Source organism: Sphingobium sp. LSP13-1-1.1, assembly GCF_040676415.1.
Lineage (GTDB): Bacteria > Pseudomonadota > Alphaproteobacteria > Sphingomonadales > Sphingomonadaceae > Sphingobium.
In genome coordinates, this window is sequence record NZ_JBEGHU010000004.1 from 54,700 (window position 1) to 109,049 (window position 54,350).

Below are 54,350 nucleotides of genomic sequence, written 5' to 3' on the forward strand. Positions count from 1 at the left end.
GCGGCTGGCTGGTGGGGCAGACGCTGATCCTCTACGCGATCGTGCTGCTGCCTCTGCTGTGGGTCGGTCGCAGGCTGGCGCGGCCATTGAAGCAGTTGACCGCCTCGGCGGAACAATTCGCCCTTACCGGATCGGCCGATGCGGTGGAGGAGCGCGGCCCCGGCGACGTGCGGCAGCTCACCATGGCCTTCAATGCGATGCGCAGCCGCATCTTCGCGATGCTGAACGAGAAAGACCGGATGCTGGGCGCGATCGGCCATGACCTGCGCACGCCGCTGGCCTCGCTGCGCGTGCGCACCGAATCGGTGGAGGACGAGGGCGAGCGCGCCCGCATGTCCGAGACGATCGAGGAGATGAACCGGATGCTGGAGGATATCCTCTCTCTCGCCCGCGCCGGGCGCAGCAGCGAAGCCCGGCAGAAGGTGGACCTGTCGGCGCTGGCCGATGCCGTGGTCGAGGATTTTCTGGAGCTTGGTTCCCCGGTCGACCTGGCCGACAGTGCGCGCGCGGTGGCCAATGTCCGTCCCCAGCAGATTCGCCGCGCCCTGCGCAACCTGATCGAAAATGCCATCGTCTATGGCGAGCGGGCGCATGTTTCGGTCGAACGGGCGGACGGCGCGGTCCGGTTGATCGTGGCGGATGACGGGCCAGGCATAGCCGAGGAACGGATGGCGGAAATGATGGAGCCCTTCACCCGGCTGGAGGGCTCGCGCAACCGGGAAACGGGCGGGGCGGGCCTGGGGCTGGCGCTGGTGCGGGCGATCATGATCGAACATGGCGGCGCGCTGAAACTGGCCAACCGCGCGCAGGGCGGGTTGGAGGCAAGCCTGGTCCTGCCGGCCTGAAAATGGCTGTTTTCCGCCGAAGTTCACAGTGTATGCGCGCGCGTGCCTGCGCGCGCATAGGCGTGGTGGGCGGGATATGAACGTTTCAAAGAGGGGTGGGCGATAGGCCCGCCAGCGTGCAATAGGACAGGCAGAACTGGCATGTTCGGAGGAATAGGATCTTTTGTTGGGCTCCTGTTGCCCCTGGGTCACACAGGCTTTGGCGAGTGTCATTGGCCGGGAGCGGCGGTGGCAGGTGGATCGGGATCCGGCACGTGCCTGTCGATTTCGCTATTGGGCAATGATATCGAAAGTCCCCAGGCCAATAGCGGGCCGATCACCGGATCAGGATGAAAATGAAACAGGGCTTCCGCAGAAAGAGCAGCGCTCTCGACAAGAGGGATTGTTGAGGTGGACACCGGCCGGCTGAAGATCAAGTTGCAGCTTCATTGCGGGAGCAGCTTTGCGATGGGGCCGGGCAAGGCGGCCCTGCTAGAGGCGATCAAACGGGAGGGCTCGATTTCCGGAGCCGGCCGGGCGCTTGGCATGAGCTACCGGCGTACATGGTTGCTGGTGGACGAGATGAACCGCTGTTTTGCGGAAAAGCTGGTCGAAACCTTGTCGGGCGGTGGACGCGAGCGCGGCGCGCGCGTCACGGAACATGGTCTGGCCGTGCTTGCCGCCTATCGCGCCCTGGTCGAGGAAGCCTCTGCGATAACCCGAAGCTCTGCCTATTCCGAACTGACGAAATTGTTGCTGGCAGCGCCGCGCAACGGCGAGGCCGAAGGCTCCCCCGACTGACCAGCCCCTGATCATCGCGATCCCCTTCTGTCGTGACTTGCAGTGCCAATCCATCACTATATACGGCGGAATATAGAGATTCGGGTGGCATTTCCAAAAAGGGGGGCATTCATGCATTTATCCGCGCGTGCGCTGGCGTTCGGCCTGGGCGTTCTGACTATCGTCGCACCGGCCTGGGCCGAGGTTCCCGGAGCGCCGGATGCAGCGCCGGGTGCAGGGGCCGAAAGCGCAGAATCGGGTGGCCTGCCGCAGATCATGGTCACTGCCCGGCGGCGCGTGGAAGACAGCCAGTCCGTGCCCGCGGCGATTTCCGTCGTTGACGGTAAGCTGCTCGATCAATCCTATACGGTGAACACCGGGCAACTGAGCCTGCTTGTCCCGTCGCTCAATTACAGTTCGGCAAACCCGCGCAACACCGCCTTCACGATCCGGGGGCTCGGCAGCAGTGTCGTGGCGGTCAGCCAGGCGAATGACGGGCTGGAGCCCGGCGTCGGCTTTTACGTCGATCAGGTCTATCACGCACGGCCCGCCACTGCCGCTTTCGACTTCACCGACATCGACCGGATCGAGGTGCTTCGCGGCCCGCAGGGCACGCTGTTCGGCAAGAACAGCACGGCAGGAGCGATCAGCATCACGACCAAACTGCCGACCTTCACGCCCGAAGCGCAGGAGGAATTATCCTATGGCAGCAATGATTTCCTGCAGGCCAAGGCATCGGCGTCCGGGCCGATCACCGATAGCCTCGCCTTCCGCCTGTCGGGCCAGTCGACCCGCCGCGATGGCGTCATCCACAATGTCATGACCGGGCGCGACCAGAACAGCATGGGCAACCAGGCCGTTCGCGGCCAGCTTCTCTACAAGCCTTCCGAAGATTTCCAACTGCGCCTGATTGCCGATTTCACCAATTTCGAAAGCGCATGCTGCACGCAGGTCTATGTCCGGGTCGCGCCGACGCTGAAGGCGGCGGCCCGCCGATATGCCGCGCTGGCGGCCAATGTGCCGGGCGGACCCTATGCGCCGCCCAGCCTCAACCCTTATGACCGGCTGACCGACATTGATGCCGCCCTGGGCGTCAAGACGAATGAGGGCGGCGTTTCGGCCATCCTGGACTGGAAGCTGGGCCTGGGTACGCTGACATCGGTCAGCGCATGGCGGTTCTGGAACTGGGACGCGGCGAACGACCGCGACTATACCGGCATCCCGATCCAGCTCGTCCAGCACATCCCCTCCCGCCAGGACCAATATAGTCAGGAGTTGCGGCTGGCCTCCAATGGGGAGGGGCCGTTCAGCTATGTCGCCGGCCTCTATTTCTTCCGCCAGAAGATCACGGGCCGTCCCATTTCCATCTATGGTCCGCGCGCGGCCTATTGGTTGCTGTTCGCGGATTCGAACCTGCTTGACGGTTATGGCACGGACGGGCGCACCGATTTCCGCTCCGACAGCTATGCCGCCTTTGGCGAGGTGAACTGGCGGCCGACGGATCGCCTGACGCTGACGGGCGGGCTTCGCTATACCTATGAGGAGAAGGAGGGCGCCTATGACAGCTTCACCTTCGGCGGCCCCGCCAATGTGACGGCGGCCCAACGCGCGAGCCAATTGTCCATATTGCGCGGGCAGAGCTATGCCGCCAGCGACAGGGACGGCGATGTCACGGGCCGCGCCAACATCGCCTATCAGTGGAGCGACGATGTGCTTGGCTATGCCAGCTATGCGCGGGGCGGGAAATCGGGCGGGATCAACATGTCGGGCCTGCCGCTGAACAACAACAACCAGCCCGCGCTGAACACCGCCGTCATCAAGCCGGAGAAGAACAGCGCTTATGAGATTGGCCTCAAGACGAGCCTGTTCAGCCGACGGCTGATCGCCAATATCGACGCCTATTATATGAGCGTGCGGGATTTCCAGACGAACGTCACGGATACCGGCGCGGCTGCGGCCTTGCGCACCTATCTCGCCAATATTCCCAAGGTCAGGGTGAAGGGCGTCGAAGCGGATATGATCGCGCTCGTCACGAAGGACCTGCAATTGCGCGCATCGGCGGCCTATGCGGACGGAAAATATATTTCCTATCCGAGCGGCCCCTGTCCGATCGAGGCGATCGGAACCGGAACGTCGGCCTGCGACCTGAGCGGCAGGGGCCTGTCGGGCCTGCCCAAATGGTCCGTGACATTGGGGGCTGATTATAGCCGGTCGGTGGATCTGTTCGGCAGGAAGGGCGCGTTCTTCCTTCATGCGGATTCCAGTTCACGAACCCGCGTCTTCGGCGATCCCACGGCGTCGGCCTACACCGTCATCAAGGGCTATACGGTTGTGAATGGCAGTGTCGGTCTGCGCGCAGGGAACGGATTTGAAATCGCGTTGTTCGCGCGCAACCTGTTCGACAAGGACTATATGCAGAACCTGACCATCCAGGCGGGCAATTCAGGGCTGATCGTGGGAACGCCCAGCGACCCGCGCACGATCGGCCTGACCCTGCGGATGCGGCAATGATGCCTTCGATATGAAGGTCGTGGGTGTTATCGCGTCCAAGCCTGCCCTGGCACCCTGGACGCATTGAGCCGGACAGTCCGGCTCAATGCTTGCCGGGCTTGTTCGATGTCCCCGGCGCCGTCGGGTTGATCAACTGCGCCCCTGCGGGCAGGCTGGTGCCGCCCATGTCGAGCTTTTGCGCCTCGGTCCGGGCCAGGGTCTTCGGGTTGTCGCGCTCCTTGATGGCTGCCTTCGTCTCTGCGTCGAGCTGCGAGTCCGCGTCGCCGCCGTTCGCGCCGGCGCTCCAACCCAGGATGATCGACATGCGGCGGTTGCGCGGGTCGTAGACATCGCCCTTGGCGAAGGGTTCGCGGTCGGCGACGCCCTCTATCCGGGCGAAGCGGTCATTGCCGATGCCGCTCGCCGCCAGCGCCTTGCGCGTTGCTTCGGCGCGGGCGGAAGAGAGCATCCAGTTGTTCATCGTCTGGCCGGCGCTGTAGGGCAGGCCGTCGGTATGCCCGCGCACGATCAGCGGATTGGGCATGGTCCTGATCGTCGCCGCGACCTCGTTCACCAGTTCGCGCGCCTGCGGCAGCAGACGGTCCGTGCCCATGGCGAACATCGCGAAGTCCGCCTCGTCGATCAGGTCGATGCGCAGTCCTTCCCGCGTTTCGGTGAAGCGGATGTTCTTCAGCAGTTTCCGGATGGCCTGGCGGCGGGCCATGCGCGCCTCCAGTTCCTTCTTGATCGATTCGAACCGAGCCCGGTCGGCGGCCTTGGTGGCCTTGCCGCCCTGGTCCTTGGTGCCCGACGCGTCGCGCGGCATGGTGATGGCCATATTGCCCTGACCGCCGGTGGTCGGGTAATTTTCCTTGCCCATCATGCTGTCGCCGCCGAACATGCCGTTCGCGCCTGCGGAATTCTCCTTGAGCTGCACCAGGGTCGGCGTGAAATAGTCGGCCAGGCCCTTGCGCTGCTTTTCCGTGGTCGCGCCCAGCAGCCACATCAGCAGGAAGAAGGCCATCATCGCCGTCACGAAGTCGGCATAGGCGACCTTCCACGCGCCGCCATGATGGCCGCCATGGCCGTCGACGATGATCTTCTTGACGATGATCGGCCGTGGTTCGGGCTCGTTCGCGCCGCGCTTCTTCTCGGCCATGGCTTATTTGCCCCGCATGCCGTCGAACACTTCGGCAAAGGCCGGCTGGTTCGCGTGGGTCAGGCTGGAACGGGCGGCCTCGATCACCAGCGGCTGCGGGTGGCCGTGCAGCGATGCGACGATGATCTGCTTGACGACATGGTACATGGAACCGTCGGCCTCGATCACGGCGCGGCAGCGATTGGCGAAGGGGTTGACCATGCCATAGGCAAGCAGAACGCCCAGGAAGGTGCCGACCAGTGCCGAACCGATCATGCCGCCCAGGATCGCCGGGGGCTGGTCGATGGAACCCATGGTCTTCACCACGCCCAGCACCGCCGCGACGATGCCGAGGGCAGGCAGCGCGTCGGCCAGTCCCTGAAGATTGTCGGCGGGACGCAGCGCTTCGTGGTGATGGGTCTTGAGCGCATTGTCCATGACCTCCTCGACCGCGTGCGGATCGAGCGTGCCGGAGGAGACGACCACCAGCCGCAACGTATCGCTGATCAGGTGGATGAGCGTCTTGTCACCCATCAGGCGTGGATATTCGGAGAAGATGGTGGAGCTTGCCGGATCCTCGATATGCGGTTCCAGCGCCACCGGGCCTTCGACGCGGAGCGTCTTCATCAGCTTGGAGACGAGGAAGATGCAGTCCAGGAAATCCTGCTTCTTGTATTTCGGGCCCTTGAAGACCTTGCCCAGGCCGCCGCCCAGCGCCTTCAGGTCGCTGCCCGAATTGCCGATGATGAGCGCGCCGACGGCCGCGCCGCCGATGATGATCATTTCATGCGGCAGGGCGTGCAGAACCGGGCCGATGTCGCCGCCTGTAAAGATGAAGCCGCCAAATACCATGGCGAGCAGCACGACCAGGCCGATGATTGCGAACATGATTATCCCCGAATTCCGCCCGAAGGCACCGTCTTGACCGAGCATCGCATGAAAGACGCTCTCGATTGGTTAATACGGCTTGGCGATGCCGAGATTTAGGGCGCCGGTCGAAAAATCGATCACGATGATTTCGAAGTAGAAGGGGCGCCCGTTCAAGAGCTTGGCCGCGAGATTGCTCTGCGCGCCTGGAGAGCGCCGGGTCAAACCGGACGCAGGACGCGCGCTCCGGGTTTTGCATCGTTCCAGGCGGGAAACCGGTTCCCGCCTTTCGGTACGATACCTTATTTGAGCAGGTCGAACAGGTTCTGCTGGTTGATCCGGGCAAAGGCGGACTGGGCTGCCTCAAGCTGGAGCAGCTTGGCCGAGACCGAGGAGATCACATCCTGAAGATCGGTCGATTCCAGCCCGGAACGCCGTTCCTTGAGGTCGAGGTCGACATTGGTGAGACGCGTGCCGATCACGTCCAGCCGGTCGCTGCGCACGCCCTGCTTGGTCTGTTCCAGGACGACGTGGTTCTGGGCCGCCTTGATCGCGTCGAGCCCGGCCGCGACGTCGCTGTCGGTGCCGCTTTGCAGGGCGGTTATGCTCTGGTCCAATATGGCGTCGAGCGTCATCGGCGTGCCGTTGACGTCGATCCCCTCCGACACTTCCTGCCGGGTGCCGACCACGGCGAGATTGAGGCCGCGGCTGACCGGGACCAGCACGCTCTGTCCGTCGTCGAAGGCGGGGACACCGCTGTAATCCTTCTGGTTGAGCAGCGAATCGATGGTGGAGCGGATCGTCGTCATTTCCTGGACGATGGCCGTCTTGTCGGTGGCGTTGAGCGATCCGTTGCGGGCGCGGGTCATCAGTTCCTGCGCGCGCGTCAGCAGGGAGTTCATCTCGCCCAGATTGGCCTCGGCCGTGTTGGCGCGGGCCGTGCCGGTGCTGATGTTGGACTGCCAGGCGGCCTGTTGCGCCTGCTGCCGGCCGATGTCCGACACCTGCACCCAGGCGAGCGCGTTGTTCGACGGCTTGTTCAGCGTCACGCCGGTCGAGATAGCGGTCTGGCCATCGACGATGTCCTGCGACAATTTCTGCTGACGGCGAATCTCGGCCAGAAGGATCTTGTTGGTGATGCCGACCATGGTCCCGTTGCTCCCGTTCAGATGATCTGCAGAATGGCGTCGACAGTTTCCTTCGCAACCTGAAGGATCTTGGCGCTGCCCGAATAGGCCTGCTGGATGCGCAGCAGTTCGGCCGCCTCCATGTCCAGGTCGACGCCGCTGACCGCCTCGCGCGCGGCCACGGCCTGGTCGCTGCGGTTTTGCGCCGTGGTCTGTTCCGCCTTGGTGGAGGAAAGGAGGTTGGCGTGCGTCGCGATCAGGTTGGTCCAGCCTTGCTCGACACTGCCATTGCCGCGCAGCACGGTCGATACGGTCAGCAGATTGCCGTTGGGAGTGCCGTCCGTCGCCTTGGTGGCAAGCTGCGCGGGATCGCTGATGAGGGCGGTCACGGTCGCGGCTGTCGTTCCGGACAGCAGCGGCCCGCCGGCGGTTCCCGCATCGGTGCGGCCCTGCGCATGCCAGTTGTTCATGTTCGTGACGAACTGCTGCGCCAGCGTATCGAGACTGGTGCGGCGTTGCGAGACCGTGTCGGCGGCCGAGAACAGCCCGCCCAGCGTGCCGCTTGTCGGCGCGGCGAGAGCGGTGCCGCCGCTGGTGGCAAGCGAAAGCGTGCCGTTGGCGTTGGCGGTGAGGGCCAGCGGGGTGGCGCTGCTGCCCTGCACCAGCGTCTGTCCGTTCAGCATCACCTGCGCCTGGTCATGCGTGCCGAAGCTGATGTCGACATTGAGATTGGTGGACAGGGTGCCCAATGCCGCGTCGCGGCTGTCGAGCAGCTGCGCATAGGCCGATGTGCCCGGCTGCGCGCGCAGCAGGCTGTTGTTGATGTCGGCGAGGGCAGAGAGCGCCTGGTTGACCGTCGTCACCGCGGACTGCGCCTCGGTCGCGATGCCGTTCGACACCTGGCTCAGGTCGGCCGAGGTCTGGTTGAAGGCCTGGGCGACGCGCCCGATGCTGTCCAGCGTCGTCACGCGCAGGGAATTGTCGCTTGGGCTCGCGGCCAGCTTGTCCATATTCTGGAACATGCCGGTCATGAGCTGGCCGACGCCGGTTTCCGTGTCGTTGAGCGCCGTTTCCGAATCGGTCAGCCAGCGCATCCGCGCGACCGCGCTGCCCAATTGCATGTTGGTGTAGCGCACGGTCGCGTCGAGATAGGGATCGGTCGCGCGGTTGACGCTCTTGACCTCCGTACCGCCGAAATTGGCGCGGGTGATGTAGACGGCCATGGTCGCGGTCGAGGAGCCGGACTCGATCGTCGTCACCGACCGGCGGGAATAGCCTTCGGTGCTGGCATTGGCGATATTTTCCGAAATTGCCGCCATGGCGCTGCGATAGGCCTTGGTACCCGACGCGCCGATGATGAAGAGGTCGCTCATTCGCCCTTGCCCATATCGGCGGCGGGTGCAGGGGCGCCGACCTTGGCGCCGAACTGGCGCATCAGCATCTCGGCTATGCCCAGCGTGCCCCGGCTCGCCATGCTGTCGGCGGTGCGGGCGTCGGCCATGTCGCGGAACTGATCGGTGGCGCTGGAATCGCTGATGCCCTCGGCCAGGCTGGCCGAGCGCATCGCGCCCATCATCTGGCGCAGGAAGATCGCCTCGAACTGCTGCGCCGCCTTTTCCAGCGCAGCCTTGTTCTGCGTCCCGCCCGGCTGGCCCGTCGCCGTTGAAGTCCCGTCTATCCGCATCACAACACCACCAGTTCAGCCTTCAGCGCCCCGGCCTGTTTCAAGGCTTCCAGGATCGCAACCATGTCCGCGGGGGAGGCGCCGATGGCGTTCACCGCTTTCACTATATCGGCCAAAGAGGCTCCACCTTTAAAATTGATCATCGGTTTCTTTTCCTGATCGATCGAAATCGAACTGGATTGCTCGACCGCCGTCTGCCCTTGCGAGAAGGGTGCGGGCTGGACCACGCGGGGCGATTCGTTGACGCTGACGGTGATCTTGCCATGCGCGATCGCGGCGGGATGGATCTTCACCGCGCCGTTGATGACGACCGTGCCGGTGCGGGCGTTGACGATCACCTTCGCCGGGGCGTCGGCGGGCGAAACCTCGATATTCTCGATCATGCCCATCATCATGATGCGGTCTGAAGCGCCTGGCGCGGCGTCGATCGTGACCGACACGGCGTCCATGGCTTTGGCGCGATGGTCGCCATAGGTCCGATTGATGCCGTCCGCGACCCGAAGGGCGGTGGTGAGGTCGGCTTCGGACAGGTTGAAGGTGAGGGTGGGTGCGGTGTCGAAGCCGGTCGCGACCGCGCGTTCCACCGTCGCGCCGCCCGGAATGCGGCCGGCGGACGGAATGTTGACCGACACCTGGCTGCCGTCCGCGCCGGAAACGCCGAGGCCGCCGACGGCGAGGTTGCCCTGCGCCATGCCGTAAATCTCATTATCCGCGCCGCGCAGGGGCGTCATGATCAGCGTGCCGCCGCGCAGCGACTTGGCCTTGCCCAGCGCGGAGACGGTGACGTCCAGCCGCTGGCCGGGCTTGGCGAAGGCGGGCAGGTCGGCGGTGACCAGCACGGCCGCCGCGTTCTTGAGTGCGGGGTTGATCCCCTGCGGCAAGGTGAGGCCGAAGCGCGAGACCACGCCCTTCATGCCCTGGGTCGCATAGTCCAGGCTGTCGTCGCCCGTGCCGGCAAGGCCGACGACGATGCCGTAGCCGGTGAGCTGGTTGGGACGCACCCCCTGGAAGGTGCCCAGATCCTTGATCCGCTCGGCATGGGCCGGAACGGTGAAGAGGGCCATGAGGGGCAGCAGGAAGCGAAACAGCAGGCGGGTCATGGCGCGCATGTCCATCAGAAGGGGCTGATCATGGAGAAGAAGCGCTGCAACCAGCCCTGGCGGCTGGCGCGGGCGATTTCCCCCTTGCCGGTGTAGATGATCTTGGCATCGGCCACGCGGGTCGAGGCAATGCGGTTGTCGGGGCCGATGTCGGCCTGGCGGACGAGGCCGCTGATCTGGATGAACTCGTCGCCGCGATTGAGCGTCAGCGCCTTTTCGCCCTTCACCAGCATCGTGCCGTTGGGGTAGGTCGCTGCGATCGTCACGGTGATCTCCCCATTCAGGGCATTGGACTGGGTCGCGGCGCCCTTGCCGGTGAAGCTGTTGCTGCCGCTGGAGCCGATGTCGCTGGCGGAGAATATCTTGGAGAGCGGTCCGGTGCTGGGCGGCGTCAGCGCGATGCTGCCGTCGCGGCTGGTGTCGGCGCTGTTGCTCTTGGTCGCCTGCGTCCTTTCGACCAGGACGATCGTGATGATGTCGCCCACGCTGGTCGCCCGCGCCCCGCTGGTGAGCGGGGTATAGCCCATCGACGCCTGGAAGATCGAGCCGTTGGCGGGCGGAGCGGCTGGGGCGGCAACCACCGTGGGGGCATAAAATTGCCGTTCGGCGTCGCGCTTCTTGCCGGCCATGGCCGGGGAGGCGGAAAGGGCCGTCGCCAAGAGGAGGAAAATGGCCGTTCTGCGCATCGCTATGCTCACAGCTGCTGGTTGACGTACTGGAGCATTTCGTCCGTCGCCTTGATCATCTTGGAATTGACCTCATAGGCGCGCTGCGTCTCGATCATGTCGACCAGTTCCTCGACCACATTGACGTTCGAGGTTTCGAGATAGCCGGAGCGGACGACGCCGCGCCCGTCCAGCCCGGCGACGCCGACCTGGGGCGTGCCGCTGGCGGCGCTTTCCTTGAGCAGGTTGCCGCCCACCGCCGTGAGCCCGCCCGGATTCATGAAGCTCGCCAGTTCGATCTGGCCGAGCTGGGTCGGTTCGGTCTGCCCCTGAAGCGTGGCGGAGACGGTGCCGTCATTGCCGATGGTGACGCTGGTGGCGCCTTCGGGAACCGTGATCTGCGGGATCAGCGGCAGCCCTTCGCTGGTGACGACGACGCCTTCGGCCGTGGTCGTGAAATTGCCGGCGCGGGTATAGGCGATCGAGCCGTCGGGCTGCTGCACCTGGAAATAGCCCGAACCCTCTATCGCCATGTCCAGCGTGTTGCCGGTCTGGTTGAGCGTGCCCTGGCTGTTGATCTTGGCCGTGCCCTGCATCGCCACGCCGGAGCCGAGGTTGAGGCCGGTGGCGAACTTGTTCTGGCTGTCGCTGTTCGCGCCCGCCGCCACGATCTGCTGATAGGCCAGCGTCTCGAAATCGGCGCGGTCGCGCTTGAAGCCGGTGGTGTTGACGTTCGCCAGGTTGTTGGCGATCACGCGCATCTTCGTGTTCTGCGCGTCTAGGCCGGTGCGGGCGACATGAAGGGCGGCGTTGGTCATCGTCTATCTCCGTGAGGCAGGCTCATCGCATCATTAAAAGCAAGAGCCGTGCCAGATCAGTCATCAGTCCAGCCGCATCAGCGATGCGCCGCCGTCGTCGAGCTGCTTGGCGGTGTCGATCATCTTGACCTGGGTTTCCCAGGCGCGGCTCGCCTCGATCATCTGGACGAGGGCCGACGTGGCGTTGACGTTCGATCCTTCCAGCGATCCGCCGGTCACGCTGGCGAGCGGATCGTCGGGAAGGGCGCCGCCATTGACTTCGCGAAACAGGCCGTCCGTGCCCTTGGCTATGCTGGAGCCAATGGGACTCACCAGCTTCAGCTTGTCGACCTGTTGGGGATTGGCGGGATCGCCGCCCTGGGGAACGCCCCAGATGCTGCCATCCTTGGCGATGGAAACGCTGTCCATCTGGGGCAGGGTGATCGGGCCGCCATCGCCCAGCACGGGCATGCCGTCGCCGGTGGTGAGCAGGCCGCTGTCACTGACCTTCAGGTCGCCACGGCGCGTATAGGCTTCGCTGCCGTCCGCGGCCTGAACGGCGAGCATCGCATCGCCGTTCATGGCCACGTCCAGCGGATTGCCCGTTTCCGTGACCGCGCCTTGCGCCATGTCGGCGGCGATCACCTGTTCGGATGCCTGTGCCCGCGTGTCGAAGGTATCGCCCTTGATCCAGCGTGTCTCGGCATTCGCGATTTCCGCGCGGAAGCCGGTGGTGTTGACGTTCGCCAGATTGTTGGAGATCGCCGCCTGCCGCGCCATCGCGCCGCGCATCGCGGTGAGTGCCGTGTTGACGAGCCTGTCCATGGGGGATTCCTTGATCCGTGGGCTTTTTCAAAAGATGCTCAGCCTGGCGAGGCGAACTGTCAGCTCCGCATGTTCACGATGGTGGTCGAGAGCGTATTGGCCGCCTCGATCGCCTTCGAGTTCGCCTGGAAGTTGCGCTGGGCCGAGATCAGGTTGACCAGTTCTTCGGTGATGTCGACGTTCGACCGTTCCAGCGCGCCCGAACGAACCGAGCCGAACAGGCCGCTATTGCCGGTTCCCAGCATCGGCGTGCCGCTGGCGTTGGTGGCGGTCCAGTGGGCGTCGCCGCTCTGGCGCAGGCCTTCCTGGCTGTTGAAGGCGGCGATCGCGGTCGCGCCCAGATAGACGGTCGATCCGTCGGCATAGACGCCGGTGATCTTGCCTTCTTCGGTCACGCCCACGCTGGTGAGCTGGTTGCCGGTGCCGCCGTCGGGCCAGTTGGTCGGAATCTTGAGGTCGGTCAGCGAGGCCGGGGTCAAGGTGCCCGTGACCGTCGGAGCGCCGGTGGTGGGGTCGAGCGGGATCACCTGAAGACGCGCGCCGGTGGTGTCGACCACATAGCGATCCTCCTGGACCGAGAAGGCGCCGTTGCGGGTGTAGCCCACCTGATTGTCGGCGCTGCGCTTCACCGTGAAGAAGCCCTCGCCGGTGATGGCAAGGTCCAGCGTCTTGTCGGTGGTCTCGATCGTGCCCTGGGTGAATTGCTGGTCGATCCCCTGCGAGCGCACGCCCTGACCCGCGACCTGCGTCGTGGTCTGCATCGGCGCGGCGGCGAAGATGTCGCCGAACACGGCCTTGCTCTTCTTGAAGGCGGTCGAATTGACGTTGGCGACATTGTTCGCGGTGGTCGCAAGGTCGGTCTGGGCGGCCTTCAGGCCGGAAAGCGAGATGTAGAAGGACATGGCGTTGCTCCTTGGGTGAAAGGAATTTGGGGGTGAAAGGAATTTGGAAGGTGAAAGGAAACTGCTGCGGATCAGGCGAGGGAGATGGCGTCGGCCGGCGAGTAGGTGCCGAGCGGGGTGATGAGTTTGGATGCACTGCCGTCGGCGGGTGACTGCACGGCGGCGATGGTGGCCCAGCTCGCGACGCGGCTGGGGGAAGCGCCGTTGACCTTGATCTTCAGCGCATCGGTGGCGATGGTGTTGCCGGCTTCATCCTTGCCGTTCCAAAAGAAGTTGACGTCGCCCTTGGCCTGGTTGCCCAGATCGATCGTCTTCACGACATTGCCGTTGCCGTCGATCAGGTCGACCGAAGCGCCGCTGGTGGCGTCCGCGAAGCTGACCTGGCCCATATATTGGCCGGCGGCATCGGGGGCGGCGATGTTGCTGTTTACCAGCATCGACTTGCCGATCCAGCTTGCTGCATCGCCCAGGCGCGATCCGGTGAGCTGAGAGGCCAGGCCCTTCAGCGTCTGGTTCATTTCCGCAATGCCGCTGCTGTTGGTGATGGTCGCCATCTGGGCCACCATCTGCGCATTGTCGACGGGTTCGAACGGGTCCTGCGTCTGCATCTGCGCGGTCAGCAGGCGCAGGAAGTCCGCCTGCCCCATTTCCGACTTTCCCGTCCCGACATTGGCATAGGGATTGTAGATCGAAAGACCCGCGCTATCCGTTGCGGTGGTGGTCGTCATTTGCCGATCCTTATGGTTTCTAGCATCAGGGACTTGGCGGTGTTCAGCACCTGCACATTGTTCTGGTACATGCGGGCGGTCTCGATCATGTCGACCAGTTCCGCGCTGCTATCCACCGCGGCCTCCCAGACATCACCATTCTTGTCCGCCAGGGGATGGTTGGGATCGTGGCGCTTGGTGGGCTGGGCATTGGTGGTGACGACATTCTGCACCTTGACGGTGGAGACGCCGGGGCTGTCGGTGACCGACTGGAACACCGGCTTGATCGCGCGATAGGCCTCTGCGGCGCTGCCGGTGACGTTGCCGGCATTGGCCATGTTGGATGCCGTGGCGTTCAACCGCACGAGCTGCGCGCTCATGGCGCGGCCGGCGATGTCGAAGACGTTGAGGGGACCTGAACCGCTCATGCTCATTCTCCCTTGAGCGCACGGGTGATGGTGTTGATGCGGCCCTCCAGGAAGGAGAGGGTCGTGCGATATTTGACGGCGTTTTCCGCGAACAGCGTCTGTTCGGTGCTGAGTTCGACCGTATTGCCGTCAAGGCTGGGTTGCAGCGGAACGCGATAGCCCATGGAGTCGTCGACAGCGCGGGACACGTCGGCGGCTGACTTGCCCTGTTGCGTGGTGGCTTCCTTGAGGGCGGATTCGAAGTCGATGTCGCGCGCCTTGTATCCGGGCGTCGAAGCATTCGCGATATTGGACGCGAGCAGGGACAGGCGCTGCGAGCGAAGCGCCAGCGCCTTTCCATGGATCCCGAACAAACCGTCTTCCAGCGACATTTTCGTCTTTCCGTTTTTTCGCCCCACCGGACCTAAAACATTCGTCTCCCCCGCCGTTCTGAGGCCTGATGGCGTGAACCACGGGTGATCCAGCCTGATATTCGCAAGAGCCGTGCCAATTTGCGTGGGTGACGCATCGGCATGACGGCCAATGGCGGAAATCCGCGGGATTGGGTGGTGATGGCGGCAAGGGCGGCAAAATTTTGCCGACGGGTGGCAGCGCTTTGCCGCCGGTCGGCCGGGCGTGAGCGGGGACGGAAAATGATCGGGATCATGGCGCATTTGTTCGACCCCTTGACCATGCTGGCCATGGTTGCAGGTGTCGGGCTGCTGGCGCTGTTCCAGAATGGCGTGCACGGGCTGGGGCGGGCCTTTGCCGCACTTGTACCGCTGTTACGCGCCGATCCGGCAAGGGACCGGGATAGCGCGCGGGCGGCCATGCTGAAGATCGATCAGGTCGCGCAACTGCGCGGCCTTGCCTGCACCGACCGGGTGAAGACCGCCAATCCCTATCTGACCGAAGCCGCGCGCCGGCTCGCCAATTGCGAGAAGACCGAGCAATTCGAACTCTGGGCCGCGCAGTCGCTGGCCGACCGGGCTCAGCGCCACGGCGCCGCCTGCAAGGTCTGGCTTTCCATCGCCGATGCCGCGCCCGCGCTGGGCATGGCGGGAACGATCATCGGCCTGGTCGGCATGTTCGCAGCGATGGACGATCCTGCCGCGCTGGGGCCTTCCATGGCGCTGGCGCTCCTCACCACCTTCTATGGCGTGGTCATTGCGAATGTCGTCGCCGCGCCGATAGCGATGCGGCTTGCCGACCTGTCGGAGCGGGAACTGGCTTGGCAAAAGGAGGTCACTGACCGCATGGCCGCCATCGCGCGGCGCGAAAATGTGCCGACGCGTCGCGCTTCGATCCGCGAGGTGGCATGAATATCTCCGCCCTTGCCGGGGCACGGCGCGGCCGGTGGGCGATCAGCTTCGCCGATCTGCTGCTGTTGCTACTCGGTTTCTTCGTCATGCTTCAGGCGAGCGGCCAGCGGCGCGACGCCATGCTGGCGCAGGTGCGGCAGCAATTTGGCGGCCAGGCGAGCAGCCCCATGGAAATCCGCGCGGCCGAATTGTTCCTGCCCGGTGAAGCCTTGCTGACGGAACAGGGGCGCGCGCGGCTGAAGATCGTGGCGGATCGCTATGCCCGCGGCCGTGAAGGGCTGGAAGTGAGCAGCCATGGCACGGATGCGGCGCGTCAGCGGTTCGACGGCTGGGATCTGTCGGCGGCGCGGCTGGGTGCGGTGGCGCGGGCGCTGAAGGCGGGGGGAATCGCGGGCGACCGGCTGGTGCTGCGCGGGCTTGACCAGCTGGATGGCGCGGACGGCAAGGGGCAGATGATCCTGATCACGCCCGATGTCCGCCATGATCGCTGAGGCCCGCTCCGGGAGTATCGGCCATCGCCATGTTCCAACATGGCACGAATATTGCGTTGTTGATGGTCAATCCTGTCCGCTTTTCGGAGAGACACCGTGACGCATTTGCCCAAGATCCTCCTTCTGGCGCTGTCCGTTTCAGCATCCAACCCGGCGCTGGCGCAGCAGAAGTTCGAGAATCTGGATCGTATCGACAGCCTGGTCGCGATGACAGTCGGCGCCAATCTGGGCGAACCGGGCGGCCCGATGGCGCCGGTCGACCGCCGCCTGCGCCTGGCCGCTTGCCCGACCACGCCCAGCGTGGACGGGCCGCTGTTCGGCGCGGCGATCGTCAAGTGCGACGCGCTGGGCTGGCGGATTCGCGTACCGCTGGTGGCGGGTGGCGCCGCGGCGGCGTCAGGCCCGGTGGCGCGCTATGCTCCGGCGATGCGGGCCATGCCGAAGGACGCCGTGGTCCGGAAGGGCGATCCGGTGCAATTGATGGCCGGCAATGCCGCGTTCAGCGTGTCGCGCATGATGATGGCGGACGAAGACGGCGCCGTGGGCGAAACGATTCGCGTGCGGGAAGACCGCAAGTCTCCGCCGATTCTGGCGCAGGTCGTGGAAATGGGAATTGTTCGTGTTCCGGGATTTAACAATTTTTGAACCCGGCCGTATATAGACTGTGCGGGACGAATGAAGGATTGAAACGATGATCAAGTCTGTCGGCCAGAATATCAGCGCCGCCATAGAGGCAGCCCGCCTGAAGGAAGGCGGCAAGACCGCGCGCGCTTCTTCGGTCGGCTCGGCCGCGACATCCGCCTCTTCGGCCGGCTCGGCCAGCCCGGCTGCCCGCATGGCGGCGGAGGGGGCCCCGATCGACATGGATCGCGTCGCCGCGATCAAGGCGGCCATCGCTTCGGGCAATTATCCCGTCGATCCGGCGGCGATCGCGGATCGCATGCTCGCGCTTGACCTGCCGACGGCTGGCTGACCCATGCCGCTCGGCCTTGCAGCACTGGACGAGTTGAACGCGGCTTTCGAAGAGCTGCGCGGGGCGCTCGACGGGGTCGACCCGACTGCCATCGAAACGGCAGGCCAGCGAATCGCCAAGGCGGCGGCGGCCGTGCGCGCCATCGGCGTGTGGCGGTCTGACGAGGCAGTGAAGGACCGGCTGAAGGCGCTTGCGCCGCTGATGGAATCCGCCCGGATCCGCACGAACCTGCTGGCCGATCATGCCAGCCAACGACTCGCGATCCTCGCGGCGCGGGGCGCGGAGGCGGCACCGCTGGTATATGGGCGCTAAATAGGCGTCATTGCTGTTGTTTGACGAGGCGCCCGCGAGGCGCCTTTTTTCATTTCCGGTCGGCAGCGCGCTCCGACATGACCAGAGCGGCAATCAAATTATGAGCGCGCGTTAACCAAATCTTGGCACGTCACTTGCTCTAATGACCCCCGGTACCAACGGGGATTGATCGAACCAGTGTCGGTTTTTGCAGACATCGCAGGAACAGGGGCGGCTACAACGGGCAATCGCGTCACGAACGCGATCGCCATGGCCAGCCGGCGCACCGGCGTGGACTTCGCCTATCTGCTCGGTCAGGCGAAGATCGAAAGCAGCCTCAATCCCACCGCCCGTGCGACCACCTCTTCCGCGACCGGGCTTTACCAGTTCGTCGATCAGAGCTGGCTGGCGGTCATCGACCAGCATGGCAGCGAATATGGCCTGGGCTGGGCCGCCGACGCGATCAGCCGGGGCAGCAACGGCCGCTATTATGTGGCCGATCCGGACCTTCGCCAGCAGATACTCGACCTGCGCAAGCATCCCGAAACCGCCTCTGTCATGGCCGCCGAACATGCCGCCGACAACAAGGCGACGCTGGAACAGCGCCTGGGCCGCGAGGCGGAGCCGGTCGACCTCTATATGGCCCATTTCCTGGGCGTCGGCGGGGCCAGCAGGTTCCTGTCGATGAACGATCGCGCGCCCAATGCGGCTGCGGCGGCCATGTTTCCGGCGGCGGCCCGCGCGAACCGTTCCATCTTCTACGACAAGCAGGGCAATGCCCGCAGCTTCGCGGAAATCCGCGACCGCTTCGCCGCCAAGCTCCAGAAGGGCTTCGATTCGGTCGGCGGTGGCGCGATCCAATATGCCGACGCCTCGCTGCCCTCCGGCGCGAAGGCGGTGCAGCCCGCCGACTATGTGCGGATCGAAACCCAGCGCCTTGCAAGCGCGGCCGATGTGACAGGCATCCGCCCGCAGCCGCAGACGGCGCGCCTCGCCTATCTCATGCTCGCCACCCTCGGAAGGTAACGGCCCCTTATGACTCCCGCCCAAGTCAAAGCGAAGATCTGGATGAGCGCCGCCAAGGGGGCCGTGCTGCCCATCGCGACGCTGATGGTCGTGCTGTTCATGATGGTGCCGGTGCCCGCGATCATGCTGGACATCGGCTTCATCACCAACATCATGATCTCGCTGGCGGTGCTGATGGTCGCGCTGAACGCGGCGAAACCGCTGGATTTCTCCAGCTTCCCGACGGTGCTGCTGTTCGCGACGCTGCTGCGATTGGCGCTTAATGTCGCGTCGACCCGCGTGGTGCTGGTGAACGGGCATGAAGGCACGGATTCGGCGGGCCATGTGATCGAGGCCTTCGGTCATTTCCTGATCGGCGGCGACTATGTCGTTGGCATCTTCGTCTTCGCGATCCTGATGATCATCAACCTGGTCGTCATCACCAAGGGCGCGGGCCGCGTGTCGGAAGTCAGCGCCCGCTTCACCCTGGACGCCCTGCCGGGCAAGCAGATGGCGATCGACGCCGACCTCAACGCTGGCCTGCTGACCCCGGAAGAAGCCAAGGTCCGCCGCCGCGAAGTGGCGACCGAGGCCGATTTCTACGGTTCGATGGACGGTGCCTCGAAATTCGTGAAGGGCGATGCGGTCGCGGGCATATTGATCCTTGCCATCAACATTGTCGGCGGCATCATATTGGGCGTGGTCAGCCACAAGCTCAGCATCGGCGAGGCGGCGCAGACCTATATCATCCTGGCCATCGGCGACGCGCTGGTGGCGCAGATTCCGGCGCTGCTGCTGTCCATCGCCGCCGCCGCCATCGTTACCCGCGTCGGCAGCGAGGACGATCTGTCGAACCAGATCACCAGCCAGTTCGGTTCGGGCAAGGCGTGGATGCCGGTCGCGGCGATCCTGACTTTCCTGGGCATATTGCCCGGCATGCCGCACATGGTCATCCTGCCCGCCGCGGCTGTGGCGTGCGGCATTGCGTGGCACCTGCGCAAGTCGAGCCAGCGCAAGGCGGCCGAACCCGAAGCGGCCCCGCCGCCGCCCAATCCGGCGCTCATCGAATGGAACGACGTGTCGGACGGCGCGGTGCTGGGGCTGGAGATCGGCTACGGGCTGATCAGCCTGGTGGACGAGCGCAAGGGCGCGCCGCTGATGGCCCGGATCACCGGCATCCGGCGCCAGCTTTCGAAGGAACTGGGCTTTGTCGTGCCGATGGTCCGCGTGAAGGACAATCTGGCGCTGGAGCCCAATCAATATCGCATCACGATCGCCGGGGTGGTCGTGGGCGAGGACGAGATTTTTCCCGACGATCTGCTCGCGCTCGACAGCGGCGCGCTGGAGGGCACTGTGTCCGGCCGTGAGGCGAAGGACCCGACCTTTGGCCTGGACGCTGTCTGGATTTCGCCCGCCAAGCGCAGCGAAGCGGTGGTTGCGGGCTATACGGTGGTCGACCCGCCGACGGTGGTCGCCACCCATCTCAACCAGCTCATCGCCATGAACGCCAGCGAGATGTTCGGCCTGGACGAAGCGCGCAAGCTGCTCGACAATCTGAAGGACGCTGCGCCGCAACTGGTCGACGGCCTGACCCCCGGCCTGCTGAACCTCACCCAGATCAGCGCGCTTTGCCGCGCCCTGCTGGCGGAGGGCATCCCGCTCAAGGACTTCCGCCGCATCTGTGAGGCGATGGTCGATGCTGCGCGGCCGGACATGACCCTCGACCAGTTGGTTGAAGCGGTGCGCCAGCGGATCGGTTCGCTGATCATCCAGGGGCTGGTGCCGGTGAAGATGCCGCTGCCGGTGATCACGCTGGACGGCGATCTGGAAGCGCTGCTGGCGCAGGCGATGCGGGTCGCGGGCGATGCCCGGCACCCGATCGAACCCGCGCTGGCCAACCGCATCATAGAGGCGGTGATCGCCGCCGCCCGGCCGCTGCTGGGGCAGGCGCGTACCTTCGCCATCGTCACTTCGCCGATCGCGCGCCGGGCGCTGGCCCGACTGTTCAAGCCGCATCTGCCGGAAACGCCGGTGCTGTCCTTCCTGGAAATTCCCGACGGCAAGGGCGTGGAAGTCGTCGCCGTGGTCGGCGGCGAACAGCGGCCCGCGCCGCGCCATGATCCGCTGCCTGCTCGCGAACGCGTTGCATAGGCCGGGGAGATGAAGAAGGGCCTATGTCTTTATTTTGCCGCGATTTCCGAGCCGGGGAATGTTCCATTTCCCTCGAAATCGCTCTGAGGAGCCTGACCAATGTTCATGAATAGGGTCGTCGCCGGTTCCGATGCCAACACCTATGGCCGGTCCGCCCATGCCAATTCGCCCGAAAGGCTGGCGCGCCAATATATGCCGCTGGTGCGCAAGATCGCCTGGAATGTCCATGGCCGGGTATCGAGCGCGATCGAGATCGAGGACCTGCTCCAGATCGGCATGGTCGCGCTCGTTGAGGCTGCGAACGGCTTCGAGGATCGGGGTCTGGGCTTTGCCTCCTATGCGCAGATGCGCGTGCGGGGGGCGATGATCGACCATCTGCGCCGTCAGGCGACGATGACGCGTTCCGCCATGGCACAGCGCAAGCAGCTGACCGCCATCCGCAACCGGCTGGAGCAGAAGCTGGGCCGCGCGCCGCTGGAGGCGGAAATGTCGACCGAGATGGGGCTGGACGCCTCCGCTTACCGCGAAATGGCGGATAGCTGCGAGATGGTGCAGCATAGCAGCATGGACGAGGTCTATTCCGACCAGTCCATGTGGTTTGCCGATGTCGAGGACCGCGCCGACGATGTGATGGAGCGCGAGTCGCTCAAAGGCGCGCTGGCGAAATATATCGGGGAACTGCCGGAGCGGGAGGCTCTGGTGCTTCAGCTTTATTTCGTCGAGGAACTGAACCTGGACGAGATCGGCTCGACGCTGGACATCGGCGCCGCGCGCGTCTGTCAGATCAAGAAGGCCGCGCTCGACAAGCTGCGCGAGAAATTGCGGGATTGGGACTGAGCCCTGTCCGACGCCTCCATGCCTGCCTTCGCAGGAACAAGGTGTTCTGACCGCTAGCCGTCATTGGCCACGTTGGACAATCCTTCGAAGGGCGGCCTTGCATTGTCCAACTGCAACTGTCGGTAGCGCGTCTTCTGGTAATTCTGCGTGCGCCACCACGGTTCCGCCACCTGGAACAGCCCACTTTTCGCGACATGCGTGCCCAGATCCTTGCGCGCGGTGAAGGCCGCGAAGAAGGGCGCCAGCGCAAGGCCCGCCACCACAGGTATGATCCAGCCAAGCGAGGTATCGGACTTCACCGCCAGCAGCGTCAGTCCCGCGCCCAGCAGCATATGCCATTTGAACAGCCAGATCGCGGGCAGCATCCGCATGCCGTCCCGGTCGCGGGTCTGGCCGTTCCAGCTGCTCTTGCGGCCCATCAATATGCCGAACAGGTTGATGGTCTGCGTCAGCATGCTGATCGGCGCCATCAGGATCGACAACGCAATGTCCGCGATCACGCCGCGCATCATGCGCACCCCGCCGCCAAAGCCGATGCGTCGCGCCGGATCGGCCAGCGCCCAGAGCAGCGCGAGCAGCTTCGGCCCGAACAGCAGCACCGCTGTCAGCGCGAGCAGTCCGCCCGACGGCAATATCGCGCTGGGCGGCCACACGCCCGCCGCCGCGCCGCCCAGCACCACGAGCATCAGGGCCAGCCATAGCGGCGACGTGCAATAGGCCGACGCTCCGACGAAAAGCTGGAATTTGCTGACCGGGTGCATGCCCCTGATCTTCGAAAGCAGCGGCACATGCTGGATATTGCCCTGGCACCAGCGGCGGTCACGGGTGGCGAGGTCGGGCAGGGACGGGGGAAATTCCTCGAAGCTGTCGTCGGCCATGACGATATGCACGTCCCAGCCGCGGCGGCGCAGCAGCGCGGCCTCGACCATGTCGTGGCTCATGATATGCCCGCCAAAGGGCGCGCGTCCGGGCAGTTCGGGCAGGCCGCAGCTCTGCGCGAAGGCCCTGGTCCGCAGGATCGCATTATGGCCCCAGAACATGCCTTCCGATCCCGCCCACCAGATCATGCCGGCGGCGGAAATCGGGCCGAACAGGCGGCTGGCGAATTGCTGCCACCGGGCGAACAGCGTCGATGCGCCGACGATCGACGGCACGGTCTGGATCAGGCCGACATGGGGATGCCGTTCCATGTCGGCGGCAAGGCGCGCCATGGTCTGGCCGCTCATCACGCTGTCCGCATCCAGCACGATCATATGGTCATAGGCGCCGCCGAAGCGTTCGACCCATTCGGCGATGTTACCCGGCTTTCGTCCTATGTTGAGCGTCCGCCGCCGATAATGAACCGGCCGGGAAAAGCCCCGGCGCATCTTGAGATAGGCGACGCGCTCCTTCTCTCCATTTTTCGGGTTCGAATCGGACAGGATGAAAAATTCGAACCGCTCGCCGCCCATCACCTGCGCGAGCGAGCGCTCCATGATCGAGAGGCGGGCGAGCACATCCTGAAAATCCTCGTTGCAGACCGGCAGCAGCACGGCGGTCCGGCCACGCAACGGCACCGTGGAGCGGGCGCGATAGGGTCGCACGCCCTGGCCGCGCCCCACGGTCAGCAGCAGGAAACCAATGAGGCTGGTGGCGAAGCCAAAGGCAATCCACGCGAAAAGCGGGATGAACAGGGCCAGATACACGCCTTCCCATGGCGATATGCCGTCAAGGCCGATGGAGCGCCGCATCTCATGCGCGGCCATGGAGGCGGGCAGCAGCGCCAGCAGCACGACCAGCGTGCGACGCGCCCACAGGTCGATGTTGAACGGACGATGCGGCAGGTCGCGGGGCGCCGCCGCGAAATCCTGCGCGGGCATGGCCAATGGCCGCTCCGGAGGGAGATGTTCGAAGGCCCTTGCAGGCGTCGATCCGCTGGCCCTGTTGCTGTGCACGCCGCCCGTTGCCTTCATACCGACCCGTTTCGCCAGAGGTTCGGGCCGAAACCCGTCATTCAGAACCAACTTGGCTTTGGCTGGTTCCCTGGAGCATTTTCAAGTTGACCGTTTACGGTCGACGGCCCGGAAAATGCGGCATCAAAAGACCAGAGCGTTTCCGCTCATAGTGAAAACGCTCTAGCATGCCTGTCATTCAGGCGCCCAGCGGGTAATGCACATATTCGCTGAACGGGCGATTGCCGGCCCTGAGCTGGGCGCGGATATCGGTCGCCTTGCCGCGATCCCGACGGATATCCAGGACCATCCGGAACATGTCCTTCTGGTGCAGGACCGGATAGCCGGCCTTCTTGACCAGGGTTCCACCGGCCAGATCGACCCAGATGTCGGGCTGCGTTCCTGTCGGCACCCCGGAGAAATCGACGAGAAAGCGGTCGACTCCTGCCTCGCCCGATTGGCCGGTCCAGATATTTTCGACCGTGGCGAGGCCGGCGGAGGCCGGCGCGCGCGCCGCCGACCAGTCAAGCCGGTAGCTTGCCTCTATCCGGTTGCCGGCGCGGGTGGGCGCGGCGGGGGTCCAGTAGGCCGCGACATTATCGGTATATTCGCTGTCGGTCGGGAAGGCGTAAAGCCGCACCTCCCCGGTGCCCAGCGGTTTGCGGCTGGTCGTCCACAGGGAAGGGCGCCGTTCGTAGAAGACCCCGTCATCCTGATAATGATCGAAATTCCGGTCGCGTTGGAGCAGGCCGAAACCCTTGGGATTGCGTTCCGCAAAGACATCGACCCGAGGGGCGGAGGGGTTGACCAGCGGGCGGCAATGGACGGTGCCGTCGGCGCTGGCGATGGACAACATGTCTGAATCATGGATTTCCGGCCGCCAGTCGGTGCGGGTGCGCCGATCGGCCTGATCGTACCAGAACATGCTGGTCATCGGCATCAGTCCCAGTTCCGCGACCGCCTTGCGCGTGAACAGCACGGCATCGACATCCTGCCGCACGCCCTGCGGCGTGAGAGTACTGGCGAAGCGGAAGGCGCCGGTCAGGGACGCGCTGTCCATCAGCGCATAGACGGTGACGCTGCTGCGCCCCGTCCGCTCCAGCCAGAAATGCGTGAAACGGGGAAATTCCTCCTTGCCCGCGATGCTGGTGTTGATCGCCACGGCGCGGGCGGACAGGCCGAACTGCCTTTCAGCGGGCGCCCGGAAATAGGTGGCGCCCAGAAAGGACAGCCAGTCGCCGTCCCGTGCCGCGTTCATGATGCGAAAACCGGCAAAGCCCGCATCGGGGCCGAGATTGCGCACCGCATTGCCGGCTGGCGCGTCGAACATGTCGGGGTCGTAGCGCAGTGGCGTGGCGCGGCCCTGTTCCACCAATGCGATCTCGACCGGCTGCTGCACCGTGCTGCTGAGCGGGAACAGGCGGATGCCGGTGTCGTCGCCCCGGTCGTTCCAGATCGTCCGTTCATCCCGGAATCGCGCCTGGTTGAAGGCGTCGTAGCCGATCTTGTCGGCTCCGGGGAAAAAGGGCGTCACCTTGAACGTCGCGCGGGCCAGGCGTTGCGCCCGGGCGACCAGCATGTTCCAGGAAAAGGCCTCTGCCCCGTCCCGCGCCAGCAGGGAGCCGGGAAGCAGCAGCGCCGCACCGGAGGCCGCGATCATCGCGCGCCGCCCGATTCCTGTCGAAATATTCTTGTTCATCGCTGTCATCATGGGTGCGACAACCACCAATGCAAGTGTTTCGATCCCGCATCGATTGGAAAATGGTCGAACCGCAAATGCGATGAAGCCTCCGCCCGGGGGGACGGAGGCTTCGTTTGAGCTGGTCGTTTCATCGAAGTTTCTACCCCCGGCACGGTGGGGACTGTTGATGTGCCGGGGGTGGCATGAACGGCCGGGGTGACCAAAACCCCGGCCGGTCAATCTCAGTATCGCAGCTTAGCTGATCAGCTTCAGCACGCCCTGCTGGCTCTGGTTCGCCTGGGCCAGCATCGCGGTCGAGGCCTGGCTCAGGATCTGCTGCTTGGCGAGGGCGGTCGTTTCGGCCGAGAAGTCGGCGTCCTCGATGCGGCTGCGGGCGTCGGTCAGGTTGGTGACGTTGGCCGTCAGCGTGTTGACCGTCGATTCCAGGCGGCTCTGCGTCGCACCCAGCGTGGCGCGGGCGGTCGAGACCGACTGCAGCGCCGTGTCATAGAGCGCCAGGGTCGCGGTGGTCGCTGCCGAGCCGCTGACGGTGGCGGCGCTGGCGCCGACGACGGCTGAGAGGTCGATGCCGCCGACGGAGAGCGAAACCGAGTCGGCTGCGGTCGAACCGGCCTGGACGGTGATCGTTGCCGCCGTGGTCGGGAACAACGAGATGCCGTTGAACTTGCTGTTGGTCATCACGCTGTTGATCTGGGTCGACAGCTGGTCGAGTTCCGAGGTGATGTTCGCCTTCGAATTGGTGTCGTTGGTGCCGTTCAGCGCCTGGACGGTCAATTCACGCATGCGCTGCAGCATGTTGTTGACTTCGCCCAGCGCACCTTCCGCCGTCTGGGCGAGGGAGATGCCGTCATTGGCGTTGCGGATGCCCTGGGTCATGCCGCGGATCTGCGAGGTCATGGTCGAGGCGATGGCGAGGCCGGCGGCGTCGTCCTTTGCCGAGTTGATGCGCTTGCCGGTCGACAGGCGTTCCATCGCGGTGCTGAGCGCCTTGCCGGCCATGGCCGAGGCATTGGATGCACGCAGCGCCGAGGAGTTGGTTCCGATAACAGTCATTTTGATACCCTTTCGTTCGTTCAGGTCGCTGCCATCAGGCTGCTTGCGGCCTCGAAAGGGGATAACGGCGCCGTGAAAAGAGCTTTTAGGCGGATCGCGATTTTTTTGCTATTTGATTGAAAATAAAGGGTAATATGTCGATCTGGCGGCTGGGGCGTCGCCCATGCATATGCAAAAGCCGAAGAAAAGTTCCGGCCGCGCGGAAAAAAATTGCCGTTATGCGGCAAGGGGTTTGCCGCATTAACCATATGATAACCACAGTCGGGCAGTTTCAGGCCATCGAAGAGGTTCGGGGTGTGCGGGGGCACAAGCCAGCCAAAAACATGGGGACAAGTTCATGTCATCATTGGACGTGAGCCGAGGAGTCTGCGCGCTCGTTCCGGGCCTGCAGCACTGGCTGGAGAATGCGTTCTTTACCGTACGGATCGTGGATGCGCAGAGCCCGCGCGAGCGGGAAGACCGGCGCGTGTTGCTGGCGACGGAAATCGGCCATGCGACCCATCGCGACATATTGATCAATCTGGTCGACGGTGCGCCGTCGCTGGTGCCGGCCGCAAACGGCCTGCCCGCGCGTGTCGCCTTCGGCCTGGAGGACATGGGCTTCGCCTTCGCCCTGATCGCGGAGCTGGCGCGGCCCGCCGCCGTTCCCGCCGTGGGCGACGCCGGCAGCGCCCGCCTCATGACGCTGGCCGGGCGGGTCGCCCGCAGCGATGCCACCGTGCTGATCCAGGGCGATACCGGTACCGGCAAGGAAGGCATGGCCCGCTTCCTCCACGCCCAGTCCGGTCGCGTGACCCGCGACTTCATCGCCGTCAACTGTGCGGCGCTGCCCGAAACCATGATGGAAGCCATGCTCTTCGGCCACAAGAAGGGCAGCTTCACCGGCGCGGCCCAGGCTTCGGAAGGCCTGTTCCTCGCGGCCGACGGCGGCACGCTGTTCCTTGACGAGATCGCCGAACTGCCGCTCAGCCTTCAGGCCAAGCTGTTGCGCGCGCTGCAGGAAGGCGAAGTCCTTCCGGTCGGCGCCACGCATTCGGTGCCGGTCAATGTCCGAATCATCGCGGCCTGCAACCGCAACCTTGCCGCTGAGGTTGCCGCCGGCCGCTTCCGCGAGGATCTCTACTGGCGCCTCAATGTCATGCCGCTGGAACTGCGCCCGCTGGCCGAGCGTCCGGGCGACGTCACCGCCATCGCCGCCGCCATGCTGCTGCGCCAGCAGGACAGCGCCAAGGATGCCTTTGTCTGGCCGACCGTCGCGGCGCTGGAAAAGCTGGCCGCCCATGTCTGGCCCGGCAATGCCCGCGAACTGGGCAATGTGCTTCAGCGTGCCCTGGTGCTGCGCGATGGGGACAGGATCGAGCCTGTCGACCTGCACATCAGCGGCGCGCCGCAACTGCGCATAGTGGAGCAGGTCCTGGCGCCCGCCGAGCCGATCCGGCTGCGCGATGTCGCCCACAACAGCAAGCTGGAGGCTGTCCGCGCCGCATTGCGCGAAACCGACGGTCACCGTGCCGCCGCCGCGCGCAAGCTGGGCATTTCCGAACGCACGTTGCGCTACCGGCTCGCCGAAATGCGCGATCTGGCCGCGGCCTGAGGAGGAATAGGGCATGACCGGAATTTCTCCGACCGACAGCGTGATGGCGATCCGCAACGCCATCCTCCAGAAGAACGCCGCGCTGCGCGATGTTGCCCAGACCGGCAATGTCGGCACGGGCGCGGCAGTCGGCACCAATGGCGCCACGGCGCCGGGCGGCTTCACCGACGCGCTGAAATCGGCGCTGAACCAGGTTAACGGCTTGCAGAACCAGGCGGGTGAAGCGGCCGCCTCGTTCGAACGGGGGGAAACCACCGATATCGCCGGGGTCATGCTGGCCAAGCAGCAGGCGTCGGTCAGCTTCGAAGCCACCCTTCAGGTCCGCAACAAATTGCTGTCCGCCTACAAGGACATCATGAGCATGCCGGTGTAATATGAGCGAGAACGCACTCACCCCCTCCGTTGGCGGCGCTGCCGCTCTTCCCGCCGCCAGCCCCGCTTCCTTTGGCGGCGCCAAGGGCGTCGACGCGCTGAAGGCGCGCTTCACCGGCTTCATGAAGCAGCCGGCGGTGGCGAAAAGCCTGCCGCTGCTGGGCCTGCTGGGCGTTGTCGCCACGGCGGGCGCGGCCTGGCTGGCGCTGCGCGAGCCGCCGCAGCGCGATCTGTTCCGCGCTTTGCCCGATGCCGACAAGTCGGCCGTGGCGCAGGTGCTGGACCAGAACGGCATTCGCTATGACTTCGACAATAGCGGCAGCATGACCGTTGGCGAGGACGATTATTTCAAGGCGAAGATGATGCTCGCCGCGCAGGGCCTGCCCAAGAGCGCGCCCGACGGCAACAGCATGATCGACAGCCTGCCGATGGGCGCCAGCCGCGCCGTGGAAGGCGAAAAGCTGCGTTCCGCCAGGGAAATGGACCTGGCTCGCACCATCGAGGCGATCGACAGTGTCGAGAGCGCCAAGGTCCACCTCGCGGTGGAGCCGCCCAGCGTGTTCCTGCGCGAACGGTCCAAGCCGTCCGCCTCGGTCATGCTGCGTCTTGCCTCTGGTCGCCAATTAACCGACGCCCAGGTCAGCGCCATCGTGCATCTGGTCGCCTCATCCATCCCGGAACTCAATCCGGAGGACATCTCGGTCGTCGACCAGAATGGCCGCCTGCTGAGCAACAATGACAGCAATGCCGCCGACGACCGCCAACTGGCCGTCCAGACCAGGATGGAGGATCGCTATCGCCAGTCGGTGATCGCGCTGCTGACCCCGATCCTGGGCGCCGGCAAATTCTCTACCGAGGTTCATACCGAACTCAACTTCGCGGAGCGTCAGGCGACCCGCGAGACCTATCCGCAGGACGAGGCGCGCCTGCGCACGGAGCAGGGCACCTGGGCTTCCGACCCGCGCGGACAAGGTACCGGTAGCGAGGCGAGCGGCATCCCCGGTGCGCTCAGCAATCAGGCGCCGGTCAACCCGACCGTGACCCAGACCAACCCCAACGGTCAGGCTGTGGCCCAAGGTTCGACCAATCAGGGCGCCACCAGCGCACAGACCGCCGCCCAGCCGGGCACGCCGGCCAATCCGCTGATGAAGACCGAAGAGACCTTCAACCGCAGCTTCGAACTGGGCCGCGAAGTCTCCGTGACCAAGGACGCCATCGGCACGGTCAAGCGCCTGTCGGTCGCCGTCGCGCTGGACAATGGACCGGACGGCAAGCCGCGCAGCGCGCAGGAAATCGCCGCGCTGGAGGCTCTGGTGAAGGGCGCGGTCGGCTTCGACCAGGCGCGGGGCGACGTCGTGGCCCTGTCCTCGCGCAGCTTCGCCAAGGAAGAAGTCGTCCAGGCGCCCTGGTATGAGGCCGGATGGGTATCGCCGCTGGTGCGCAATGTCTCCGCCCTGCTGGTCGCCTTGCTGGTGATCTTCGGCATCGGCCGTCCGCTGCTGAAGCGCCGCGCCGCCGTCCAGGCCGCCGCCGCCGAACAGATCGCCGCGGAGGGCCAGAAGATCGGCCGGGAAATCTCGACCGAACTCAGCCGTCAGGCGACGGTCAATCCCGACGGGTCGATGCCGGTCACGCTCGACATGATCTCCTCCACCTATGACTACGCCCAGCGCGCCGACCTGATCCGCAATTTCGTGAAGCAGGATCCGGATCGCGCCGCCCTGGTCGTCCGCGACCTTCTGAAGGAAGGGAAGAAGGAAAATGCCTGAGGTCGCAACCGCTGCTGCACTGAAGGGCAGCGCCGCCGCCGCCGTCCTGCTGATGCTGTTCGACGAGGATGAGGCCGCGCAGATCCTTTCGCGCCTGGAGCCCGAGGAAGTGCGCCAGCTTGGCTACGCCATGTATGACGTGGCTGACGTGCAGGTCGAGGAAGTCAACGAGGCGCTCGATCATTTCGTCACCAAGGCGAAGAAGCGCACCACCATCGGCTATGGCGCGACCCGCCATATCCGCGGCGCGATGACCAAGGCGCTGGGCGAGGAGCGGGCCGAGAACATGCTCGCCCGCATCACCCCGCCGACCCGTTCCACCCAGCTTGAAATGCTGAAATGGATGGACGCGAAGGAAATCGCCGTGCTGATCGAGGCGGAGCATCCGCAGATCATGGCGATCGTGCTTGCCCATCTGGAGGCGCCGATCGCGGCCGATGTGCTGCAATTGCTGCCGACCGAGCATCAGGAAGAGATCGTCTATCGCATCGCCACGCTCGGGCCCGTCTCGAACGAGGCGCTCGACGACCTCGAACAGCTTCTGCTGCGCGGCAACATGGCCAAGAAGCAGGGCGGCGCTTCCCAGCGCGGCGGCACGATCGAGGCGGCGGCGATCATGAACAATGTCCGCAAGGACAATGAGCAGCGCATCATCAAGGCGCTGGCCAAGCGGGACAAGATGGTCGCCCAGACGATCGAGGAGGAGATGTTCGTCTTCGACAACCTGATCGACATGGACGACAAGAATATGGGCACGCTGATGCGCACCGTCGACAGTTCGATCCTGGTGGTCGCGCTGAAGGGCGCGAACGAGATGCTGAAGGCCAAGATCTTCGGTTCCATGTCGGCCCGTGCCGCCCAGGCCATCGCCGACGAGATCGAGGAGCGCGGGCCGATCCGCCTTGCCGAGGTCATCGACGCGCAGAAGCTGATCATCGCCACCGCCCGCCGCATGGCGGACGCGGGCACCATCATGCTGGGCGGCAAGGGGAATGATTTTGTCTAAGCTCTGGGGCAGCGCAGAGGTCGCGAGCATTCCGCTTGGCGGCATGGGAAAGGTGACGACCGGGGGCTTTCGCAGCCTGTTCACCGAGGCCGCAAGGACGCCCGGTCGCGCCGTCAATGACGTGGTGCCGCAGAGCGAGGAGGATGTCCTGGAACAGGCCCGCGCCGAGGCCTTTGCCATGGGCTTCGACGAGGGTTGCCGGATCGCCACCGAAGCGAGCGGTGCCGAGGCGGAGGCGCGCGAGCGGCTGACCCAGGCGCTCGAACTGCTGGCTCCCGCACCGAGCGGCATGCTTTCCACCATGTTGTCCGCGACCGTCGTGCGGCTGGTCGAACAGATTGTGGGCGAGGTCGAGATCGACATCGAGCGGCTGGTCGAGCGCTGCGACAGCGTCGCCGCCTTCATCGAAGGTCATGACGACAGGGGTGCGTTGCACATGCATCCCGATGACGTCTCGCTGCTCGAGGGCGAGGTGCTGGGCGTCAAGCTGGTCGCCGATCAGGACATGCATCGCGGCTGCGTGCGGCTGGAAACCGCTGACGGTTGGGTCGAGGACGGGCCGGATGTTCGCCTGTCGCGCCTGCGCGCGCTGCTCGACGATATGGAGGGCAAGGCCTGATGATTCGCGCCGCGCTGGCCCAGGCGGAAACGCTGTTCGATCATATGCAGGTGCAGAACCGCGCACCGCGCCATGTCGGCCGCCTGGTCAGCCATGATGCGGGCATGCTGGAAGTCACCGGCTTTCGCCGTCCCATCGGCGCCGGCGCGCGGCTGATCGCGGCGGACGGGACGATCTGCCGTGCCGAAGTGGTCGGCTTTCGTGGCGACAGGACGCTGCTGGTGCCGCTCGATGCCGACGCGCCGCTGGAAAATGGCGCGCGGGTGGAGCCGGACAGCCAGGCGACCATGGTGCAGGTGGGCGAGGGGCTGATCGGCCGCGTCATCGACGCCATGGGCCAGCCGCTGGACCGCAAGGGGCCGATCATCGCGGGTGGCTCCTGGCCGCTCAACGGGGTCAAGGGCAATGTGCTCGACCGGGGCCGCGTGACCGAGCCGTTCGATCTTGGCGTGCGCGCCGTCAATGCGCTGCTGACCGCCGGCCGCGGCCAGCGCATCGCGATCATCGCGGGTTCCGGCGTCGGCAAGTCGGTGCTGATGGGCCAGATGATCCAGGGCGCCGAAGCGGACATCGTCGTTGCAGGCCTGATCGGGGAACGCGGCCGCGAGGTCAGCGACTTTCTGGAAACCAAGCTGAAGGGCGCGATGCACAAGAGCGTCGTCGTCGCCGTGCCAGCCGACCATCCGCCGGTGTTGCGCCTGCGCGCCGCCGCCCGCGCCACTGCCATCGCCGAATATTTCCGGGCACGCGGCAAGAAGGTGCTGCTGCTGATCGACAGCCTGACCCGCTGCGCCCATGCCCAGCGGGAAATCGGGCTGGCGCTGGGCGAGCCGCCCGCGATGAAGGGCTATCCGCCATCGGCGCTGGCGATGATTCCGCGTCTGGTCGAGCGCGCCGGCGTCGACAGCCGCAGCGGCGGCTCGATCACCGCGCTTTACACAGTGCTGGCCGATGGCGACGACACGGACGATCCCATCGTCGATGCCGCCCGCGCCATCGTGGACGGGCATTTCGTGCTGTCGCGCCATCTGTCGGAGCAGGCGATCTTTCCCGCCATCGACATCGGCAAGTCGCTCTCCCGCGTCATGGCGGACGTGGTGCCGGACGAACATCGTCTTGCCGCCGCCAGCTATCGCCGCCTCTGGGCCGCCTATGAGGAAAATCGCGACCTTATCCTGATGGGCGCCTATCGGCCCGGCAATGATCCGGTGATCGACGAAGCGGTGCAGCGGCGGCAGGAAATACTGGATTTCATCCGGCAGGATCAGAAGAGCTTCATCGACCTTGACAGCAGCGCCGCCGCCCTCATCGCCGAGTTCGGCGCGTGAAGGCAGAGGTCGCCCGTCGCCAGCGCGTGCTGCGCGTCCGCCATGTCCAGCATGCCATGGCCGCGACAGAAACCGCCCGCGCCCGCGACGAGGCGGAGGGCATCGCCCGCAATGTCGAGCGGCTGCGCAATGTGCGAAATGATCTTTTTATGGGGCAGGGCGTCGCAACTGGCGCGAATTTTGCAGCGATGCAGGAACTGGCGGGCCGGCTGGAACAGGCGGGGCGCCAGTTGGATGGTGCGCTCTACGATGCGCGTCGCAAGGTGGAGGTCAAGGAAGGCCTTTCCCTCGCGGCCAATCGGGATCGCGAAATCGCCGTGAAGCTCAAGGATCGCGCCCGCGCGGACCTGGAGGAATGGCGGGAAAACAAACTCGCGGCGTTGCCGCGCTATCGCCGGATGCAGAGGACAGGAGATGTCTGACGTGAACATGCCGACCAGCCTCAAGACGCTGCTCTTTTCCTCGGCGGCGGCGCCCATGCCCGCCGATGGCGCGGCCGCATCGGCCACGCCCGTGGAAGGGGCGCCGAATTTTGCCAGCGTGCTGAGCGGCACGATGGACGCTTCGCAGGAAGCGCAGGAAGCGCAGGAAGGTACCGCGACAGGGGGTCTGCCGCAGGTCGATTCGACCGCAACTCCGGCCAAGGCCGGCAAGGCCGACGAGACGCTCTCGTCCTTGTCCTTCGGCCTGGCCAATGCGCTGAGGGCCGTGCAGAGCCATCGCAAGGATTCGCTGCCGCTACCGCCCGGCCTTGCCGCGAAGATCGACGCGCCGGCGCAGCCTGGCGTTGATCAGGCTAGCGTCGATCAAGTCGGCGTCGGGGGGACGGCGCCTGCGCACATTGAGGGCAGCGTGGAAGAGGTCGCGGCGCAAGAGTCCGAGCCGGTTCCGGTCGCGAGCGAAGAGGGCGAAACTGACGCGCTGGAACTGCCCGTCGTGACGCCCGACAAGCATGCCAAGGCCACGCGTCCCAGCAAGGAAGCCAAGCCGGGGAAGGTAGAGGCTCAGCCGGAAACCGCGGCGGTGGAGCATTCCGACGATTTGGCGCCTGCCGAACAGGGCGACACGGACAAGCCGAAGGAACAGGCCGATGCGGCGCCGGCTCCGGCAACGGTCGTCGCCCCTGTCCAGACATTCGCCCCTGTCCAGACATTCGGGCCGCAAGGCGTGCCGGCGCAGGTGCTGCCGACGTCCGCACCCGTGGTCACGGAAACGGCGCCCGTCCGACCGGATGGCGGCAAAAATCTGCCGGCAGCGGCGCCATTGCCGCCCTCATTTGCCGGACAGCCGGTTGAAGCGACGCATGTGGCGAATGGCTCCGCGCCGCCCGCCATGGCTGCGCCTGCGGCATCGGACGAACAGGCTGAAGGCCCCGTACCCGCCGCGCACCCTCAGGGCGCCCCGGTGAAGTCGGAGGCGCTTGCCTTGCTCCAGATGGTGCGCGATCAGGTTGCTGCCCGCCAGCCGGGCACGCCCGTCCGCGCTGGAGAAGCGTTGGCCGCCCGCGCCAGGACTGGCCGGTCTGCTGCACCGGTCGAGACCAGCCCGGCCAATGCCGTCCAATCAAATCCGGTCGATGCCGCCCCCCAGATGCCGGTCGTCCAGCCCACCGCTGCGCCCTCCGTCCAGCCGCCGGTTGCGGCTGCGCCGGCCGATTTGTCCGCCAGCCTTGGCGCGCAGGTCGTAGACATGGGCGTTTCCGGCCAGTGGATTGATGGCCTCGCCCGCGAGATTGCGGGGCTGTCCGCAAATGGCGCGCAGGGCCGGTTCCAGATCAACGCCGACCAACTTGGGCCCGTGCAGGTCGATATCCGGCAGGGCAGCGATGGCGCGACGGTCAGCCTGACCGTCGCGAGCGAAGCCGCCGAAATGGCACTGCGCCAGGACAGCGACCGGCTGCGCCTCGACGCGGGTCTTTCGGCCGTGCGCATCGCCGAGGTGAAGATCGATCGCATGCCGCATGTGGCGGAAGCCGCCAGGTCGGACGGCGCCAACCAACAGCAATCGCCCCAGCAACAGGGATCCCAGGGCGCCAATGGCTGGGCGAACAACAGCCAGAATATGGCGCAATCGCAGGGTCAGGCGCAGGGTCAGGGCCGCTGGCGCGCCCAGGAAAATAACGCGCTCGCCCCTAAAAATTCCGGCGATCCGGCCGTTCTTAACCATGACGAGCTGCGCCGCGCCGGCAATTCCGCCGCCCGCGCGCGCTATGCCTGACGACAGGGTTTACGGGGATTTTGACCGATGAGTGACGAGGCCAAGCCGAAGAAGAAAAAGGGCGGGCGGATGAAGCTGATCCTGCTCATCGCCATCGCCATGGTGGTTGGTGGCGCGGGGGCGGCAGGCGGTCTTTATGCCGCCGGTTTCTTCAGCCCTAAGGAAGAAGGTCCGAAGGAGGACCCGAACAAGCCCGTGCTCGTGCTGGCGGGCGAAAGCGCCGAGGACGTGGCGAAGGCCCATGGCTATGCCGGCGGCGGCGGCGGTGGTGAAGGCGGCGGGCATGAGGGCGGCGGTGGCGGCGGACATGCCGTGCCGGGCGCCCATATTCCCGCCAAGGGCATCGACCTGCCCAGCCCGGCGAATCCTGCCGCCTATCAGGCGACCTATTTCCAGCTTCAGACGCCCTTCACCTCCAACATGTCGGATACGGACGCCTTCGCCCAGATTTCCATCGCGGTATCGACCTATTACGACATTCGCGTCGTCGACGCGATCAAGGCCCATGAGATGGCGATTCGCAGCCAGGTTCTGATGATGCTGGCCGAGCAGCCGGTGGAGGCGCTGTCGACGCCGGAGGGCAAAAGGGCGCTCCAGGCGAAGATCAAGACCGTCATTAACGACATTCTGAAGCAAAAGACGGGCTATGGTGGCGTCGATAACGTTTATTTTACCAATTTCGTTATTCAATAGGGCTGCCTGAACGTGCGGGAAGTCCCCCGCCCGGGACGGCTGGGGACTGAAATGACCGATGTTCAAGCCTATGCCTTCGGGCAGGCGGAATCTCAGGCGCCGCTGATGCTGTCAGGGCTGGACCGGCTGGGCGAAAAGCTCGGCCGGCGTTTGCGCGCCCTCATCGAGCCGATCGCCGGGGTTCGCCCGCATGTCGCCGCGCATGATGCGCGCGCGCTGGAATTCGGCGCCTGGGCGCATGAAGTGCCCGGTTCCTCCAGCATCGGGGTCTATCGCCTGTCGCCGCTCAAGGGGCAGGTGCTGCTGCGGCTCGATGCGGCGATGATCTCGACGCTGGTCGACTGTTTCTATGGCGGGATCGGCAATCGGGCATTGCCGCCGCGCGGGGAGTTCACGCCGACCGAAGATCGCCTGATCACGCGCATTTCCGATGCGTTCATGGCCCGGTTGGTCGAATGCTGGAGCGACATGCTGACAATAGAGGCGGGTCTGATCGTCCGGGAAACCGGCATCGGCTTTGCCGCCGCCGCCCAACCGGGCGAGCAGATGGTGCTGCAGCGCTTCCTCATCAGCGTCAGCCGCGACGCCGAATGGCCGATCGACCTGCTGTTCCCGCTGTCCGCGCTGCGCGCCGTTGAACCGTTGATGGGCAACCGCGTCCCGGTCGATGATGAACGCGCCGACCCGGTGTGGCAGGCCCGCATGGCCCAGCGCATGCGCGACATCCGCCTGCCCGCGCGCACGGTGCTGGCGCGCCCTGACCTGTCCCTGGCCGATTTGATGCGGCTCAAGGCCGGCGACATCATTCCCGTCACCATCAACCGCAGCCTGCCGCTGATCGTGGGCGACCGCATCGTCGCCCATGGCTCGATCGGCGAACAGGATGGCCGCGCCGCATTCCAGATCGAAAAGCTTGCACAGGAAACCGGACAATGAGCGATATGAGCGAAGCCCCCCGCCTAGACAATGTGGGCGAGGACAGCATTTCCCGCATGGTGAACAACCGCCAGTTCCGGTTGCTGGCCGATATTCCCGTCCGCATGTCGGTGGAGGTGGGATCGACCTCGCTCCGGCTGGCGGAGGTCATGGACCTCAGCGAAGGCAGCGTCGTGGAACTCGACCGCCAGGCCGACGACCTGCTCGACATCATGGTCAACGGCGCGCTGATCGCCAAGGGGGAGGTGGTGACGGTGAACGGGCGCTACGGCATCCGCATCGTCGAAATCGCGGCCGCCGAAAGCCGGCTTGCGGGCGTGGAACGGCGCGGCTGAAACGCGGGCGGCTGATTTACCGCTTGCCTTGCGCGCCAATCTTTCGGAACGGATGACGAATTAACCATCTTCGCGGAAAGCCCTCATGATCTGGTATTTCGTCAAGCTGCTGATCTTATTGCCTCTGGTCGGGGGCATGGCCTTCGGCGCGCTCTGGCTGTGGCGCAAATATCAGCCCGGCATGATGGTCGGGCAGAATGATCGATCGCTCAAGCTGCTGGAAGCGTTGCCGATGGGCACGTTCGGCAAGCTCGCCGTCGTGGAGTTCGAGGGGAAGAAGATCCTGCTGTCCGTCACGCGCGGGCGGATCGAGAAGATCGCGGAAGGCGACCCCTATCGTGCCGGGCGCTGACAGCCTGTCCACCGTCATTCCCGCGACCCGAAGGACGGCGACGGCCCATGCGGGAACGATGAAATGGGCGTTGGCCGCGCTGCTGCTTGCGGCCCTGTTCATCGCCATTCCCGCTTTCGCGCAGGCCGCGCCTGCCGCCCCGGCCCCGGTGAACAATGGCGGCGCGCTGAGCCGCGCCATGGGGCAGATCAGCGGCGACGGGCGTTCGCTCTCGCTGTCGCTGCAGATCCTGATCCTCATGAGCCTGCTGACGGTGCTGCCGTCGCTGATCCTCATGATGACCAGCTTCACCCGCATCATCATCGTCCTGTCGCTGCTGCGCCAGGCGCTGGGATTGCAGCAGACGCCGCCCAATCAGGTGCTGGTGGGCCTGTCGCTGTTCCTTTCCCTCTTCGTGATGCGGCCCGCCATCGACCAGATCAACGCTCAGGCCTTCGACCCCTATGGCAAGGGGCAGATTTCGATCGAGGAGGCCGTGGGCCGTTCGGGCAAGGTGCTGCATGGCTTCATGACCAAGCAGACGCGCGAGACCGACCTCAAGCTCTTTTCCAACCTGGCGGAGGCGCCCGCCTTCCGCTCGGCCGCCGACATTCCCTTCTCCATCCTGCTGCCCGCCTTTGTGACGTCGGAACTGAAGACCGCGTTCCAGATCGGCTTCATGATCTTCCTGCCCTTCCTGATCATCGACCTTGTGGTCGCGTCGACGCTGATGGCGCTCGGCATGATGATGTTGTCCCCCACGATTATCTCCATGCCCTTCAAGCTGCTGCTGTTCGTGCTGGTCGACGGTTGGGCGCTGACGATGGGGTCGCTGGCCGGCTCCTTCGCGACATAGGGCCAAGGGGATGGAAAACGCCGATTTCTTCATGGGGCTGGCGCAGCAGGCGCTGTGGATCACGGCGCTGGCGGCGGCGCCGATCCTGATCCCGGCCCTCATCGCGGGCGTCGTCATCGGCATGGTGCAGGCGGCGACCTCCATCAACGAACAGACGCTGGCCTTCATCCCGAAGATCATCGTCGTCGGCGCCATGCTGGTGCTGTTCGGCGGTTCCATCATGGTGCTGATCGCCGATTTCACGCGCGAGATTTTCGAGCGCATTCCGGACCTGCTCCAATGATCGCGCCGGGCTTCGCCAATGTCGAAGTCCAGCTGTGGATCTGGCTCATCGCCATGATCCGCCCCGGTGCCGCGTTCATCGCCGCCCCGGTATTCGGCGCGCCCGCCGTGCCGTTGCAACTGCGCCTGATCCTGTCGCTGGCACTGGGCATGGCGGCGCTCAACAGCGTGCATATCCAGCTTCCCGCCGACGGCGTCGCCAGCTTCCAGGGCGTGATGATGGTCGCGGGCGAAGTGCTTGCCGGACTTGCCATCGGCTTTGCGGTGCAGATCGGCTATGCCGCCGCGCTGGTCGCGGGCGAAGCCATCGGCAACACCATGGGCCTCAATTTCGCGGCGATGGTCGATCCGTCCTCCGGCCAGGCGACCCAGGCGGTGGGCCAGTTCCTCTCCATCCTCTCGACCTTCCTGCTGCTCGCCATGGACGGGCATCTGATGCTGGTGAGCTTCGTCGTGCAAAGCTATCAGGCGCTGCCGCCGGGCGGCGCGATGCTCAGCAACGATGCGGTCTGGCACCTGATCGAATTCGGCGGCGCACTGCTGGGCGCGGGCGTCACCATCGCCCTGCCGGTCGGGTTCGCGCTGGTGCTGGTGCAGATCGTCATGGGCATGCTGGCCCGCACCGCGCCTGCGCTCAACCTGTTCGCGGTCGGCATGCCGGTGGCGCTGATGACGGGACTCATCCTGCTTGCCGTCACCGCGCCGATCATGGGCGAGGGGATCACCGCCGCGCTCAAGGCCGGGCTGGAGCAGGCCCAGATGATCGCGGAAGGGCGCTGACCATGGCCGAGAGCAATGGCGGCGGCGAAAAGACCGAAAGGCCGACAGCCAAGAAGCTGAAGGACGCGGCGAAGAATGGCGACATTCTCCAGTCCCGCGATCTCGCCACCGCATTGGTGGTGATGGCGGGCATCGGCTGGATGGCGGTCACCGGGCCTTCGATGGTCGAATCCCTGTCCGATATGCTGATAGAGGCGCTGCGTTTCCGGCGCGAGGACATCATCAATTTCGCCCCGGCCGACCGGGGTTTCGCCTTGCTCTCCGGCATTGCCCTGCCGGTCGCGGGGATATTGCTGGCGACCTTGCTCGCGGCCGTTGCGGGGCCGGCCCTGCTCGGCTCGCTCGGGTTTCGCCCCGGCGCCTTCGCGCCCAAGGCCTCGAAGCTCAATCCTGCGGCCGGCCTCAAGCGGATGTTCGGGCTCCAGGGGCTGATCGAACTCGTCAAGTCCGTTGCCAAGGTCGCGTTGCTGGGCGCCATCGGCGTCTGGATGATCTGGGACCGGCTGACGGAGATCGTGGGGCTGGGCAGGGCGGGGCTGGCGCCCGCCATGGCGGATCTCGGCAACATGTTCATCCTGACATGCTTGGTCATGGCGGGCGGCCTGTTTCTGATCGCGGGCATCGACGTTCCCGCTCAGCTGATGCAGCGGTCCAGGCGGCTGTCGATGACCAAGCAGGAAATCAAGGACGAGCACAAGGAGAGCGAAGGTTCGCCTGAACTGAAGGGGCATATCCGTCGCAAGCAATATGAGGTGCTGAGCGGTTCGACCCGCAAGGCCGTGGCGGAGGCGAGCGTCATCGTCACGAACCCCACCCATTTCGCCGTTGCCCTGCGCTACAAGCCCGGGCAGGACGCCGCGCCGGTCGTGGTGGCGCGCGGCTGCGACGCGATAGCCGCGGCGATCCGCGAGCTGGCGGACCAGAATGGCGTCACGGTGCTGCAATATCCTGAACTGGCGCGCGCCATCTACTTCACCTCGCGCGCGGGGCAGGTCGTCAATGAGGGATTGTACATGGCGGTCGCGACCGTGCTCGCCTTCGTCTTCCGGGTCGAGAATCGGATGGCTAGCGAGATGGATCGTCCCTTCATCACCGTGCCGGACGATCTGCGTTTCGATGCGGACGGCAAAAAATCTTCTTGATAATCATATGCTTGATGAAAACCGGTCGTCCTTAACTTAAGTTTAGGACTTAATATCCGTATAATATTCATGGGGACGCATTAAGATGGTGCGTCATGAACGACTATATTTCACGGACAGAGTTGTCGGTAGATCGCGGCGCGGCCCGCGCACCCTCCGCCGTGTCCGCGATCCAGCCGGTTTCGTCCTCCGCTGCCACGCAGCAGGGTGGACAATCCCCCAGGCGGGCCATGCCCGAGGATCAGCCAGCCGCCGAGGAAAGCATCGCCAGCAGCGCCGAATATGCCAAGGTGCATGCCCGCATAGCCGACATATTGGGTGATCTGCGCAGCCAGGGCGGCACCGCGACGGTCCAGGGCGCGGCCGATGAGATACAGTCGATGTTGCCGGCGCCGCAGGTGCTGGTTCCCCTGCCTCCCGCTTCGAAGGAAGCGGTGGAAAGCACCATCCGCATCGCCAAGCGCATCGCGGAGCAGGCCGCCTATGCCCATGCGGCGCAGGCCAATGTCCGCCGGGGCGCGGTAGACCAGATCCTTTCGCCGGGCATCTGAACAGGGCGCCTGCGAGAGCGCGAAAATCATTCCTAAAGGTCTTCGCGCTACGGCCGTTCTCTCTTCTGAAAGGACGGCCCAATGACTTCGGTGAGCAGCAGCATCTTGACGGCGCTAGGCGCGGGATCGGGCATCGACACCGCGTCGCTCGTCTCCAGCCTGGTAAGCGCCACCAAGGAACCGCGCCAGCAGGCCATCACCAGCCGCCAGACGTTGAATACCGCGCGGATTTCCGCCCTGGCATCGGCGTCCAGCTCGCTCGATACCTTTGCCGACGCGATGAACAGCCTGCTGTCGGGCACCAGCTATTCGGGGACGCCCGCTTCCAACGACCCCAGCATCGCAGCGGTCAGCGCGCTGCCCGGCGGCACGCCGAGCGGCCTTCCCGCCCAGCTTGAGGTGCGCAACCTGGCGACCAGCCGGACCCTGGTGTCTGCGGTCAACACCAACAGCGACGCGGCGAGCGGCGCTGCGGCGACCGTCGGCACCGGCACGCTGATGCTGCAAGTGGGTTCGGGCGCTGCCGTTCCCATCACCATCACCTCGTCCAACAACAGCTATGCCGGCCTGGCCGCCGCCATCAACGCGTCGGGCACCGGGGTCACCGCCTCCGTCATCACCGATTCGCAGGGAACGCGCCTGATGATGAAGGGGCCGACCGGCGCGGCCAATGAAATCTCGCTGACGGTTTCCTCCTCCACGCCCGACGCCAGTGGTGCGTCGCTGGACCAGTTCGCCTGGACCAAGACCAGCCTGCCCGCCGGCAGCACCATGGCCAGCGCCGCCGATCCGGGCGACGCCGTGATCCTGATCGACGGCGTGGAGCAGCATTATGCCAGCAACACCATCGACAGCGCGATCCCCTATCTGCGCATCGACCTCAACAAGGCGGCGCCGGGGACCAGCGTCACGCTCGCCACGACCGAGCCGACCACGTCGATGCGCGACCTGATGGTCGAATTCGTCGATGCCTACAACACGTTGATGAAGGCGCTGAACACGGCGACCTCCACCGGTACCGACTCGTCCAATGCTGGCGTGCTGAACGGGGAATCATCGATCCGCGACATGAAGCGGCAGCTGTCGCAGATGGTGTCGACCGCGCTCAGCAGCACGGGCACCTACAGGACGCTGAACGACCTGGGCGTCAGCACCAATCGCGACGGTACGCTGTCGCTGGACACCAAGGCGCTGGACCAGGCGATCGCCGCGGATCCGAAGGCGATCACGCAATTGTTGAACCCGTCGGTCAAGACAGCCACAAATGTCGGCATTGCCGGGCTGATGGACAGCGTGCGCGACAACATCAAGAAGGATGGCGGGCCGCTCGCCACCACGCAGGACAAATATGAGAAGCTGGCGAAGGAACTGACGGATCAGCTCGACAAGCTCGATACCCAGATGACCAACTATCAGGACCAGCTCACCAAGGTCTATTCGGCCATGGAGACGCGCCTGTCGGCACTGAAGGCGACGCAGAGCTATCTCCAGCAGCAGGTCGCTCTCTGGACCAAGAACGACAACTGATTTCCAGGCGGTCGGACCGATCGCTGACTGAGAAATCGCGGAAAATGAATATCAAAGGGGTCGGAATATCATGTTCTACAATCATGGCGGGTTCGGCGGCACGGCAGCGGCGCGGCGCTATGCGGCGGTCCATTCGGGCAGCCGGATCGAGGGAGCGACGCCGCACGCGTTGGTCAAGGTGCTGTTCGACGAGCTGCTGCTGGCGCTGGACGCCGCCGCGCTGGCGGAACGCAATGGCGACCGGCTCAAGGTTTCCGACAAGCAGGCCCGCGCCATGTCGATCCTGTTCGCGCTGGAATCGAGCCTTGATTTCGACAGGGGCGGAGACATCGCCACCGGCCTTGCGCAGATCTACCGCGAGGCCCGGCGCTTGCTGCTCGTCGGCGCCAAGGAACATGATGCCGCGCCGGTCGAGCAGGCCCGCCTGATGGTCGGCGAGATCGCGGAGGCGTGGGACCAGATCGGCTGAAGACAGGGGCATCCTGCGGGGTTGCGCCATCAAAGGTGCGCCTGTATAGGCAGCGCTCGCAAAGGGCGGCCCGGCGGGGGCCGCCTTTTTGCGTTTCGGACTTTGTTTGCATCAGCCCAGAAAGGGAAGGACCATGTCGATTACGCCGCTCATGCCCGTTTACCCCCGGTGCGATGTACGCCCGGTCCGAGGCGAGGGCTGCTATCTGATCGGGGAGCGCGGCGAGCGTTATCTGGATTTCGCCAGCGGCATCGCGGTCAACCTGCTGGGTCATGGCCATCCCAGGCTGGTCAAGGCGATCGCGGATCAGGCCGCGACGCTGATGCACACGTCGAACCTCTACGGCATGCCGCTGGGCGAGAAGTTCGCGCAGCGCCTGGTCGACACGACCTTTGCCGACACGGTGTTCTTCACCAATTCGGGTGCGGAAGCGGTGGAGTGCGCGATCAAGACCGCGCGCCGCTATCATTATGTCAATGGCCAGGCGCACCGGCACAAGATCATCAGCTTCGACAACGCCTTCCACGGGCGGACGCTGGGGACGATTTCCGCCACCAGCCAGCCCAAGATGCGTGACGGCTTCGAACCGCTGCTGCCCGGCTTCACCGTGGTGCCCTTCAACGATCTGGCGGCTGCGACGGCCGCCGTCGATGACGACACCGCCGGTTTCCTGGTGGAAACGGTGCAGGGCGAAGGCGGCGTAACCCCGGCGACGCAGGAATTCCTCTCCGGCCTGCGCAAGCTGTGCGACGAGCAGGGGCTGCTGCTGATCCTGGATGAAGTGCAGTGCGGCTATGCCCGCACCGGCACGTTCTTCGCCCATGAACAATATGGCGTGGTCCCCGACATCATGGCGGTGGCCAAGGGCATTGGCGCGGGCTTCCCGCTGGGCGCCTGCCTCGCGACGGAGGAAGCGGCCAAGGGCATGGTGTTCGGCACCCATGGCTCCACCTATGGCGGCAATCCGCTGGCCATGGCGGTGGGCATGGCCGTGCTGGACGAGGTGCTGGGCGAGGGTTTCCTCGACCATGTGCAGGCCATGGGCGCGCGCCTGCGTTCCGCGCTGGAGCAGCTCATCCCCAACCATGACATGTTCGAGGATGTGCGCGGCCTGGGCCTGATGCTGGGCGTCAAGCTGAAGGATGATTTCGACGCCCGCGCCTTCGTGGCGCATCTGCGCGATGATCACGGCCTGCTGACCGTTTCGGCGGGGCAGAATGTGGTGCGCATCCTGCCGCCGCTGGTGATCGAGGAAAGCCATGTCGCGGAATGCGTCGAACGGCTTTCGGCCGGTGCGCGGAGCTTTGCGGAGGCTGCGGCCTGACATTCCTGCCGTTCGTGCCGCGTGGGTAGTGGGCGACGTCGAAGACCTGTATCGAAACATCCACCCTTCGATACGTGAACGCGACATGCTCGACGGGCTGCCCGGGACGAACGGCGATTTGAAGGAAGACCTTCAATGACCAGACATTTCCTGAATCTGAGTGACGCGGGCGGCGATGCGATCGCCGCGATGATCGCCGACGCCATCGATCGGAAGGCGGCGCGCGCGAGCTGGCCCAAGGGCAGGGCCGATGCGGACGCGCCGCTCGCCGGCCATACGCTGGCGATGATCTTCGAGAAGAATTCCACCCGGACCCGCGTGTCGTTCGACATGGCTATCCGCCAACTTGGCGGCACGTCGCTGATCCTCGACGGCGCGACCAGCCAGCTTGGCCGTGGGGAGACCATCGCCGACACCGCCCGCGTACTGAGCCGCATGTGCGACGCCATCATGATTCGGACGGACGATCATGCCAAGATCGAGGAAATGGCCCATCATGCCAGCGTTCCGGTGATCAACGGCCTGACCGACCTGTCGCACCCGTGCCAGATCGTCGCCGACCTGCTGACCGTGGTGGAGCATGGCGTGGCGTTGCCCGGCAGCCAGTGGGCATGGCTGGGCGACGGCAACAATGTGCTCCATTCCATCGTCGAGGCGGCGGGCCTCATGAAGTTCGGCGTGCGTATCGCCGTGCCGGAGGGCTATGATCCCGACCCGTCCTTCGAAGCCGAGGCGCAGGCCTGTGGCGCTGACATCCTGCGCACCCGCGATCCGCAGGCGGCGGTCGCGGGCGCGGACATCGTCGTCACGGACACCTGGATTTCCATGGGGCAGGCCCATGCCGAGGAGAAGCTGAGGGCGATGATGCCCTATCAGGTGACGCCCGAACTGATGGCGCTGGCCCGGCCGACGGCGAAATTCCTCCACTGCCTGCCCGCCCATCGCGGAGAGGAAGTGGTGGAAGCGGTGATCGACGGCCCGCAGTCGTTGATCTGGGACGAGGCGGAAAACCGCATCCATGCGCAGAAGTCGGTGCTGCTCTGGGCGCTGGGGCGACTTGGATGAGCTGTTGTTTGGCCATTGGCCGCCGCTAAGCGGGCCGTGCTCCTGCCTGCGCAGGAGCATGTTGTGCTTCAAGGAGGGGGCTGCCCCACCCAATCCAAGCCCATTTGCAAGCTCGACGATCGCCCCCTATCTAATCGCCTTTGCATGATCGGCGCGTCCTGGCGCGCTGTACGGAGCCTGACTTGACCTCTTCCGCCACACTCGACCAGGCCCTTGGCTTCACCATCCCTTCGCGCCATGCGCGCGGGCGGATCGTGCGGCTGGGGCCGGTCCTCGACGATGTCCTTGCCGCCCATGCCTATCCGCCGCAGATCGAGCGGCTGCTTGCCTCCGCGCTGGTGCTGGCGGTGCTGCTGGGTTCGACGCTCAAGGATGCGGGTGGGCAGCTCACGCTTCAGGCGCAGACCGAAAATGGCGTCGTCAGCCTGCTGGTGGCCGACTACAAGGCGGGCGAGGTGCGCGGCTATGCCAAGTTCGATGCCGACCGGCTTGCCGAACTTGGCCCCGATCCGACGCTGTTCGGCCTGTTCGGCAAGGGCTATCTGGCCATCACCTTCGACCAGGCGGTGACCGGCGAGCGCTATCAGGGGATCGTCCCCCTGGACGGCGAATCGCTGGCCGACGCGGCGGAACATTATTTCTTCCAGTCCGAACAGATCCCCAGCATCATCCAGATCGCCACCCGCCATGATGCGGGGGAGGGGTGTCTGGCCGCCGGCCTGCTGCTGCAGCACTTGCCCGAGGGGGAGGTTGGGCGGGAACGGCTGCATGTCCGCCATGACCATCCCGAATGGGAACATGTCCAGGCGCTGGCCCATACCCTCAAGGATGCGGAGCTGACCGACACCGCGTTGCCGCTGTCGGACATCGTCTGGCGGCTGTTCCATGAAGAGGAGGAGGTGCGCGTCACCGATCCCACGGCGCTCAGCAAGGGGTGCCGTTGCGACCTGGAGCATATCCGCAGCGTCATCGGCCGCTTTCCCGCGGCGGAGCGGGCGGACATGGCGGATGACCAGGGCATTATCGGCGTCGACTGCGCCTTTTGCTCGCGTCTCTTCCCGGTCGCGCTTTCGAGCTTCCCGGAGGCCGGCTTTCCAGACCAGCTTCCCGGATGAATGAGTGGCCCTTCCGGATATTGCTATGAAATTGCCGCAATTGACGGGCAAGGCTGATCCAGTTCAGCAACGGTCGACAGGGGGATCGGAATGACGGCGAAGCTGCGCGCCCTTGGCGCGGCGATGGTGATGATGATGACGGTCTCCGGCGCCCAGTCGGCGGCACCCGTGTCGCGCCTGCCCAAGGGGCTGGAGACGGGCGAATGGGAATTGCGCGAACGGGGCGAGGATGGCCCGGCGCGCAGGCTCTGCATATCCAGCCTCAACCAGCTTCTGCAAAGCCGTCATGCGGGCCATGCCTGCAAGAGCTTCACCGTCAGCGATGCCGCCAGGCGGATGGTCGTCACCTATGAATGCGGCGCGGCAGGCAATGGGCGAACGGACCTGCGCATCGAAACCTCCCGACTGGTGCAGATCCAGTCGCAGGGCATCGCCGACGGCGCGCCCTTTGCCTTTGCGCTGGAGGGCCGCTGGCTTGGGGCCTGCCGTTAGCGAAAAGCGCTCCGGACGTGACCGGCTTGCGCTGATGCGTCGGGAGGCGTAGCGCGGCGCTCATGGTTGCCCATAATGGAAAATTCGCTGTCGTCCTGCTGTCGGGCGGGCTCGACTCCATGGTGGCGGGCGGGCTGGCGCGCGAGGCCGGTTATCGCCTGTTCGCCCTTTCGATCGACTATAACCAGCGTCACCGGCTGGAATTGCAGGCGGCCGCGCGCGTCGCATCGGCGCTGAACGCCATTTCGCATATCGTGCTGCCGCTGGACCTGACCGCCTTTGGCGGGTCCGCGCTGACCGCCGACATCGCCGTGCCGAAGGGCGGCGTCGGCGAGGGAATCCCGGTGACCTATGTGCCGGCGCGCAACACCATCTTCCTCTCGCTGACCCTGGGGCTGGCCGAGGTGGTGGGCGCGAACGACGTGTTCATCGGCGTCAATGCGCTCGACTATTCGGGTTATCCCGATTGCCGGCCGGAGTTCATCGACGCCTTTCAGAAGATGGCCGCGCTGGCCACCAAGGCGGGGGTGGAGGGGCATCCGATCCGGATCAATGCCCCGCTTCAGCATATGAGCAAGGCCGACATCGTGCGCGAAGCCGACCGGCTGGGGCTGGATGCAGGGTTGAGCTGGTCCTGCTACGATCCGACGCCGGATGGCAGCCATTGCGGCCTGTGCGATAGCTGCCGCCTGCGGTCCAAGGGTTTCGTGGAGGCTGGCCTGCCCGATCCCACCATCTATGCGAAGAAGCCCTGACGCCATGAGCTACGCCGTCAAGGAGATGTTCCTGACCCTTCAGGGGGAAGGGGTCCATGCCGGGCGCCGGGCCGTCTTCCTGCGTTTTGCCGGCTGCAACCTCTGGACCGGGCGGGAGCAGGACAGGGAAACCGCGATCTGCCGCTTTTGCGACACGGATTTCGTCGGGACAGACGGCGATGGCGGCGGCAAGTTCGCCGATGCTGACGGTCTGGCCGACGCCGCACTGGCCTTCTGGGGCGAGGGGCGGGAGGGGCGCTACATCGTTCTTACCGGCGGGGAGCCGATGCTCCAGATCGATGACGCGCTGGTCGATGCGCTCCATGCCCGCGGCTTTGCCATCGCGATCGAGAGCAACGGCACCTTGCCCGCGCATCCGGGGCTTGACTGGGTCTGCATCAGCCCCAAGGCAGGCAGCGAAGTGGTGCAGCGCAGCGGCAATGAGCTGAAGCTGGTCTGGCCGCAGCCGGGGCAGGGGCACAGCCTGGCCGATGTCGAGGATATGGAGCGCTGGGCCTTCGATCATTGGCTCGTGCAGCCACTCGACGATCCGAAGGCAGCGGAAAACGCGCAGGCGGCGGTGGACCTGGTGATGGGACGACCGCGCTGGCGGCTCAGCCTCCAGTCGCATAAATATCTGGGATTGCGCTGACGGCTGACGGCTGACGGTCGGGGGGCGGGGCGGCGGCCCCGCGCCCGGCCCTCTCCCCCAGAAGGGAGAAGATCACGGGTCCGTTATCGGGCGCCCATCCTATGGCTGGACCCCGATCTTCTGGTTCCATGCAAGCTGGCAGGCCGGCAGCATCTTGCCCTTCTTCCAGCATTTGGGGTCGAAGGATGGCAGGGTCAGCGAATAGCCGCGGCCCGGATCGCCGTAAAATTGCTCGCCTGCCAGGATCAGCGACTTCTTGATCGACCCCAATCCGTTGCGCGCCACCTCGTTCAGCGTACCGCGCTGGGCGAAGATCGCCTTTCGTCCGACCAGCCCCGCCGCCTGGCAGAAGCCGCGCTGCGCCTGCACCGTGGAATAGCCCGAATAGATGCGCGTGCCATATTGGTCCGACGCCATCTGGCCGGCCTTGCCCTTGCCGACCGTGCGCTGGAAATAGCCGAGCAGAGTCGCCTGCGCTGCGTCCAACTCGGCGTCATGATGGGCGATCATGGCATTATAGTTGCTGATCGACAGCAGCGTCGGCTCGAACTGGCATTGCAGCGCCGCGACGTTCAGTGCCGCGCGCAGGTTCCATACCAGGCCCGCCTTGACCTCCGCAGGCGTCGCGCCCGGCAGGCCGAGGGCGGTCGTGGCTTCGGCATCGGTCAGGGGCGGGCTCGAGAAATCGGGCGGCGACCAGAAGAATTGCGCGCTCGCCGGCTGCGTCACCAGCACTGCTCCGGTCATGGCCAACAGCAGGGCGGCGGTGCGCCCAAAGGATCGGTGCCCCATGGAACGACCCACATCACGCAATGTCATCGAAATCCCTCTTTGAAACGAGCGCTGCAAACTATCCCCCGCCCGTCTGTATCATGCCTGAACGCGTGCGCCAGCCTATTGATCCGACAGCACTTCGGTATCGGCTGCCGGCTTGGCCTCGCTTTCATTCGCCGCCGCCGCCGGAGCGGCCGCATTGTCGCTGCGGTTGGCGGGAAGCGTCATGGCCGCGCCCTCGCTCTGCACGCCGTCCAGATCCGTCATGGCGTCGGTCGTGGTGCCGTCCACCACTTCCAGATTGTTCATGGGGACGGCGGTGCTGCTTTCCTTCTTGCTGCCGCATCCGGCCAGCATCATGCATCCGGCCGAAATGAATATTGCCATTGTCGTCTTGACGTCAGGACGCATCCGGGTCTCCTAAAGCGTGCGGCATGCCCGGCAGCCCCCCACCTGGCGAAGGCCGCGACCCTAGCGGCCCGTTTCACATTGCTCAACCCCTGCTTCGTCGGCGGCGGGACACCGGCGCAGGCGGCTGATAAAGGCTGGAAAATGCCGGGCGAGCGCCGAGTCCAGCTCTGCCATCGGGACTTGGATGCCCAGCGCGGCCATGCTGGTTACGGGATATTCGGCCAGGCCGCACGGCACGATGCCTCCGAAATGGGACAGGTCGGGGCCGACATTGATCGAAAAACCATGAAGCGTGACCCAACGCCGCACCCGGATGCCCAGCGCGCCGATCTTCGCCTCCCGCCCCTGGGTGTCGTCGGTCCAGATCCCGATCCGCCCCTCCGCCCGCCGCGCCGCAATGCCGAAATCGCCCAGCGCGTCGATCATCCATCCCTCCAGATGATGGACGAAATTCCGCACGTCCCTGCCTCTTTCCCGCAGGTCGATGTTGAGATAGCCGATCCGCTGGCCCGGCCCATGATAGGTATAGCGGCCGCCGCGTCCCGCATCGTGCACCGGAAAGCGCGGGTCGAGCAGTTCGGCAGGATCGGCGCTGGTCCCGGCCGTATAAAGAGGTGGATGTTCGAGCAGCCAGACCCGCTCGGCGGCCTGCCCTTCGAAGATCGCGGCCGCCCGCGCCTCCATCTCCGCGAGAGCCTGGGGGTAATCGACCGGCGTATGTTCGACGCGCCATTCCACGTTCTGGATGGCGGAAGCCTGTTCGGCCGGGGATTGCGGGGAAGGGGATTGCCGGGACATGGCGTTTCCTTGACTTGGGCAGAGCGAGCGATCAAGTCTCCTGCGCGATTTTCAGAGTATCGGACAGGGAACAGGGCTTAAGAGATATGGCGACAATGTCCATCGGCAAGGCGTGGGAGGAGGCGGTGGCCTTTGTCGCGCGCGAAAGCAGCCTGCTGTTTCCCGTCGCCCTGCTGTTCGTCGCGCTGCCGGGCCTCATCCTGCAGGAGATGACGCCGCCCGAACTCGCCAAATGGAACCTGGCGGAAAGCACCATGCCGCAGGTTCCGGGCAGCTTCTGGCTGGCGATGATGCTGGCGGTGATCATCATCTGGTTCGGATCGCTGACCCTCTTCGCGCTTGCCCTGCGGCCCGGCATCAGCGTGGGAGAGGCGCTGCGGCTGAGCTTTGCGCGCCTCCCGGTGTTGCTGGGCGTGGCGCTGGTGGTCGCCGGCTTCCTCGCGGGCGCGGTGATCGCCGCCACGCTGGTGGTGACGATCCTGTCGCTCATCGCCAAGCCTCTCGGCGCGGCGCTGGGGCTGCTGCTGGGCGCGGGCGTGGTGGCCGTGACCATCTTCGCGAGCGTGCGGCTGCTGTTGCTCAATCCCGTGGTGATCGACGGGACCGAAGGCGTCATGGCTTCGCTGCGCCATGGCTGGGCGCTGACCAAGGGGCATTTCTGGCGGCTGTTCGGCTTCATCGTGGCGCTGACGCTGCTGTCGGCCATCGTCGGCGGCGCGGCGCAGGCGGTGTTCGGCCTGGTCGGGACGCTGATCGGCGGTCCGACCGGCGGCCGTCTGATCGGCAGCGTGGCTGCCGCTGCGGTATCGACCGTGGTGCAGGTCTATATGCTGGTGATGCTGGCGCGGCTTTATCGTCAGGCGGTGGGCAACTGACCCAGCACCGGCACATGCGGTGCGGCGTCGAGGGACAAAAGCCCCGCCAGCCGCGGATCGGCGAAGGTCTCAACTTCACGCCGGTAGGGCACGAAACCGGCCTTGCGATAAAATCCCAGCGCCGCCGGGCTGTCGAGGGTACAGCTGTGCACCCAGAAGCGCGTGACCTCCCTGCGCCAGGCCAGCGCCTTGGCCTGCGCCATCAGCCACCGGCCCAGCCCCTTGCCGGTGAGTTCAGGGATCAGCCCGAAAAAGGCCAGTTCGCAGTCGGGCAGTGAACGAAAGTCCAGTTCCAGCAGCCCCACCTCCACGCCCCGCGGATCAGTGACGGCATAAACCTCGACCGCGGGATCATGGATGATCGTGCTCAGAGCCTCATCGTCCATCACCAGACGGGAGAACCAGAGCCACGGTTCGCCCACCCGCCGGAACAGCGCGCGATAGACTTCGGGCGCGGGCGCCTTCCACGGCACCAGCCGCAATGGGGCGGGCGGGATGGGGGCGGGTTTCGGCCGTTCCCGCATTTCCAGATGGGTGACGATCGTCGCGATCTGGTCGTCGGGAACCGGCGCCAGGCCCATGTTCAGCTCCAGCTTGCCATGGGCGGCAGGCTCATCAGGATCGCGTCGACATTGCCGCCGGTCTTGAGCCCGAACAGCGTGCCGCGGTCGTGCACCAGGTTGAATTCGGCATAGCGGCCGCGCCATTCGAGCATGCGGGCATAATCCTCCTGCGACCAGCTTTCATGCATGCGGCGGCGGACGATGGGGGGAAAGGCCTTCAGAAATGCCTCGCCAATGTCGCGCGTAAAGGCGAAGTTGGCGTCGAAATCGCCCTCCAGATGGTCGTAGAAGATCCCGCCGACGCCGCGATGCACGCCGCGATGGGGGATGAAGAAATAATCGTCCGCCCACGCCTTGAACCGGGGATAATAATCCGCGTCATGCGCGTCGCAGGCGGCCTTAAGCACTTCATGGAAAAATGCCGTGTCCTCCTCCCGCGGCAGGGGAGGGTTGAGGTCCGCGCCGCCGCCGAACCAGCTTTTGGATGTCCTCAGATAGCGCGTGTTCATGTGCACGGCCGGGACATGGGGGTTGGCCATGTGCGCCACCAGGCTGATGCCGGTGGCGAAAAAGTGCGGATCTTCGCTCGCGCCATGGATCGTCTTCGCGAATTCGGGCGAGAAGGCGCCCCCTACGGTCGAGACGTTGACGCCCACCTTCTCGAACACCCTGCCCTTCATGACGCCGCGCACGCCGCCGCCGCCTTCTCCCGGCGCCAGGCCCGGTGCCTCGCGATCCCAGGCGACATAGTCGAAGCGGGCGTCGGATCCCGCCTCCCGCTCGATCGCCTCGAATTCGGCGCAGATGCGGTTCCTCAGTGATTCGAACCAGTCGCGGGCGGATTGCTGTTGCGGGTCGAGCGCCAAGGTCATTTTCGGTAACTCTGTCATTGCGGGAAACTTCCAGTCTGGCGAAGGGCCTCGGCTACCGCGATGCCCGTGGAAACGGCGATGTTCAAGGACCTAAAGCCCGGCGCCATGGGGATGCGCACGCGCACATCGGCCAGATCGCGCACGCTATCGGGTACGCCCGCGCTCTCCGATCCCATCAGCAGAACGTCGCCGGCGCGAAATTCCACCTCCGGCAAGCGTTGCGAGGCGTGGCTGCTCATCAGCATCAGCCGGCGTCCTTCGGCCCTGCGCCGGGCATCGAAGGCATCGAAATTGGCATGCCTGGTGATATCGGCGGCCGCGCCATAGTCCATCGCCGCGCGCTTCAGCTTCGCATCGGAAAAGGCGAAACCCATCGGCATGATGATGTCCACCGGCACGGAAAAGCAGGCGGCAAGGCGCAGAATCGCGCCGACATTGCCAGCGATTTCGGGTTGATAAAGGGCGATACGCATGCGCCGCGCCATAGAACAGTGCGGTTAATTCTCCTAGCCTGTCTAAAAGGCTTGGCAAATGGCGCATCCTACGGTTATCAGGCCTGCAAACCGCGCCAGGGGGAAAGGCGTGCCCATCTGCATGGGCGCTGCGGCTCTCCTGATAACATAGCCATAACGGGCAATGCGGCGGGGCCAGGGACGTTCTTGCAAGGGTTGAGGTGCATGGCGATCGTTGAACATTTGGAGAGTGAGGGGGCATCCGTCTCCGATGGAGGCGGCAGCGACGGTGTTCGTCGTCGCGATTTCATCAACATCGCTGCGGTGAGCTTTGCCGGGGTGGGTGCGGTCGCGGTGGTCATACCGCTGGTCGATCAGATGAACCCCAGCGCCGACGTGCTGGCGCTTGCTTCGACGGAGGTGGATCTTTCCGCGATCCAGCCGGGTCAGGCGATCAAGACCACCTTCCGGGCGCAGCCGCTGTTTGTCCGGCATCTGACCGAAAAGGAAATCGCGGAGGCCGACAAGGTTGATCCGTCCACCCTTCGCGATCCGCAGACGCTGGAGCAGCGCACGGTCGACGGCAAGAAGCAGTGGCTGATCACCATGGGTGTCTGCACCCATCTGGGCTGCGTGCCGCTGGGCGCGGGCGAGGGTGAGAATCGCGGCGAATTCGGCGGTTATTTCTGCCCCTGCCACGGCTCGTCCTACGACACGGCGGCCCGCATCCGTAAGGGACCCGCGCCTAAGAACCTGGAAGTGCCGAAGTACAGCTTCACTTCCGACACCGCCATTCTCGTGGGCTGAGGGGGACTGTCATGAGCTTTCCATGGGCTGAACATTATACTCCCAAGCATCCCGCGATGCAGTGGATCGACGAGAAGCTGCCTTTGCCGCGCCTCGTCTACAATGCCGTGGGCGCCGGTTATCCGGTGCCGCGCAATCTCAACTATTTCTGGAACTTCGGCGTATTGGCCGGCCTCGCGCTGATGATCCAGATCGTCACCGGCGTGATCATGGCGATGCATTATGGCGCCAACACGCTGGTCGCCTTCAGCACGGTCGAGCAGACGATGCGCGACGTGAATGCCGGCTGGCTGATGCGCTATGCGCACGCCAACGGCGCCAGCTTCTTCTTCATCGTGGTCTATCTGCACATCTTCCGCGGCCTGTTCTTCGGTTCCTACAAGGCGCCGCGTGAAATGGTGTGGCTGCTTGGCCTTGTCATCTTCCTCCTCATGATGGCGACCGCCTTCATGGGCTATGTGCTTCCCTGGGGGCAGATGAGCTATTGGGGCGCGAAGGTGATCACTGGCCTGTTCGGCG

62 protein-coding genes (2 of these 62 only partly in view) are annotated in these 54,350 nt (G+C 65.2%); 39 read left to right on the top strand and 23 right to left on the bottom strand.

What is annotated here, in order from left to right; genetic code table 11:
* From MRBLSP13_RS04430 to MRBLSP13_RS04440, 3 genes are all read left to right on the top strand, one after another.
* On the top strand, positions 1 to 845 hold the 3' portion of the coding sequence (locus MRBLSP13_RS04430) for an ATP-binding protein (protein ID WP_363752964.1). 511 nt of this gene lie to the left of the window's left edge; the window shows 845 of its 1,356 coding nt (coding positions 512-1,356); its start codon lies off the left edge, out of view; it ends in the stop codon at positions 843 to 845.
* A 390-nt stretch (positions 846 to 1,235) separates the two neighbouring features.
* The gene (locus tag MRBLSP13_RS04435; protein ID WP_363752967.1) at positions 1,236 to 1,625 is read left to right on the top strand and encodes a winged helix-turn-helix domain-containing protein; all 390 of its coding nucleotides are present in this window, start codon (positions 1,236 to 1,238) and stop codon (positions 1,623 to 1,625) included.
* A 111-nt stretch (positions 1,626 to 1,736) separates the two neighbouring features.
* Entirely contained in the window at positions 1,737 to 4,115 is a 2,379-nt protein-coding gene (locus tag MRBLSP13_RS04440) for a TonB-dependent receptor (protein ID WP_363752970.1), read from the top strand.
* A gap of 82 nt (positions 4,116 to 4,197) precedes the next feature.
* On the opposite strand, the gene MRBLSP13_RS04445 is transcribed toward MRBLSP13_RS04440, so the two are convergent.
* From MRBLSP13_RS04445 to flgB, 13 genes are all read right to left on the bottom strand, one after another.
* Entirely contained in the window at positions 4,198 to 5,253 is a 1,056-nt protein-coding gene (locus tag MRBLSP13_RS04445; protein ID WP_363739967.1) for a flagellar motor protein MotB, read from the bottom strand.
* A gap of 3 nt (positions 5,254 to 5,256) precedes the next feature.
* The gene (gene motA, locus MRBLSP13_RS04450) at positions 5,257 to 6,120 is read right to left on the bottom strand and encodes a flagellar motor stator protein MotA (protein ID WP_007682571.1); all 864 of its coding nucleotides are present in this window, start codon (positions 6,118 to 6,120) and stop codon (positions 5,257 to 5,259) included.
* A 281-nt stretch (positions 6,121 to 6,401) separates the two neighbouring features.
* Positions 6,402 to 7,247, bottom strand: coding sequence for a flagellin (locus MRBLSP13_RS04455; RefSeq protein ID WP_363752973.1), 846 nt, complete (start codon positions 7,245 to 7,247; stop codon positions 6,402 to 6,404).
* 17 nt (positions 7,248 to 7,264) lie between these two features.
* Positions 7,265 to 8,599 carry a flagellar hook-associated protein FlgK gene (gene flgK / locus MRBLSP13_RS04460; RefSeq protein WP_363752975.1) on the bottom strand — a complete coding sequence of 445 codons (1,335 nt, stop codon included), beginning with the start codon at positions 8,597 to 8,599 and terminating at the stop codon, positions 7,265 to 7,267.
* Positions 8,596 to 8,910, bottom strand: coding sequence for a rod-binding protein (locus MRBLSP13_RS04465; RefSeq protein WP_133653843.1), 315 nt, complete (start codon positions 8,908 to 8,910; stop codon positions 8,596 to 8,598). Before MRBLSP13_RS04465 ends, flgK begins: the two co-directional genes overlap by 4 nt.
* Complete coding sequence (locus MRBLSP13_RS04470; RefSeq protein ID WP_414714694.1) at positions 8,910 to 10,010, bottom strand: flagellar basal body P-ring protein FlgI; 1,101 nt, start codon at positions 10,008 to 10,010, stop codon at positions 8,910 to 8,912. Before MRBLSP13_RS04470 ends, MRBLSP13_RS04465 begins: the two co-directional genes overlap by 1 nt.
* Before the next feature lie 14 nt (positions 10,011 to 10,024).
* A complete protein-coding gene (locus MRBLSP13_RS04475) occupies positions 10,025 to 10,696 on the bottom strand; it encodes a flagellar basal body L-ring protein FlgH (protein WP_363739955.1) in 672 nt (223 codons plus the stop codon).
* Between the two features lie 8 nt (positions 10,697 to 10,704).
* Positions 10,705 to 11,493, bottom strand: coding sequence for a flagellar basal-body rod protein FlgG (gene flgG, locus MRBLSP13_RS04480; RefSeq protein WP_363739952.1), 789 nt, complete (start codon positions 11,491 to 11,493; stop codon positions 10,705 to 10,707).
* A 63-nt stretch (positions 11,494 to 11,556) separates the two neighbouring features.
* Complete coding sequence (locus MRBLSP13_RS04485; protein WP_363752980.1) at positions 11,557 to 12,297, bottom strand: flagellar basal body rod protein FlgF; 741 nt, start codon at positions 12,295 to 12,297, stop codon at positions 11,557 to 11,559.
* A gap of 59 nt (positions 12,298 to 12,356) precedes the next feature.
* Positions 12,357 to 13,199 carry a flagellar hook-basal body complex protein gene (locus MRBLSP13_RS04490; RefSeq protein WP_363739949.1) on the bottom strand — a complete coding sequence of 281 codons (843 nt, stop codon included), beginning with the start codon at positions 13,197 to 13,199 and terminating at the stop codon, positions 12,357 to 12,359.
* A 71-nt stretch (positions 13,200 to 13,270) separates the two neighbouring features.
* Complete coding sequence (locus MRBLSP13_RS04495) at positions 13,271 to 13,927, bottom strand: flagellar hook assembly protein FlgD (RefSeq protein WP_363752982.1); 657 nt, start codon at positions 13,925 to 13,927, stop codon at positions 13,271 to 13,273.
* Positions 13,924 to 14,334 carry a flagellar basal body rod protein FlgC gene (gene flgC, locus MRBLSP13_RS04500; RefSeq protein ID WP_133653836.1) on the bottom strand — a complete coding sequence of 137 codons (411 nt, stop codon included), beginning with the start codon at positions 14,332 to 14,334 and terminating at the stop codon, positions 13,924 to 13,926. Before flgC ends, MRBLSP13_RS04495 begins: the two co-directional genes overlap by 4 nt.
* A 2-nt stretch (positions 14,335 to 14,336) precedes the next feature.
* Complete coding sequence (gene flgB / locus MRBLSP13_RS04505; protein WP_363753061.1) at positions 14,337 to 14,705, bottom strand: flagellar basal body rod protein FlgB; 369 nt, start codon at positions 14,703 to 14,705, stop codon at positions 14,337 to 14,339.
* 261 nt (positions 14,706 to 14,966) lie between these two features.
* On the opposite strand from flgB, the gene MRBLSP13_RS04510 reads away from it, so the two are divergent.
* From MRBLSP13_RS04510 to MRBLSP13_RS04545, 8 genes are all read left to right on the top strand, one after another.
* Entirely contained in the window at positions 14,967 to 15,635 is a 669-nt protein-coding gene (locus MRBLSP13_RS04510) for a MotA/TolQ/ExbB proton channel family protein (RefSeq protein WP_363739941.1), read from the top strand.
* On the top strand, positions 15,632 to 16,126 hold the full coding sequence (locus MRBLSP13_RS04515) for an OmpA/MotB family protein (RefSeq protein ID WP_363739938.1): 495 nt from the start codon (positions 15,632 to 15,634) through the stop codon (positions 16,124 to 16,126). Before MRBLSP13_RS04510 ends, MRBLSP13_RS04515 begins: the two co-directional genes overlap by 4 nt.
* Positions 16,127 to 16,222: 96 nt before the next feature.
* On the top strand, positions 16,223 to 16,771 hold the full coding sequence (locus MRBLSP13_RS04520) for a flagella basal body P-ring formation protein FlgA (protein WP_363752985.1): 549 nt from the start codon (positions 16,223 to 16,225) through the stop codon (positions 16,769 to 16,771).
* 46 nt (positions 16,772 to 16,817) lie between these two features.
* Positions 16,818 to 17,099 carry a flagellar biosynthesis anti-sigma factor FlgM gene (gene flgM, locus MRBLSP13_RS04525; RefSeq protein WP_363752987.1) on the top strand — a complete coding sequence of 94 codons (282 nt, stop codon included), beginning with the start codon at positions 16,818 to 16,820 and terminating at the stop codon, positions 17,097 to 17,099.
* A gap of 3 nt (positions 17,100 to 17,102) precedes the next feature.
* A complete protein-coding gene (locus MRBLSP13_RS04530) occupies positions 17,103 to 17,411 on the top strand; it encodes a hypothetical protein (RefSeq protein WP_363739931.1) in 309 nt (102 codons plus the stop codon).
* Positions 17,412 to 17,588: 177 nt separating this feature from the next.
* Positions 17,589 to 18,416, top strand: a complete 828-nt coding sequence (locus MRBLSP13_RS04535) for a lytic transglycosylase domain-containing protein (protein ID WP_363752990.1) — start codon at positions 17,589 to 17,591, stop codon at positions 18,414 to 18,416.
* Positions 18,417 to 18,425: 9 nt separating this feature from the next.
* Positions 18,426 to 20,546 (top strand): flagellar biosynthesis protein FlhA, encoded by a 2,121-nt coding sequence (gene flhA / locus MRBLSP13_RS04540; RefSeq protein ID WP_363752992.1) that lies wholly within the window; start codon positions 18,426 to 18,428, stop codon positions 20,544 to 20,546.
* A 99-nt stretch (positions 20,547 to 20,645) separates the two neighbouring features.
* Positions 20,646 to 21,383 (top strand): sigma-70 family RNA polymerase sigma factor, encoded by a 738-nt coding sequence (locus MRBLSP13_RS04545; RefSeq protein WP_363752994.1) that lies wholly within the window; start codon positions 20,646 to 20,648, stop codon positions 21,381 to 21,383.
* A 53-nt stretch (positions 21,384 to 21,436) separates the two neighbouring features.
* On the opposite strand, the gene mdoH is transcribed toward MRBLSP13_RS04545, so the two are convergent.
* From mdoH to MRBLSP13_RS04565, 4 genes are all read right to left on the bottom strand, one after another.
* Positions 21,437 to 23,335: a glucans biosynthesis glucosyltransferase MdoH gene (gene mdoH, locus MRBLSP13_RS04550; protein WP_363739920.1), complete on the bottom strand. Its 1,899-nt coding sequence runs from the start codon at positions 23,333 to 23,335 to the stop codon at positions 21,437 to 21,439.
* A gap of 178 nt (positions 23,336 to 23,513) precedes the next feature.
* On the bottom strand, positions 23,514 to 25,025 hold the full coding sequence (locus MRBLSP13_RS04555) for a glucan biosynthesis protein (RefSeq protein ID WP_363752996.1): 1,512 nt from the start codon (positions 25,023 to 25,025) through the stop codon (positions 23,514 to 23,516).
* Positions 25,026 to 25,250: 225 nt separating this feature from the next.
* A complete protein-coding gene (locus MRBLSP13_RS04560) occupies positions 25,251 to 26,069 on the bottom strand; it encodes a flagellin (protein WP_363739915.1) in 819 nt (272 codons plus the stop codon).
* 20 nt (positions 26,070 to 26,089) lie between these two features.
* The gene (locus MRBLSP13_RS04565) at positions 26,090 to 26,377 is read right to left on the bottom strand and encodes a hypothetical protein (RefSeq protein WP_363739912.1); all 288 of its coding nucleotides are present in this window, start codon (positions 26,375 to 26,377) and stop codon (positions 26,090 to 26,092) included.
* Between the two features lie 29 nt (positions 26,378 to 26,406).
* On the opposite strand from MRBLSP13_RS04565, the gene MRBLSP13_RS04570 reads away from it, so the two are divergent.
* The 25 genes from MRBLSP13_RS04570 (at position 26,407) to queE (ending at position 48,279) form a co-directional block, all read left to right on the top strand.
* Entirely contained in the window at positions 26,407 to 27,663 is a 1,257-nt protein-coding gene (locus tag MRBLSP13_RS04570; protein ID WP_363739909.1) for a sigma 54-interacting transcriptional regulator, read from the top strand.
* A 13-nt stretch (positions 27,664 to 27,676) separates the two neighbouring features.
* Positions 27,677 to 28,036 carry a flagellar hook-basal body complex protein FliE gene (gene fliE, locus MRBLSP13_RS04575; protein ID WP_363739907.1) on the top strand — a complete coding sequence of 120 codons (360 nt, stop codon included), beginning with the start codon at positions 27,677 to 27,679 and terminating at the stop codon, positions 28,034 to 28,036.
* A gap of 1 nt (position 28,037) precedes the next feature.
* Complete coding sequence (gene fliF / locus MRBLSP13_RS04580) at positions 28,038 to 29,804, top strand: flagellar basal-body MS-ring/collar protein FliF (protein WP_363739905.1); 1,767 nt, start codon at positions 28,038 to 28,040, stop codon at positions 29,802 to 29,804.
* Entirely contained in the window at positions 29,797 to 30,810 is a 1,014-nt protein-coding gene (fliG, locus tag MRBLSP13_RS04585; RefSeq protein ID WP_363739902.1) for a flagellar motor switch protein FliG, read from the top strand. The genes fliF and fliG overlap by 8 nt, the downstream gene beginning before the upstream one ends.
* Complete coding sequence (locus tag MRBLSP13_RS04590; RefSeq protein ID WP_133653821.1) at positions 30,797 to 31,429, top strand: flagellar biosynthesis protein; 633 nt, start codon at positions 30,797 to 30,799, stop codon at positions 31,427 to 31,429. Before fliG ends, MRBLSP13_RS04590 begins: the two co-directional genes overlap by 14 nt.
* Positions 31,429 to 32,757, top strand: coding sequence for a FliI/YscN family ATPase (locus MRBLSP13_RS04595; protein WP_363739898.1), 1,329 nt, complete (start codon positions 31,429 to 31,431; stop codon positions 32,755 to 32,757). The genes MRBLSP13_RS04590 and MRBLSP13_RS04595 overlap by 1 nt, the downstream gene beginning before the upstream one ends.
* The gene (locus MRBLSP13_RS04600) at positions 32,754 to 33,179 is read left to right on the top strand and encodes a hypothetical protein (RefSeq protein ID WP_363739896.1); all 426 of its coding nucleotides are present in this window, start codon (positions 32,754 to 32,756) and stop codon (positions 33,177 to 33,179) included. Before MRBLSP13_RS04595 ends, MRBLSP13_RS04600 begins: the two co-directional genes overlap by 4 nt.
* Positions 33,172 to 34,974 carry a flagellar hook-length control protein FliK gene (locus MRBLSP13_RS04605; protein ID WP_363752999.1) on the top strand — a complete coding sequence of 601 codons (1,803 nt, stop codon included), beginning with the start codon at positions 33,172 to 33,174 and terminating at the stop codon, positions 34,972 to 34,974. The genes MRBLSP13_RS04600 and MRBLSP13_RS04605 overlap by 8 nt, the downstream gene beginning before the upstream one ends.
* 27 nt (positions 34,975 to 35,001) lie before the next feature.
* On the top strand, positions 35,002 to 35,667 hold the full coding sequence (locus MRBLSP13_RS04610) for a flagellar basal body-associated FliL family protein (protein ID WP_363753002.1): 666 nt from the start codon (positions 35,002 to 35,004) through the stop codon (positions 35,665 to 35,667).
* 51 nt (positions 35,668 to 35,718) lie between these two features.
* Positions 35,719 to 36,603, top strand: a complete 885-nt coding sequence (locus MRBLSP13_RS04615; protein ID WP_363739888.1) for a flagellar motor switch protein FliM — start codon at positions 35,719 to 35,721, stop codon at positions 36,601 to 36,603.
* Positions 36,600 to 36,938: a flagellar motor switch protein FliN gene (fliN, locus tag MRBLSP13_RS04620; protein ID WP_363739886.1), complete on the top strand. Its 339-nt coding sequence runs from the start codon at positions 36,600 to 36,602 to the stop codon at positions 36,936 to 36,938. Before MRBLSP13_RS04615 ends, fliN begins: the two co-directional genes overlap by 4 nt.
* Positions 36,939 to 37,023: 85 nt before the next feature.
* Entirely contained in the window at positions 37,024 to 37,290 is a 267-nt protein-coding gene (locus MRBLSP13_RS04625) for a FliO/MopB family protein (protein WP_133653814.1), read from the top strand.
* A gap of 58 nt (positions 37,291 to 37,348) precedes the next feature.
* Complete coding sequence (fliP, locus tag MRBLSP13_RS04630; RefSeq protein WP_133653954.1) at positions 37,349 to 38,125, top strand: flagellar type III secretion system pore protein FliP; 777 nt, start codon at positions 37,349 to 37,351, stop codon at positions 38,123 to 38,125.
* Between the two features lie 10 nt (positions 38,126 to 38,135).
* Positions 38,136 to 38,408: a flagellar biosynthesis protein FliQ gene (gene fliQ, locus MRBLSP13_RS04635; RefSeq protein ID WP_025548552.1), complete on the top strand. Its 273-nt coding sequence runs from the start codon at positions 38,136 to 38,138 to the stop codon at positions 38,406 to 38,408.
* Complete coding sequence (fliR, locus tag MRBLSP13_RS04640) at positions 38,405 to 39,187, top strand: flagellar biosynthetic protein FliR (RefSeq protein WP_133653813.1); 783 nt, start codon at positions 38,405 to 38,407, stop codon at positions 39,185 to 39,187. Before fliQ ends, fliR begins: the two co-directional genes overlap by 4 nt.
* Before the next feature lie 2 nt (positions 39,188 to 39,189).
* A complete protein-coding gene (gene flhB / locus MRBLSP13_RS04645; protein ID WP_363753005.1) occupies positions 39,190 to 40,329 on the top strand; it encodes a flagellar type III secretion system protein FlhB in 1,140 nt (379 codons plus the stop codon).
* A gap of 95 nt (positions 40,330 to 40,424) precedes the next feature.
* Positions 40,425 to 40,880, top strand: coding sequence for a hypothetical protein (locus MRBLSP13_RS04650; RefSeq protein WP_133653811.1), 456 nt, complete (start codon positions 40,425 to 40,427; stop codon positions 40,878 to 40,880).
* A gap of 81 nt (positions 40,881 to 40,961) precedes the next feature.
* Positions 40,962 to 42,407 carry a flagellar filament capping protein FliD gene (gene fliD / locus MRBLSP13_RS04655; RefSeq protein WP_363753008.1) on the top strand — a complete coding sequence of 482 codons (1,446 nt, stop codon included), beginning with the start codon at positions 40,962 to 40,964 and terminating at the stop codon, positions 42,405 to 42,407.
* A 70-nt stretch (positions 42,408 to 42,477) separates the two neighbouring features.
* Entirely contained in the window at positions 42,478 to 42,876 is a 399-nt protein-coding gene (gene fliS, locus MRBLSP13_RS04660) for a flagellar export chaperone FliS (protein ID WP_133653809.1), read from the top strand.
* Positions 42,877 to 43,009: 133 nt separating this feature from the next.
* Positions 43,010 to 44,200: an aspartate aminotransferase family protein gene (locus MRBLSP13_RS04665; RefSeq protein ID WP_133653808.1), complete on the top strand. Its 1,191-nt coding sequence runs from the start codon at positions 43,010 to 43,012 to the stop codon at positions 44,198 to 44,200.
* A gap of 135 nt (positions 44,201 to 44,335) precedes the next feature.
* Positions 44,336 to 45,265, top strand: coding sequence for an ornithine carbamoyltransferase (argF, locus tag MRBLSP13_RS04670; RefSeq protein ID WP_363739874.1), 930 nt, complete (start codon positions 44,336 to 44,338; stop codon positions 45,263 to 45,265).
* Between the two features lie 182 nt (positions 45,266 to 45,447).
* On the top strand, positions 45,448 to 46,380 hold the full coding sequence (locus MRBLSP13_RS04675) for an Hsp33 family molecular chaperone HslO (protein ID WP_363753011.1): 933 nt from the start codon (positions 45,448 to 45,450) through the stop codon (positions 46,378 to 46,380).
* Positions 46,381 to 46,470: 90 nt separating this feature from the next.
* Positions 46,471 to 46,872 (top strand): DUF3617 domain-containing protein, encoded by a 402-nt coding sequence (locus MRBLSP13_RS04680; protein WP_363753014.1) that lies wholly within the window; start codon positions 46,471 to 46,473, stop codon positions 46,870 to 46,872.
* 62 nt (positions 46,873 to 46,934) lie between these two features.
* Positions 46,935 to 47,627 carry a 7-cyano-7-deazaguanine synthase QueC gene (gene queC, locus MRBLSP13_RS04685; protein WP_363739867.1) on the top strand — a complete coding sequence of 231 codons (693 nt, stop codon included), beginning with the start codon at positions 46,935 to 46,937 and terminating at the stop codon, positions 47,625 to 47,627.
* A 4-nt stretch (positions 47,628 to 47,631) separates the two neighbouring features.
* The gene (gene queE, locus MRBLSP13_RS04690) at positions 47,632 to 48,279 is read left to right on the top strand and encodes a 7-carboxy-7-deazaguanine synthase (RefSeq protein ID WP_363753017.1); all 648 of its coding nucleotides are present in this window, start codon (positions 47,632 to 47,634) and stop codon (positions 48,277 to 48,279) included.
* Between the two features lie 99 nt (positions 48,280 to 48,378).
* Here the strand turns inward: queE and MRBLSP13_RS04695 are convergent, their stop codons facing one another.
* The 3 genes from MRBLSP13_RS04695 to lipB all read right to left on the bottom strand — a co-directional run bounded on the left by MRBLSP13_RS04695 (position 48,379) and on the right by lipB (position 50,262).
* Positions 48,379 to 49,098 (bottom strand): hypothetical protein, encoded by a 720-nt coding sequence (locus MRBLSP13_RS04695; RefSeq protein WP_363753020.1) that lies wholly within the window; start codon positions 49,096 to 49,098, stop codon positions 48,379 to 48,381.
* 75 nt (positions 49,099 to 49,173) lie between these two features.
* Positions 49,174 to 49,464 (bottom strand): hypothetical protein, encoded by a 291-nt coding sequence (locus MRBLSP13_RS04700; RefSeq protein ID WP_363753023.1) that lies wholly within the window; start codon positions 49,462 to 49,464, stop codon positions 49,174 to 49,176.
* A gap of 60 nt (positions 49,465 to 49,524) precedes the next feature.
* Positions 49,525 to 50,262 carry a lipoyl(octanoyl) transferase LipB gene (gene lipB / locus MRBLSP13_RS04705; RefSeq protein WP_363753026.1) on the bottom strand — a complete coding sequence of 246 codons (738 nt, stop codon included), beginning with the start codon at positions 50,260 to 50,262 and terminating at the stop codon, positions 49,525 to 49,527.
* 86 nt (positions 50,263 to 50,348) lie between these two features.
* Here lipB and MRBLSP13_RS04710 point away from each other — a divergent pair, with 86 nt between their 5' ends.
* A complete protein-coding gene (locus MRBLSP13_RS04710) occupies positions 50,349 to 51,137 on the top strand; it encodes a hypothetical protein (RefSeq protein ID WP_363739857.1) in 789 nt (262 codons plus the stop codon).
* On the opposite strand, the gene MRBLSP13_RS04715 is transcribed toward MRBLSP13_RS04710, so the two are convergent.
* From MRBLSP13_RS04715 to MRBLSP13_RS04725, 3 genes are read right to left on the bottom strand one after another with little or no spacing between them, the layout of a single operon-like run.
* Complete coding sequence (locus MRBLSP13_RS04715; RefSeq protein WP_363739855.1) at positions 51,119 to 51,718, bottom strand: GNAT family N-acetyltransferase; 600 nt, start codon at positions 51,716 to 51,718, stop codon at positions 51,119 to 51,121. The genes MRBLSP13_RS04710 and MRBLSP13_RS04715 overlap by 19 nt on opposite strands.
* 2 nt (positions 51,719 to 51,720) lie before the next feature.
* Complete coding sequence (hemF, locus tag MRBLSP13_RS04720) at positions 51,721 to 52,572, bottom strand: oxygen-dependent coproporphyrinogen oxidase (RefSeq protein ID WP_363753029.1); 852 nt, start codon at positions 52,570 to 52,572, stop codon at positions 51,721 to 51,723.
* Positions 52,573 to 52,586: 14 nt separating this feature from the next.
* Positions 52,587 to 53,057, bottom strand: coding sequence for a tRNA (cytidine(34)-2'-O)-methyltransferase (locus tag MRBLSP13_RS04725; protein WP_363739852.1), 471 nt, complete (start codon positions 53,055 to 53,057; stop codon positions 52,587 to 52,589).
* Between the two features lie 192 nt (positions 53,058 to 53,249).
* On the opposite strand from MRBLSP13_RS04725, the gene petA reads away from it, so the two are divergent.
* Entirely contained in the window at positions 53,250 to 53,831 is a 582-nt protein-coding gene (gene petA, locus MRBLSP13_RS04730; RefSeq protein WP_133653795.1) for a ubiquinol-cytochrome c reductase iron-sulfur subunit, read from the top strand.
* Positions 53,832 to 53,842: 11 nt separating this feature from the next.
* Positions 53,843 to 54,350, top strand: the 5' portion of a protein-coding gene (locus MRBLSP13_RS04735) for a cytochrome b (protein ID WP_133653794.1). The gene runs 785 nt beyond the window's last position; 508 of the gene's 1,293 nt are visible here — the first part of the coding sequence; it begins with the start codon at positions 53,843 to 53,845; its stop codon lies beyond the right edge, outside the window.

Coding starts and splice junctions, on each gene's coding strand:
- MRBLSP13_RS04440 (WP_363752970.1), top strand. CDS start 1,737: ATGCATTTATCCGCGCGTGCGCTGGCGTTCGGCCTGGGCGTTCTGACT.
- MRBLSP13_RS04445 (WP_363739967.1), bottom strand. CDS start 5,253: ATGGCCGAGAAGAAGCGCGGCGCGAACGAGCCCGAACCACGGCCGATC.
- motA (WP_007682571.1), bottom strand. CDS start 6,120: ATGTTCGCAATCATCGGCCTGGTCGTGCTGCTCGCCATGGTATTTGGC.
- MRBLSP13_RS04455 (WP_363752973.1), bottom strand. CDS start 7,247: ATGGTCGGCATCACCAACAAGATCCTTCTGGCCGAGATTCGCCGTCAG.
- flgK (WP_363752975.1), bottom strand. CDS start 8,599: ATGAGCGACCTCTTCATCATCGGCGCGTCGGGTACCAAGGCCTATCGC.
- MRBLSP13_RS04465 (WP_133653843.1), bottom strand. CDS start 8,910: ATGCGGATAGACGGGACTTCAACGGCGACGGGCCAGCCGGGCGGGACG.
- MRBLSP13_RS04470 (WP_414714694.1), bottom strand. CDS start 10,010: ATGACCCGCCTGCTGTTTCGCTTCCTGCTGCCCCTCATGGCCCTCTTC.
- MRBLSP13_RS04475 (WP_363739955.1), bottom strand. CDS start 10,696: ATGCGCAGAACGGCCATTTTCCTCCTCTTGGCGACGGCCCTTTCCGCC.
- flgG (WP_363739952.1), bottom strand. CDS start 11,493: ATGACCAACGCCGCCCTTCATGTCGCCCGCACCGGCCTAGACGCGCAG.
- MRBLSP13_RS04485 (WP_363752980.1), bottom strand. CDS start 12,297: ATGGACAGGCTCGTCAACACGGCACTCACCGCGATGCGCGGCGCGATG.
- MRBLSP13_RS04490 (WP_363739949.1), bottom strand. CDS start 13,199: ATGTCCTTCTACATCTCGCTTTCCGGCCTGAAGGCCGCCCAGACCGAC.
- MRBLSP13_RS04495 (WP_363752982.1), bottom strand. CDS start 13,927: ATGACGACCACCACCGCAACGGATAGCGCGGGTCTTTCGATCTACAAT.
- flgC (WP_133653836.1), bottom strand. CDS start 14,334: ATGAGCGGTTCAGGTCCCCTCAACGTCTTCGACATCGCCGGCCGCGCC.
- flgB (WP_363753061.1), bottom strand. CDS start 14,705: ATGTCGCTGGAAGACGGTTTGTTCGGGATCCATGGAAAGGCGCTGGCG.
- MRBLSP13_RS04510 (WP_363739941.1), top strand. CDS start 14,967: ATGATCGGGATCATGGCGCATTTGTTCGACCCCTTGACCATGCTGGCC.
- MRBLSP13_RS04515 (WP_363739938.1), top strand. CDS start 15,632: ATGAATATCTCCGCCCTTGCCGGGGCACGGCGCGGCCGGTGGGCGATC.
- flgM (WP_363752987.1), top strand. CDS start 16,818: ATGATCAAGTCTGTCGGCCAGAATATCAGCGCCGCCATAGAGGCAGCC.
- MRBLSP13_RS04530 (WP_363739931.1), top strand. CDS start 17,103: ATGCCGCTCGGCCTTGCAGCACTGGACGAGTTGAACGCGGCTTTCGAA.
- flhA (WP_363752992.1), top strand. CDS start 18,426: ATGACTCCCGCCCAAGTCAAAGCGAAGATCTGGATGAGCGCCGCCAAG.
- MRBLSP13_RS04545 (WP_363752994.1), top strand. CDS start 20,646: ATGTTCATGAATAGGGTCGTCGCCGGTTCCGATGCCAACACCTATGGC.
- mdoH (WP_363739920.1), bottom strand. CDS start 23,335: ATGAAGGCAACGGGCGGCGTGCACAGCAACAGGGCCAGCGGATCGACG.
- MRBLSP13_RS04555 (WP_363752996.1), bottom strand. CDS start 25,025: ATGATGACAGCGATGAACAAGAATATTTCGACAGGAATCGGGCGGCGC.
- MRBLSP13_RS04560 (WP_363739915.1), bottom strand. CDS start 26,069: ATGACTGTTATCGGAACCAACTCCTCGGCGCTGCGTGCATCCAATGCC.
- MRBLSP13_RS04570 (WP_363739909.1), top strand. CDS start 26,407: ATGTCATCATTGGACGTGAGCCGAGGAGTCTGCGCGCTCGTTCCGGGC.
- fliE (WP_363739907.1), top strand. CDS start 27,677: ATGACCGGAATTTCTCCGACCGACAGCGTGATGGCGATCCGCAACGCC.
- fliF (WP_363739905.1), top strand. CDS start 28,038: ATGAGCGAGAACGCACTCACCCCCTCCGTTGGCGGCGCTGCCGCTCTT.
- fliG (WP_363739902.1), top strand. CDS start 29,797: ATGCCTGAGGTCGCAACCGCTGCTGCACTGAAGGGCAGCGCCGCCGCC.
- MRBLSP13_RS04590 (WP_133653821.1), top strand. CDS start 30,797: ATGATTTTGTCTAAGCTCTGGGGCAGCGCAGAGGTCGCGAGCATTCCG.
- MRBLSP13_RS04595 (WP_363739898.1), top strand. CDS start 31,429: ATGATTCGCGCCGCGCTGGCCCAGGCGGAAACGCTGTTCGATCATATG.
- MRBLSP13_RS04605 (WP_363752999.1), top strand. CDS start 33,172: ATGTCTGACGTGAACATGCCGACCAGCCTCAAGACGCTGCTCTTTTCC.
- MRBLSP13_RS04610 (WP_363753002.1), top strand. CDS start 35,002: ATGAGTGACGAGGCCAAGCCGAAGAAGAAAAAGGGCGGGCGGATGAAG.
- MRBLSP13_RS04615 (WP_363739888.1), top strand. CDS start 35,719: ATGACCGATGTTCAAGCCTATGCCTTCGGGCAGGCGGAATCTCAGGCG.
- fliN (WP_363739886.1), top strand. CDS start 36,600: ATGAGCGATATGAGCGAAGCCCCCCGCCTAGACAATGTGGGCGAGGAC.
- MRBLSP13_RS04625 (WP_133653814.1), top strand. CDS start 37,024: ATGATCTGGTATTTCGTCAAGCTGCTGATCTTATTGCCTCTGGTCGGG.
- fliP (WP_133653954.1), top strand. CDS start 37,349: ATGAAATGGGCGTTGGCCGCGCTGCTGCTTGCGGCCCTGTTCATCGCC.
- fliQ (WP_025548552.1), top strand. CDS start 38,136: ATGGAAAACGCCGATTTCTTCATGGGGCTGGCGCAGCAGGCGCTGTGG.
- fliR (WP_133653813.1), top strand. CDS start 38,405: ATGATCGCGCCGGGCTTCGCCAATGTCGAAGTCCAGCTGTGGATCTGG.
- flhB (WP_363753005.1), top strand. CDS start 39,190: ATGGCCGAGAGCAATGGCGGCGGCGAAAAGACCGAAAGGCCGACAGCC.
- MRBLSP13_RS04650 (WP_133653811.1), top strand. CDS start 40,425: ATGAACGACTATATTTCACGGACAGAGTTGTCGGTAGATCGCGGCGCG.
- fliD (WP_363753008.1), top strand. CDS start 40,962: ATGACTTCGGTGAGCAGCAGCATCTTGACGGCGCTAGGCGCGGGATCG.
- fliS (WP_133653809.1), top strand. CDS start 42,478: ATGTTCTACAATCATGGCGGGTTCGGCGGCACGGCAGCGGCGCGGCGC.
- MRBLSP13_RS04665 (WP_133653808.1), top strand. CDS start 43,010: ATGTCGATTACGCCGCTCATGCCCGTTTACCCCCGGTGCGATGTACGC.
- argF (WP_363739874.1), top strand. CDS start 44,336: ATGACCAGACATTTCCTGAATCTGAGTGACGCGGGCGGCGATGCGATC.
- MRBLSP13_RS04680 (WP_363753014.1), top strand. CDS start 46,471: ATGACGGCGAAGCTGCGCGCCCTTGGCGCGGCGATGGTGATGATGATG.
- queC (WP_363739867.1), top strand. CDS start 46,935: ATGGTTGCCCATAATGGAAAATTCGCTGTCGTCCTGCTGTCGGGCGGG.
- queE (WP_363753017.1), top strand. CDS start 47,632: ATGAGCTACGCCGTCAAGGAGATGTTCCTGACCCTTCAGGGGGAAGGG.
- MRBLSP13_RS04695 (WP_363753020.1), bottom strand. CDS start 49,098: ATGACATTGCGTGATGTGGGTCGTTCCATGGGGCACCGATCCTTTGGG.
- MRBLSP13_RS04700 (WP_363753023.1), bottom strand. CDS start 49,464: ATGCGTCCTGACGTCAAGACGACAATGGCAATATTCATTTCGGCCGGA.
- lipB (WP_363753026.1), bottom strand. CDS start 50,262: ATGTCCCGGCAATCCCCTTCCCCGCAATCCCCGGCCGAACAGGCTTCC.
- MRBLSP13_RS04710 (WP_363739857.1), top strand. CDS start 50,349: ATGGCGACAATGTCCATCGGCAAGGCGTGGGAGGAGGCGGTGGCCTTT.
- MRBLSP13_RS04715 (WP_363739855.1), bottom strand. CDS start 51,718: ATGGGCCTGGCGCCGGTTCCCGACGACCAGATCGCGACGATCGTCACC.
- hemF (WP_363753029.1), bottom strand. CDS start 52,572: ATGACCTTGGCGCTCGACCCGCAACAGCAATCCGCCCGCGACTGGTTC.
- MRBLSP13_RS04725 (WP_363739852.1), bottom strand. CDS start 53,057: ATGGCGCGGCGCATGCGTATCGCCCTTTATCAACCCGAAATCGCTGGC.
- petA (WP_133653795.1), top strand. CDS start 53,250: ATGGCGATCGTTGAACATTTGGAGAGTGAGGGGGCATCCGTCTCCGAT.